Below are 55,469 nucleotides of genomic sequence, written 5' to 3'. Positions count from 1 at the left end.
CTTGATGAGTATTCCGTTCTGGTGTGTGTTTATCAGTGCATTGTTGATCTACGTGGCGCGTATGCCGGTCGGCAAGGCCATGAAAGAGCAGGGCGGTTACAACAACCACTTGCCGCGTCAGCAGCAGGCGCAACTCACCGGTTATGGGGCCCGGGCGCTGGCGGCACATCAGAACAGCATCGAAGCGTTCATCCTGTTTGCCGTTGGAGTGCTGATGGCACACACCACGCAGACGGCGGGATGGCTGATCGATACACTGGCGATCATCTTTGTGATCTCACGGATTTTCTATCTGTGGTTCTACCTGGCGGATATTCCCACGCTGCGCAGTCTGGTCTGGCTGGTCGGCTTAGTATGTTCATTGTTGCTGATGATTAGTCCGACTTTTAGAACGGTCTTGCTCTAAGCCGGCATGGGCAAAAAATCACAGGCAAAAGAAAACCCGCACTTGGCGGGTTTTCTTTTTGGCCAGCGAGAAGCGGCTTATTGCTTCTTGGCAGCTTCTTCTTGCGCTGCAGCGTTCGATTCGGCCTGATCTTTGGCGGCTTCGGCATTTTCTTTCGCCGCGTCGTTCACTTTATCCTGAGCTTCGTTCATTTTCTGCTGAGCTTGTTCAGCATGTTGGTTGGCATCTTGAGCTTTGTCCTCGGATTTTTTATCGCAGGCAGCGAGACCGAGGGAAGCGGTCAACATCAAGGCAATAGCTAAAGTCTTACGCATGGGGTGTTTCTCCTTATGGAAAATAACTACTGGCCTTAAGAACTCGCGCCCAAGGGTTAAGTTCCTCATTTGTTTCAGATATATAAGTTTGTTTTGCAATGGAACTTTTGCTGTTCTTTCCACTACCGGGAACAGCGACTAACAAGAGTAATTATCAAATGGCCGAAAACCCCGTTTTTGAGCGTGCGACACGGTTTCTCTCGGCCCTGCGTCACTGTCAGGTACTGGGATTGAAAGTGCACAGCGCCAGCCACGAAGGCCTGACGGTGGTGCTGCCGTACAGTGCGCAGATCGTCGGCAACCCGCTGACCGGCGTGGTCCACGGCGGGGCGATCACTTCGCTGATGGACACTGCATGCGGCATGTCGACCCTGTGCGTGCTGCCGGAATTCGAAGTCTGCCCGACCCTCGATCTGCGCATCGACTACATGCACGCCGCCGAGCCACATAAAGACGTGTTTGGCTTCGCCCAATGTTATCGAGTCACCACCGATGTGATCTTCGCTCGCGGCTTTGCCTATCAGGATGATCCCGAGCAGCCGATTGCCCATGTCGTCGGTACTTTCATGCGCATGGGCAAAGGCCTTAAAGGCACGAAAGGCTTTGGTGGCGCAATCAAGGGAGAAAGCCCATGAGCGACGATTTCAAGCAGCAACTGCAAGAGGCACACGAAAAGGGTGACTATGCGCCGCTGCTGAAGCTGATTCCCTATGCCGGGCTGATTGGTGTCGAGTGTTCGCGGGTCGGTGATGACTTGCTGTTCAAACTGCCGGCGAACAAGGACAACATTGGTAACCCTTTATTGCCGGCGATCCATGGCGGGGTGATTGCCGGGTTCATGGAACTGTCCGCCGCTCTGCACTTGCTGATTTTCACCGGTGCGCCCGGTGTGCCGAAGATTATCGATTTCTCCCTCGATTACCTGCGGGCCGGGCAATTTCGCGACACCTGGGCCCGGTGTCAGGTCTGCCGTCAGGGCCGGCGGGTAGCCAATGTCGCGGTCACGGCCTGGCAAAGCACCGAAAGTGAACCGATCGCGACCGCCCGCGCGCATTTCAAAATCGATGAGCCCTTGAAATCCTGAAGCACGCCCCCAACTCACAGAACAACCCGCCGCCGACCGGCAAGGTCGCGGCCAATGCCATCTGATTGGAGTTTGATGACCATGAGTGTGGAAACTCAAAAGGAAACCCTGGGCTTCCAGACCGAGGTGAAGCAACTGCTGCACCTCATGATCCATTCGCTGTATTCCAACAAGGAAATCTTCCTTCGCGAATTGATCTCGAACGCCTCTGACGCCGTCGACAAATTGCGCTTCGAAGCCCTGGCAAAGCCTGAGTTGCTCGAAGGTGGCGATGAACTGAAAATCCGTGTGAGCTTCGACAAGGACGCCAAGACCGTCACCCTCGAAGACAACGGCATCGGCATGAACCGTGACGATGTGATCACCCACCTGGGTACCATCGCCAAATCCGGCACCGCCGATTTCATGAAAAACCTGTCCGGCGATCAGAAGAAGGATTCGCATCTGATCGGTCAGTTCGGTGTGGGCTTCTACTCGGCATTCATCGTTGCTGACAAAGTTGACGTGTACAGCCGTCGCGCCGGCACCGCTGCCAGCGAAGGCGTGCACTGGTCGTCGAAAGGCGAGGGCGAATTCGAAGTCGCCACCCTCGACAAGCCGGAGCGCGGCACCCGCATCGTCCTGCACCTGAAATCCGGTGAAGACGAGTTTGCCGATGGCTGGCGTCTGCGCAACATCATCAAGAAGTACTCCGACCACATCGCGCTGCCGATCGAGCTGCCGAAAGAAGTGGCCGCTGCCGAAGGTGAAGAGAAGCCTGAAGTTGAATGGGAAACCGTCAACCGCGCCAGCGCTCTGTGGACCCGTCCTCGCACCGAAGTGAAGGACGAGGAATACCAGGAGTTCTACAAACACATCGCCCACGACTTCGAAAACCCGCTGTCGTGGAGCCACAACAAGGTTGAAGGCAAGCTCGAGTACAGCTCGTTGCTGTACGTGCCGAACCGCGCACCGTTCGATCTGTACCAGCGTGAAGCGCCAAAAGGCCTGAAGCTGTACGTGCAGCGCGTGTTCGTGATGGATCAGGCCGAGTCCTTCCTGCCGCTGTACCTGCGCTTCATAAAAGGTGTGGTCGACTCCAACGACCTGTCGCTGAACGTGTCGCGGGAAATCCTGCAGAAAGACCCGATCATTGACTCGATGAAGTCGGCGCTGACCAAGCGTGTTCTGGACATGCTGGAAAAACTGGCAAAGAACGAGCCTGAGCAATACAAGGGCTTCTGGAAAAACTTCGGCCAGGTCATGAAAGAAGGCCCGGCAGAAGATTTCGCCAACAAGGAAAAAATTGCCGGTCTGCTGCGTTTCGCATCGACCAACGGCACCGATGGCGAGCAGATCGTCGGTCTGGCCGAGTACCTGGCGCGCGCCAAGGAAGGTCAGGACAAGATCTACTACCTCACCGGCGAAACCTACGCGCAGGTCAAGAACAGCCCGCACCTGGAAGTCTTCCGCAAGAAAGGCATCGAAGTGCTGCTGCTGACCGACCGTATCGACGAGTGGCTGATGAGCTACCTCAACGAGTTCGACGGCAAGAGCTTTGTCGACGTCGCGCGCGGTGACCTGGACCTGGGCAACCTGGACTCGGAAGAGGACAAGAAGGCCGCAGAAGAAGTCGCCAAGTCGAAAGAAGGTCTGGTCGAGCGTCTGAAAACCGCACTGGGCGATTCCGTTGCCGAAGTCCGGGTTTCCCATCGCCTGACCGATTCGCCGGCAATCCTGGCGATTGGCGAGCAGGACCTGGGTCTGCAAATGCGTCAGATCCTCGAGGCCAGTGGGCAGAAGGTGCCGGATTCGAAGCCGATCTTCGAATTCAACCCGAGCCACCCGCTGATCGAGAAGCTCGACAACGAGGCCAGCGAAGATCGCTTCAGCGACCTGTCGCACATCCTCTTCGACCAGGCCGCCCTGGCGGCGGGCGACAGCTTGAAAGACCCGGCCGCTTACGTGAGCCGTCTGAACAAGCTGCTGGTTGAGCTGTCGGCCTGATCAAGCTGTAGAAAAACCCGCTTCGGCGGGTTTTTTCATTCTGGAATTCAACCAATCTGGAGTCAGAAATGAGCCAAGTCACTGTACGTTCCGTGGTCTATCAGATTGACGGCCAGCCTTATGAAGGTCGCCTGGCGTTCGATGCCGAGCACAAGGGCGCGCGTCCGGGCCTGCTGATGGCGCCAAACTGGATGGGTGTCAGCGCTGGCGCTGAAGAGATCGCCACATCGGTGGCGGCCAAGGGGTATGTGGTGCTGATCGCTGACGTATACGGCCAGGCCGTGCGTCCGCAGAACGCTGATGAGGCCGGTGCGGCGATGATGCCACTGAAGAATGATCGTGCGCTGCTGCGCAAGCGTATGCAGGCCGCGTTCGAACACTTGCAGAAGCAGGGCGAAGCGTCGGTCGATACCTCGAAACTGGCGGTGTTCGGTTTCTGCTTCGGCGGCTGCTGTGCGCTGGATCTGGCTCGCACCGGTGCCTCGGTGAAAGCGGCGGTGTCGTTCCACGGCACCCTGGATTCGCCGAATCCGGCGGATGCCAAGAACATCAAGGGCTCGGTGCTGGTGCTGCACGGTGCTTCCGATCCGCTGGTGCCGAAAGAGCAGTTGCCGGCATTCGAAGACGAGATGAATGCTGCTGGTGTGGACTGGCAGTTGCTGAGCTACGGCGGCGCGGTGCACTCGTTCACCGATCCGCACGCCAATGTGCCGGGCAAGATGATGTACGACGCGAAGACCGCAGCGCGGGCGTTCAAGTCGATGCATGACTTGCTGGAAGAAGTGTTCAAAGGCTGATTCGGTTGAAAGCACTCCCACGCCTGGCGTGGGAGTGCTGGTTTAAAGCGGTGTCGGCTCGCTGCGTGATTTCGGCAGTTCGATCCGCTCGACTTCCCCCGGCACCGTCGGCCAGTCCCCGGCCGCCCACTTGCGCCGCGCCTCATCGATCGCCGCCGGATCGCTCGCAACAAAGTTCCAGTTGATCCGCCGTGGCCCGTCCAGTGGCGCACCACCGAACAACACCGCGTGGCTGTCGCTTTCGGCGAACAGGCTCATCTCTTCCCCGGTCGGCAACACCACCAGTGCATGGGGTTCGACCGCTTCGCCATTCAGCTGCACATCACCACTCAACACGTACAGCGCCCGCTCTTCATGCTCGGTCGGGATCAGCAGTGTGGTCGCGGTTTGCATCTTCAATTCGGCATACAGCGTAGGAGAAAGCACCGGCACCGGCGATTCCAGGCAAAAGCCTGACCCGGCGATCATGCGGATCTGTACACCGAGGTTATCGCTGACCGGCAAGGTCGAGGCCGGGTGGTGGCTGTAATGCCCCGGGCCTTGTTCGTGATCCCTGGGCGAGGCGAGCCAGATTTGCAGGCCGTGCATCTTGAAGCTTTGTTCCCACAGCGGTTCGGGCGTGCGCTCGACGTGAGCGATCGCCGTGCCGGAGGTCATCCAGCTGACATCGCCGGCGCTGACCACCTGATCCGAACCCAGGCTGTCCTTGTGCTGGATCTGCCCGTCGAACAAATACGTAAGGGTCGACAGACCGATGTGCGGGTGCTGTCGGATGTTCATGCCTTTGCCCGCCGGATAAACCGTTTCGAGCATGTGGTCGAAAAACACGAAAGGCCCGACGCTGCGGCATTTGGCTGACGGCAGCGGGCGCAAGATCGGCTGGCCTTCGACGTCTTCGGCGCGCGGGCGGATGATCAGGGGTTGGGTGTCCATGGTCCATTCCAGGCTGGGCGGGTGATGCGTGGAGCATAACCCGCCGGTGTCGTCGTGGTGATTACTGGCTGTCGAAGCCGACTGGTGCGTGGGTTTCGATGGTGACTTCGCTGGTGGTCATCAGCTTGTGGATCGGGCAGCGATCGGCTACGCGCAGCAGTTCTTCGCGCTGGGCATCGGTGAGCACGCCCTTCAGGGTAAGGGTCACGTGCAGGGCGTACTTGCCTTTCTGTTCCTGGCTGTTGTCGCGTTTGACCTCAACGCCGACGCCGGTCAGCGGGATATCCTTTTTCTTCGCGTACAGCTTCAGGGTCAGAGCCTTGCAGGCACCGAGGGCGGCGTCGAAGTAATCGTGCGGCTCGGGAGCCGAGCCCTCACCGCCGGCAGTCGTCGGGACATCGGCAAACAGCTCATGCTCATCGATCTGAACGGTGTGGCGAAAACCCTCGGCGGACACGGTATTGACGGTAACGGTCATGTGAACCTCGCAAGCAGTAGGAAAAGGGATTCGATCAAAAAAGACCTTGCAGGTATAGAGCATTTCCCACACAGGCGCGTTCCACTTTCTTGCCGGGTGAACCCTCGTTGCCCGGCGAGGGTCTAGGCTATGCCTGTCTGCCGGAGAATGCTTGTGTCCGTGTTTCGTTTGAGCCTTGCCGTCCTGATGGTTTTCACCGGCGCCGCCAGCGCCCGGGAATACACCTACAGTGACGCGCACCTGCATTACGTGGATTTTTTCCAGGAAACTGCCGGCATGCCGAAATTGCTCACGGCCATGAAGGAAAACTCCATTGAGCATGTGATGATTTCCGGCATTCCCGTGGCGAAGAAATGGCACGAAGACGAGCCGAAGCGCCCGCGTTATTACGCTGGCGATGATGCCGATGCCTATTGGTACAGTGCGACGGACGTGATCGTCGCCGACGCGGTGCAGAAGCTCACGCCGGAGCAGCGCCGGTCCTTTCACCCGTTTCTTTCAGGCTTCAACCCCAACGACAAGAACTCCGCCGCGCACATCCAGCGCATGCTCGATCTGTATCCCGGCTTGTGGCAGGGCATCGGCGAGGTCTTCACCCGTCACGACGATCTCACGGCACTCACCTCCGGCGACACGCCACGCGCCAATAATGAAGCCATGACCCGCATCTATCACCTGGCCGCCGAAAACGATCTGCCGGTGATGCTGCATTCCAACATCACCTCCAAGCGTGAGAGGAATCCGCTGTACCTGAAGGAAATCGAAGAGCCGCTGCGTAATCATCCGCACACCCGGTTTATCTGGGCGCATGCTGGCACGAGTGCCGAAATCCATCGTCATCAGACGCAGCTGGATTTTCTGCTGCCGACCCTGACGCGAATGCTGGAGACATACCCGAACCTGTTCATTGATCTGTCGTGGAGCCTGCTGACGCCTTATCTGCTGGATGAAAAGGGTCAGCCGCGACCCGAGTGGGTGCAACTGGTGGAGCGCTATCCGGATCGCTTCATGATTGGTTCGGACGTGGTCGGGCGATTCAACAAACTCGGTAAGGAAATTCATAGCTTCAAGCCGTTTCTCGACGCCTTGCCTGAGGCAGTCGCGAAAAAAGTCGCACGGGACAACTTCCTGGCGATCTTGCCGCGAACAGCGCTGAAGTCCGGTCAACCCGCGCTGAATCGTTAATGCCGACGGTTCGTAGGATCAAGGCCTTTTGATATCGCGTTTTGGTCTTACGCATTTTTTAAAAGGGCCGATACCTTCTAGAGCAACCAGCTGCAGGGTTGATGCAGCGCTTTTGGAAGGAGCCAGAGCAATGAGTATCCGTAGTCTCAATATTGCGCCCCGGGCCGGGCTGGGTTTTGGCGTGCTGGCGCTGATGGTGTTTGCCCTTGGGGCGTTTGCCCTGCTGCAGATGTCAAACATGCGCGCGCAGTCCGACGAGGTCGACAATAACTGGCTGCCCAGCGTGATGGCGGTGGGCGAGATGAGCCAGGACATGTTGCGTCTGCGCGCGTTGACCATGCGCCTGTTGCTCAATCGCGATCCGCAGGCGCTGGATCAGAACGTGGCCAAGCTCAATGATTTGCGCGGTGTGCTGAGTGAAGCCCAGCAACGCTACGACATCCTGATCGCATTGCCCGAAGAGCGCGCGCTGTTCGACCGCTTCAAGGTCGCCGAACACAAGTATCTGGAGTTTCAAGCGCAGGTGATGACCTTGTCTGCTCAGGGACGAGTGGAAGAGGCGGCCGCCATTCTCAATGGGCAGATGAGCCCCCTGGCGGATGAAATTGCAGTGACCCTGCGTGAACTGGTCGAGTTGAACAAGCACAACGCCAATCTGGCCACTGAGGCCGCACGTTTGGTGTTCACTAACTCGCGAGTGTGGGTCGGGGTGATGATCGGCATCACCGCGCTGATTACCGTTGCCCTTGCGTTGTTACTGACCCGCAGCATCGTGCTGCCGCTCTCGCAATCACTCAGTGTTGCGGAAGTGGTGGCCGGTGGCGATCTGACCGGGGATATCAGCATTTCCGGCAAGGACGAACCGGCGCGGCTGCTGCACGCGCTCAAGAGCATGCAGCACAACCTGCGTGACACCATCCGCCGGATCTCGGAGTCCTCCAGTCAACTGGCCTCGGCTTCGGAGGAATTGAGCTGTGTTACCGAAGACGCCACGCGGGGGCTGCACCAGCAGAGTCTGGAAATTGAACAGGCGGCCACGGCGGTCAATCAGATGACCGCTGCCGTGGAAGAGGTGGCGAGCAATGCCGTCGCGACTTCCGAGGCCTCCCGTGAATCAGATCGAATTGCCCAGCATGGCCGTGAGCAGGTCCAGCAGACCGTGTCGTCCATCGAGCTGCTGGCGAACGATGTCACCGCCAATGCCGCGCAGGTGGAGGATCTGGCGCAGAAGGTCTACAGCATCAGCAAAGTGCTGGATGTGATCCGTTCGATTGCCGAGCAGACCAATCTGCTGGCGCTGAACGCGGCGATCGAGGCTGCACGGGCGGGAGATGCCGGACGGGGTTTTGCGGTGGTGGCGGACGAAGTGCGGGCGCTGGCCCATCGCACTCAGCAGTCGACGCAGGAGATCGAGCAGATGATCGGCGGCATCCAGCAGGGCACCGACTCGGCGGTCAGCTCGATGCAGCAGAGCAACGTCCGGGCGCGTTCGACGCTGGAGTTGGCGAAGGCCGCCGGCGTTGCACTTGAGGAAATCGCTTCGGCGTTCACCTTGATCAACGAGCGCAATCTGGTGATCGCCAGTGCGTCGGAAGAGCAAGCGGCCGTGGCGCGGGAAGTGGACCGCAACCTGATGAATATTCGTGATCTGGCGATGCAGACGTCTGCCGGGGCCAATCAGACCAGTGCCGCGAGTCAGGAGCTGTCGCGGCTGGCGGTGGACCTGAACAGCATGGTCGCCAAATTCTCGGTCTGATCAGCGTTCGACAGGCGAAAAAAAGCCCCGCGTTTGCGGGGCTTTTCTTTGGATCAGCTGCCTTTGACCGTCTTGCCGTTGACCGTACCGTCGAGGAGCATGATGTTGTACTCCTTGCCGTCGGTTTCGACCTGTTGCAGGCGAACCAGCAGGTAATCCCAGTCCTTGGCGAACCACAGGACGGTGATGCGCTTGCTTTGTGTCGGATCGCGGACGCGCTCGACCTTGATCGCATCGATCTGGCCGGCCTTGGTTTCGACTTTTTCCGAACCCAGCACGCGGAAGTCGTAGGTATCGACTTCGCCATCATCGACCACCTGATAGCTCATGCTTTTCTTGCCGGCGGCCACGTCATGCTGCAGCGCCAGTTGATAGGTGGATTTGTCGACCATGCCGCGGTTGAGCGGGATTTTCACCGCGTCGCCGCGGTCGGTGCCGGTCACCAGCTTGTTGGCCCAGTCGAAGTCCAGGTCAGCCTTTTTCGCCTTGCCCAGACCACCGCGTTCAAAGTGGTAGGACTGTGGCAGCAGGGTGTCCTTGTCCAGGGTCAGGGTGCTTTCCTCGGACAGGCTGGCAATCATCATCGAGGCCTTGAAGCTGAGCTTCCAGACGCCGTTGGCCTGTTTGGTCAGGCTGCGCTCGGCAGTGCCGCTCATGGGCAACTGTTTCCAGTCGGCGGTGTAGCTGGCGGAGAACGGTTGAAGGTCTGCCGCCTGGGCAAAAGGCAGGGCGAGCAGAGCGCAAGCGAAGAGCAGGGCGCGACGCATAATATCTCCTAGTTTCGAATCAAGTGACCGCTGGCCGGCAATGGCTGGCCATCCAGTAAAGCACCTTGCTCGCCGAGGCTCAGCCGTCCTTCGGCGAACCAGCGTACGGCCATCGGGTAGATCAGGTGTTCCTGAACGTGAACCCGCTGCGCCAGACTTTGCGGCGAATCGTGCAACTCTACCGGTATTACTGCCTGTACGACCAGTGGTCCGCCATCGAGTTCCTCGGTGACGAAGTGCACGGAGCAGCCGTGTTCGGCATCGCCGGCCTCCAGCGCGCGCTGATGAGTGTGTAACCCTTTGTATTTGGGGAGCAGCGACGGGTGGATGTTGAGCAGGCGACCCTGGTAGTGACGGACGAAGTCAGCGCTGAGAATGCGCATGAAGCCGGCCAGTACCACGAGTTTGGGGTTGAATTGGTCGATCAGTTCGATCAGAGCGGTATCGAAGGCCTCGCGGCCCTCGAATCCCTTGTGATCCAGCGAGCGGGTGGCGATACCCGCGTCACTGGCGCGTTGCAGGCCGTAGGCGTCGGCGCGGTTGGAAATCACCGCAGCGATGCGGACCGGGCTGTCGCCGGTCCGCGTGCTGTCGATCAGGGCCTGCAAGTTACTGCCGGTGCCGGACAACAGCACCACGACATCACAGGTCTGGGACATCAGTGAGCCTTGAGGTTCTTCAGTTCGACCTGGGCCGCGCCTTCGGCAGCGACAGCGATCTGACCGATGACCCAAGGCTGCTCGCCGGCGTCACGCAGGGTGTTCAGGGCAACTTCAACGTGCTCCTGAGCCACGCAGATCACCATGCCCACGCCGCAGTTCAGTACGCGGTGCATTTCGGTTTCGTCGACGTTGCCTTTCTCTTGCAGCCAGTCGAAAACGGCCGGGCGGTTCCAGCTGGCCACGTCAACCACGGCCTGAGCGCCTTTTGGCAGAACGCGCGGGATGTTGTCCAGCAGGCCGCCACCGGTGATGTGGGCCATGGCCTTGACCGCGCCGGTGTCCTTGATCAGCTTGAGCAGCGGCTTCACGTAGATGCGGGTCGGGGCCATCAGCAGTTCGGTCAGCGGCTTGCCGTCGAGCTGAACGGTTTCGATGTCGGCACCGGACACTTCGATGATCTTGCGGATCAGCGAGTAGCCGTTGGAGTGCGGGCCGGACGATGGCAGGGCGATCAGGGCGTCACCGGTGGCGACTTTCGAGCCGTCGATGATTTCGGCTTTTTCCACGACGCCGACGCAGAAACCGGCCAGGTCGTAGTCTTCGCCTTCGTACATGCCAGGCATTTCAGCGGTTTCGCCGCCGACCAGCGAGCAGCCAGCCAGTTCGCAGCCTGCACCGATACCGGTAACCACGGTGGCAGCTACGTCGACGTTCAGCTTGCCGGTGGCGTAGTAGTCGAGGAAGAACAGCGGCTCGGCGCCGCACACCACCAGATCGTTGACGCACATGGCGACCAGGTCCTGGCCGATGCTGTCGTGCTTGTTCAGGTTCAGCGCCAGGCGCAGCTTGGTGCCGACGCCGTCAGTACCGGAAACCAGTACCGGCTGTTTGTAACCGGCCGGGATCTCGCAGAGGGCGCCGAAACCGCCCAGGCCGCCCATGACTTCCGGGCGCGCAGTGCGCTTGGCGACGCTCTTGATGCGTTCGACCAATGCTTCACCGGCGTCGATGTCTACACCGGCGTCCTTGTAGCTCAGGGAGGGTTGCTTGCTCATGATCCAGGCCTTTAGGGGAGGGGATTCAGGGGTAACGACCGAGTTCAGCGGGAGCGCCGAATCCGACAGGGGCGATTGCCTCACGCGAAGTTCGGGGTGCCCGGCTGTTGCCGGTCTGCGAAGGCGCGCGATTTTATCAGGCTTGAGGGGCAGCGGCCATCCTCACGCCGACGGGCAGGGGCATATCGGTGGAAAAATTTTGCAATTGACGCTGTGGGCGACATCACGGGTGCCTGTATAAGGAACCGTCTATCGTTAGGACTGTGCAAAAACTTACCGACCGCGTGTGAATGTTTTGCGACGGCCTGTGGTCACAGGCTTGCAGAACGGTACACGCGGCCTGTTCCAGCCGCTCTTGTCGACGGGAATTCTCCATGGGTTTGTGTAAATTGCTGTTAGTGGGTGGTTTGTCTCTGATCAGCCTGGCGAGTCAGGCCGAAAATCTCAAAGGTCTTTATCAGGTGCGCGAACCGGTCACTGGCCAGTCGCCAGAGGAGCGCGATCGCGCGACCCAGGCCGCACTGGATACGCTGGTGCTGCGCCTGACCGGTGACCCGAAAGCCCCGCAAAACCCAGGGCTGGCGCCGGTTCGCAAGGATCCGCAGCAGATTATCAGTCAGTTCGGTTTCGATGCCGGGCCGCCGGAAGTGCTGAAAGTCGATTTCGACCCGGGAACCACCGAACAGGCGTTGCGCCGCGCCGGGCTGGCGCTGTGGGGCGCCAATCGGCCTTCGATCCTGAGCTGGTGGCTGAACGATTCGAGCGAAGGTTCGAGCCTGGTGGGCGACGGTCAGGCCAGTGCCGCGCCGTTGCGCCGTGCGGCCCAGCACCGTGGCTTGCCGTTGCGACTGCCGTTGGCGGACTTGAGCGAGCAATTGGTCGCTACGGCACCGGCGCTTGAAGGCGCCGACCCGGCGCCATTGCGCGATGCCTCTGAACGCTACAACGCCGATGCCTTGCTCGCCGTGCACACCCGCGAAGAAGGCGGACAATGGCAGGCTAAATGGCAACTGTGGCTGGGCGATAAAAAAGAGGCGGGCAACGTGCAGGGCGCGGATCAGGCTGGCGTGACCGATGCGGTGATGCTGGCGGTCGCTGAGCGTCTGGCACCTCGCTTTGTTGCCAAGCCGGGCGCGTCCGGCCAGCAGACCCTGGAAGTCCAGGGCATGAATCTGGAGCACTATGCGGTGCTGCTGCGGTTACTCGAACCGTTTGGCGTGCGTCTGCAGAGTGTCGATGCCGATCGCATCCTGTATCGGGTCAACGGCAGTGCCGATCAGTTGCGGGCGCAATTATCGCTGGCGAAGCTGCAGGAGCTGCCTGCCGAGGCGCCCGCTCCGGTCGCTGCGCCGCAACCTACGGTCGCCGGGGCACCGGCAGTGGTTGCGCCGACGCCGACACCGGCAGCACCGTCCTTGCGGTTCCGTTGGTAGGTTTTCTTTCTTATATATAAGCAATGGAGTGTTACATGGCCGATACGCGGCGTTGGTTCTGGCTCGGTGGGGTGCTCCTGCTTTGCGCGTTTGTCTGGTTGCTGCATCCGATCCTCACGCCGTTTCTGGTGGCGCTGCTGCTCGCGTACCTGTTCGATCCGCTCGTTGATCGTCTGGAGCGTCTGGGGTTGTCCCGTACCTGGGGTGTGATTGCGGTGTTCGCCTTGTTCACCCTGATCGTCACTGCGCTGTTGCTGGTGCTGGTGCCGATGCTCGCCAAGCAATTGCTGCGGCTGTATGAACTGGCGCCGCAAATGCTCGACTGGTTGCAGCACACCGCCGTGCCGTGGGCGCAATCGAAGCTGGGGCTGTCGGACGGCTTCTGGAAATTCGACAAGGTCAAAGCCGCCATCAGCGAGCACATGGGCCAGACCACTGACATCGTCGGTGTGGTGCTGAGCCAGGCGACGGCCTCGAGCCTGGCGCTGATCGGCTGGCTGGCGAATCTGGTGCTGATCCCGGTGGTGAGCTTTTACCTGCTGCGTGACTGGGACGTGATGATGGCCAAGATCCGTGGCCTGTTGCCCCGTGACCGCGAGGAACGCGTGGTGGCGCTGGCGGGTGAATGCCATGAAGTGCTGGGCGCGTTCGTGCGCGGGCAATTGCTGGTGATGCTGGCGCTGGGCGTGATCTATGCGGCCGGTCTGATGATTGTCGGCCTGGAGCTGGGCCTGTTGATCGGTCTGATCGCGGGGCTGGCGGCGATTGTGCCGTACATGGGGTTCGTGATCGGCATCGGTGCGGCGTTGATTGCCGGGTTGTTCCAGTTCGGTGGCGATCTGTATCCGATGATCGGAATCGTCGCGGTGTTCATGGTCGGTCAGGCGCTGGAAGGCATGGTGCTGACGCCTTTGCTGGTGGGGGACCGGATCGGTCTGCATCCGGTGGCGGTGATCTTCGCGATTCTGGCCGGTGGCGAGCTGTTCGGTTTCACCGGTGTGCTACTGGCATTGCCGGTGGCGGCGGTGATCATGGTGCTGGTGCGGCATGTCCACGATCTGTACAAGGATTCCGAGATTTATAGCGGGGTGGATGAGCCGGAGTTGTAATCGTGAAGCGCGGGCCGTCCGGTGGATCACCGGGTTGGCCCGTCTCCTGCAGGCCATGGCGCCAAAGAAACTGTCATAAAACCAGCATGTTAACGCAAACCTTTGATTTTGCTTGGGGTCTGTCGCATTGTGCGCTCCGCTTCACGGGTATAAACTTCGCTCACTTTACACAGAGGCCACTAACGGTTCCTTGGGAACTGTTCAGTCAGCATGAAACCGATTCAGCTGCCCCTAGGTGTGCGTCTGCGTGACGACGCCACCTTTATCAACTACTACCCAGGCGCCAATGCCGCTGCACTCGGCTATGTCGAGCGTCTATGCGAAGCCGACGCCGGCTGGACCGAAAGCCTGATCTATCTGTGGGGCAAGCACGGGGTAGGGCGTACGCATCTGTTGCAGGCCGCGTGCCTGCGCTTCGAACAGATGGGTGAACCGGCGGTGTACCTGCCGCTGGCGGAGTTGATGGATCGCGGCATCGAAATTCTCGACAACCTCGAACAGTACGAACTGGTCTGTCTGGACGACTTGCAGGTGATTGCCGGCAAGGCGGACTGGGAAGAGGCGATGTTTCATCTGTTCAACCGTCTGCGTGACAGCGGTCGACGTCTGCTGATTGCAGCGTCCACTTCGCCGCGTGAACTGCCGATCAAACTGGCTGACCTGAAATCGCGCCTGACCCTGGCGCTGATCTTCCAGATGCGCCCGCTCTCCGACGAAGACAAATTACGTGCCTTGCAACTGCGTGCATCACGTCGCGGTCTGCACCTGACCGACGAAGTCGGGCATTTTATTTTGACTCGCGGTACCCGCAGCATGAGCGCGCTTTTCGATCTGCTGGAGCAGCTCGATCAGGCCTCTTTGCAGGCTCAGCGCAAGCTGACCATTCCCTTCCTGAAAGAAACCCTGGGCTGGTAAAACCGGGGCTTTCAGCCGGTTTTGGCATATTTCAGGCGCCAGAAAACCCGCTTTCCTGTGGGGTGCACAGGCCGCGTCTCGATTCAAATAGGCTTAAGCGCTTAGATGTTAACGAGAAACCGGGAAGTCACAAAAAGATCGATTGAATTTGCAAATGAGGCTGATAGCGGGCATAGTCTCGGCTTCTTTACAACTATCAGCCACGGTCGTGCCCATGCTAAAGCGCTTCGCACCCCTCGTGCCTCTCGCACTCGTCACCCTGTTGTTCGGTTGCGCTGCTCATTCACCTGTTAATCAAGAGCAGCAACAACAGGCTAAAAATTCTGCCACCGCCCAGTCTTCCGTTATTTATCAGGAAGAGCTGGACACCGAAAAAGAACTCGCCGACTTCAACGGCAAGAAGCCTTACCAGCTTCCGGTTCTGGCCGACAGCATCCTCGAACGCGGCATGTCCCTGATCGGTACCCGTTACCGTTTCGGCGGTACCTCTGAAGCCGGTTTCGATTGCAGCGGTTTCATCGGCTACCTGTTCCGCGAAGAAGCCGGCATGAACCTGCCGCGCTCCACCCGCGAAATGATCAACGTTGATGCGCCGCTGGTTTCGCGCAGCAACCTCGAGCCGGGCGACCTGCTGTTCTTCGCCACCAACGGTCGTCGCGGTCGTGTAAGCCACGCCGGGATCTACCTGGGCGACAACCAGTTCATCCATTCCAGCTCTCGCCGCAGCGGCGGTGTTCGCATCGACAGCCTGGGCGACAGCTACTGGAGCAAGACTTTCATCGAAGCCAAACGCGCTTTGGCGAACGCTCCAACCGTGGTTACCGCTCGCAAGTAATCACGCTTTTGTCGCCACGCTCGTGGCGACAAGCGGTCCTTCTGAGGCAATAGACCTAAACTTTACAAGGTGAAGTTAAAGTCTTACTTGAAGTTTGCCGCGTAGCCGCTAGAATCCTGATCTATATTGATGGCAAACCGCCTGCGTCCCAACGCAGGCGGTTTTGTTTTCTATCGAATCGGCAGTCAAAGCCGCAGCCAGATCAGGATGTTCTGCATATGACGATGTCGGCCCGCTTTGCCCTGATGTTCTTCGCAGCGCTGCTCAGCGCCTGCGCCAGCCGCACTCCGCCGCCCGCGCCGGTGGTTCGCGCTCCGATCGTGTTCGGATCCTCCCAAGCCTTTTCGCCCGCTGCCGAAGACGTGCTGTTTCGCGCGCTCGGGCTGGTGGGCACGCCTTATCGTTGGGGCGGTAATACACCGGACTCAGGCTTCGACTGCAGTGGCCTGATCGGCTTTGTCTACCGCGATGCCGCAGGGATCAGCCTGCCGCGCTCGACCCGCGAGATGATCGTCATGCAGGCGCCGAACGTCGGCAAGGAAGGCCTGCAAACCGGCGACCTGATCTTCTTCGCCACCAATGGCGGCTCACAGGTCAGCCATGCGGGGATCTACGTCGGGGAAGGGCGCTTCGTGCATGCGCCGGCCACCGGCGGCACGGTGAAGCTGGACAGCCTGTCGAAAGCGTATTGGCAGAAAGCCTATCTGAGCGCCAAGCGCGTTCTGCAGCCAGAGCATCTGGCGCATAACCCTTAACGCAGATAAATAAAAAACCGTGGGAGCTGAATGGCTTCCACGGTTTTTTTATGCCTGCAACACTCTAGCGGGTCGCTGACACCCGCCACACCTTGTTACCCACGTCATCGGCTACCAGCAATCCACCTTGCTGGTCGATCACTACGCCGACCGGGCGACCCAGTGCGTTTTCGTCCTTGTCGAGGAAACCGGTCAGTACGTCCACTGGCGTTCCGCTCGGCTTGCCGGCGGCAAACGGCACAAAGATCACCTTGTAACCGCTATGCGGCTTGCGGTTCCAGGAGCCGTGCTGGCCGATGAATGCGCCTTCCTTGAACTGTGCCGGCAGGCGGTTGCCTTCGGCGAAGGTCAGGCCCAGTGATGCGGTGTGCGGGCCGACGGCGTAGTCCGGAGCGATGGCCTTGGCCACCATGTCCGGGCGCTGTGGTTCGACGCGCACATCGATGTGTTGGCCGTAGTAGCTGAACGGCCAGCCATAGAAGGCACCGTCCTTGACCGAAGTGATGTAGTCCGGCACCAGATCGCTGCCGATTTCGTCGCGCTCGTTGACGGCTGTCCACAGTGCGCCGCTTTGCGGCTCCCACGCCAGGCCGTTGGGGTTGCGGATGCCCGAGGCGAAGATCCGGTGGTTGCCGGTGGTGCGATCCACTTCCCAGATCGCCGCGCGACCTTCTTCCTGATCGAGACCGTTTTCGCCGACGTTGCTGTTCGAGCCAACGGTGACGTACAGCTTGCTGCCGTCTTTGCTGGCGATGACGTTCTTGGTCCAGTGATGGTTGAGCGTGCCGCCCGGCAAATCCGTGACCTTGATCGGCTGGGACTTGATTTCGGTCGCGCCGGGCTCGTAATTGAAGCGCAGCAGGCGATCGGTATCGGCCACGTACAGATCGTTGCCGACCAAGGTCATGCCGAATGGTGAGTTGAGGTTCTGCAGGAACACCGTGCGGGTTTCAGCCACGCCATCATGATCGGCGTCACGCAGCAGGGTGATGCGGTTCGGACTGGGCACGCCGGCACCGGCGCGGCCCATGACCTTTTTCATCACCCAGCCACGAATGCCCTTGCTGTCGTCCGGTTTTGGCGGGGCGTTGGTTTCTGCCACGAGTACATCGCCGTTCGGCAGTACGTAGAGCCAGCGCGGATGGTCGAGATTTTCGGCGAAAGCCGCCACCTGAGTGCCTGCCGCCGCCGTCGGTTTCGCCCCGGCCGGCCAGCCGATGGCCGGGGCGATGTTCACCGTCGGGATCAGGGTCTTGTTCGGTTCGGGCAGTTTGGGTGAAGGGCCGGTGCCGTCGGAGACTTGCAGGCTGGAGGATTCACCACAGGCGGCGAGACCTCCGGCGATCATGATGACGAAAACGAGCTGGGGCTTGCGCATTGCTGATCTTCCCTATGAATGCATTCCTAATCATAGAGAAGTGCGCAAGCCCGATGGTTCAACCCTCAGCCGCGGGCTTCCTTGAACAGCACGGCAATGCCGGGGTGATAGTTGCCGGTTTCGCTGTGCAACTTGCGGTATGCGTACGGGAAGTACCAGGCGACAGCGCAGGTGTGTTCCTTCTGCAGGTCGTCGACCATGTCCTGCAACTCTTCCGGGCTGGCGCTGTGCTGGGCTTTCTGAGGGGCGACGAACAGGCAGCCGAGTTTCAGGTCGCTGGCGTAGCTGATGCGCTTGGCGTCGCTGGTGATATCGGCCAAAGCCTGGGTCAGGTTCAGGCTGTTGACGCGCGGCCAGCGTTGGGTCGCCTGAATGAAGGCGCGATCCTCGGCGCCAGCAATAAACAGATCGGCACGTGCATTGCGCTCGCCTTCTTCATTCTGTTTGCGGGTGGCAGTGTCGCGCAGGGTGACCAGTTCAGCCATCCACGCGGCGGCGGACAGCAGGCCGAGGTTGGCTTTTTCGTCGTGCCAGAAGGGCGTGTCGTTATCGCCGCGGACGGCGTTGTAACGGTCGATACAGTCAAACCAGCGTTCCAGCACCGGGCGCAGGAATTCCAGCCGCGGATTGCTGATGATCATGCCTTGCATGGTGCTCTCCCTTGTTATTGTGATGTGCTCTCTGCATTCAAAAAGCATGGCTCTTTGATATCACTGCTGGCAGTGTGGCACAAGATTGGCGTCAGTTAATTGATCGGCGGCAGTTATTCGCCGCGCAAGCCCCTCTTCAATTGACGCTCCACCCCCAACCCTCTAACCTTCGCGGCTTGTTTCAGGTGCTCTGTGGCGCATGTCGACAGAGTGAAACAGGGAAGCCGGTGAGGCGGGTCTTCGAGCGAAGAACCCTCACGATCCCGGCGCTGCCCCCGCAACGGTAAATGAGTAAAAGCTGCGTCTGATGCCACTGCTTAACAGCGGGAAGGCGCGCAGCCAGGCACCAGCCGCTCATGAGCCCGGAGACCGGCCTGATCCATCCAGCGGCATCACGGTGGGCGATGCCAGGCTTGTTGCCGTCTATTCTTGTGCCTGCCCGCCGTTATCCAGCCTCAACGGAGAGCTCCCCCATGACTGATTCCCCCGAACGCGACGAGCGCCACCTGGCGCGCATGCAGCGCAAAAAAGCCGTGATCGACGAGCGCATCGCCAATTCGCCAGACGAATGCGGCCTGGTGCTGGTGCTCACCGGCAACGGCAAAGGCAAAAGCAGCTCGGCATTCGGCATGCTCGCCCGCGCAATGGGCCACGGCATGCAGTGCGGCGTGGTGCAGTTCATCAAGGGCCGCAACAGCACCGGCGAAGAGCTGTTCTTCCGTCGCTTTCCCGAGCAGGTACGTTTTCATGTGATGGGCGAGGGCTTCACCTGGGAAACCCAGGACCGTCAACGTGACATCGCCGCCGCCGAAGCAGCCTGGGAAGTCTCCCGCGAACTGCTGCGTGATCCGTCGATCGGTCTGGTGGTGCTCGATGAACTGAACATCGCCCTCAAGCACGGTTACCTCGATCTGGATCAGGTGCTCAGCGATCTGCAGGCCCGTCCGCCGATGCAGCACGTGATCGTCACCGGCCGCGCCGCCAAGCCGGAAATGCTCGAGATGGGCGACACCGTCACCGAAATGGGCATGATCAAGCACGCCTTCCAGGCCGGCATCAAAGCGCAGAAAGGCGTCGAACTTTGAATCAACCACGTCACTGCCCGGCGGTACTGATCGCCGCACCGGCTTCCGGTCAGGGCAAGACCACCGTCACCGCCGCGCTGGCCCGTCTGCATCGCAATCAGGGGCGCAAGGTCCGCGTGTTCAAATGCGGCCCGGACTTTCTCGACCCGATGATCCTCGAGCGCGCCAGCGGTGCGCCGGTCTATCAATTGGACATGTGGATGGTCGGCGAGCAGGAAAGTCGACGTCTGTTGTGGGAAGCCGCCGCGGAAGCCGATCTGATTCTGATCGAAGGTGTGATGGGTTTGTTTGACGGTACGCCGTCGAGCGCCGACCTGGCGCGGCATTTCGGTGTTCCGGTACTTGGCGTGATTGATGGCACGGCCATGGCCCAGACCTTCGGCGCTTTGGCTCTGGGTTTGGCGCGCTATCAGCCGGACCTGCCGTTCGCCGGCGTGCTGGCCAACCGTGTCGGCACCGTGCGCCATGCGCAGTTGCTCGAAGGCAGTCTGACTGAAGGCCTGCGCTGGTACGGCGCGTTGTCCCGGGAAACCGGGATCGAACTGCCGAGCCGCCATCTCGGTCTGGTGCAGGCCAGCGAACTCAATGACCTCGACGTGCGTCTCGACGCCGCCGCCGAAGCGCTGGCCGGCACTTGCGAGGTAGCGCTGCCACCGGCCGTGGAGTTCGCCGCGCCTGAAATCGTCAAGACCGAAAGGCTGCTCGAAGGCGTGCGAATTGCTGTCGCCCGCGACGAAGCCTTCGCCTTCACCTACGGCGCCAGTCTCGATCTGTTGCGGGCGATGGGCGCCGAGTTGAGTTTCTTCTCGCCGATCCGCGATACGCAATTGCCCGACGCCGACAGTTTGTACCTGCCCGGCGGCTATCCGGAATTACACCACGTTGCCTTGTCGCAGAACGCCGACATGCTCAATGCGATCCGCGCGCATCACGCTGCCGGCAAACCGCTGCTCGCCGAATGTGGCGGCATGTTGTATCTGCTCGACTCGCTGACCGATGTCGAAGGCACCCGCGCCGAACTGGTCGGATTGCTCAGTGGTGATGCGGTGATGCAGAAGCGCCTTGCGGCTCTGGCCCTGCAATCAGTCGAACTGCCAGAGGGCATGTTGCGAGGCCACACCTATCACCATTCCCTGACCACCACCGAACTGACCCCCATCGCCCGTGGCCACAGCCCCAATGGCGGACGCGGCGCTGAAGCGGTGTATCGGGAAGGGCGGATGACTGCGTCGTACGTGCATTTTTACTTCCCGTCGAATCCGTCGGCGATTGCCGCACTGTTGGTGCCATGACCGACAACGCATTCACTGAAACCGAGCGCGAAGCGGTCTATCGCGCCATCGCCGAACGTCGCGACATGCGCCACTTCAGCGGCGGCACGGTCGAGCCTGAATTGCTTCGCCGATTGCTTGAAGCCGCACATCAGGCGCCGAGTGTCGGCCTGATGCAGCCGTGGCGCTTTATCCGAATCAGCGACCGCGTGCTGCGTGGCCAGATCCAGAACCTTGTTGAAGAAGAACGCGTACGCACCGCCGAAGCCCTCGGCGAGCGCAGCGACGAGTTCATGAAGCTCAAGGTCGAAGGCATCAACGACTGCGCCGAAGTGCTGGTCGCCGCTTTGATGGATGATCGCGAGCGACATATTTTCGGTCGTCGCACGCTGCCGGAAATGGACATGGCCTCATTGTCCTGCGCGATCCAGAACCTGTGGCTGGCCGCGCGTGCCGAAGGCCTGGGCATGGGCTGGGTGTCGCTGTTCGAGCCGCAGGCGCTGGCCGATCTGCTGCAACTGCCGGCCGGGGCCAAGCCGCTGGCAGTGCTTTGCCTGGGGCCGGTCAAGGCATTCTATCCGGCGCCGATGCTGGTACTCGAAGGGTGGGCGCAGGCGCGTCCGCTGAATGAGCTGCTGTACGAAAATTTCTGGGGAGTGAGTCAATGAGTGTGGCGTTGCTGAGTGTCGCCGCGGTTGCGCTGGACGCGCTGCTGGGTGAACCGAAACGCTGGCATCCGCTGGTGGCGTTCGGCAATTTCGCCGGGCGCATCGAGCAACGTTTCAACAGCGGTGGTCGCGGCTGGCGCAGCCATGGCGTTACCGCATGGGTGATCGCGGTGTTGCCGCTGACCCTGCTGGCCACGGCGTTTTCCTGGGCGCCGTATGTGGGCTGGGTCGTCGAGATTCTTGCGCTGTATTGCGCCCTCGGCATGCGCAGCCTGGGTGAGCACGTCGAGCCGGTGGCCAAGGCCTTGCGCGCCGATGATCTGGAGGAGGCGCGCAAGCGTGTGGGTTATCTGGTCAGCCGTCAGACCAATGAGCTGGACAGTACCGCCGTCGCCCGCGCCGCCACCGAGTCGGTGCTGGAGAACGGCAGCGATGCGGTATTCGCCGCGATTTTTTGGTTTGTCGTGGCCGGTGCGCCGGGTGTGGTGCTCTATCGTCTGAGCAATACGCTCGACGCGATGTGGGGCTATCGCAACGAACGCTTCGAGCGTTTCGGCTGGGCAGCGGCGAAGATCGACGACGTCCTCAACTACATTCCTGCGCGGCTGGTGGCGTTGACCTACGCGCTGCTGGGCAAAACTCGACTCGCGTTGAAATGCTGGCGCACCCAGGCGCCGAAATGGGACAGCCCGAACGCCGGCCCGGTGATGGCCGCCGGCGCAGGTGCGTTGGGCGTCGAGCTGGGTGGCCCGGCGATTTACCACGGCGAGCTGCACGAGCGTCCGCAACTGGGCGAGGGCGCGCCGGCGGATGCCGATTCCATTGATCGCGGCTGGCAATTGGTCCAGCGCGGGGTATGGTTATGGCTGCTGATTCTCTGCGTGGGGGCTGAATTCTATGCTTGAGCACGGTGGCCGGTTGCGCAGGGCAGCGCTCGAATACGGCATCGCGGAAGAAGACTGGCTCGACCTGTCTACGGGCCTGGCGCCGTGGCCGTTTCCGGTCCCGGAGATACCGCTGCGGGCCTGGGCGCGTTTGCCGGAAAACGATGACGGTCTGGAGCAGGCCGCCTGCGATTACTACGGTGCCAGCCAGGTGCTGCCGGTGGCCGGTTCGCAGATGGCTATCCAGTTGCTGCCGCGATTGCGCCGGGCCGGCAAGGTCGGCGTGCTGTCGCCGTGTTACGCCGAGCATGCCGAAGCCTGGCGGCGCAGTGGTTATGTCGTGCGTGAAGTGCTGGAGCAGGAAGTCGACTTCTTTCTCGACAGCCTCGACGTGCTGGTGGTGGTCAATCCGAACAATCCAACAGGCCTGAACCTGACCCCGGCGCGCCTGCTCGACTGGCACGCACGGCTGGCCCAGCGCGGCGGCTGGCTGGTGGTCGACGAAGCGTTCATGGACAACACGCCGCAGTTGAGCCTTGCCCCGCATGCGCATCAAGTGGGGTTGATCGTGCTGCGCTCGTTCGGCAAGTTTTTCGGTCTGGCCGGTGTGCGGCTGGGGTTCGTGCTGGCCGAGCGCAAGTTGCTCCGGTTGTTGGCAGAACAGGTCGGGCCATGGGCCGTCAGCGGGCCGACCCGGGTGCTGGGTCAGGCCTGTCTGCGCGACACCGAAGGCCACACGCGTCAGCGCATCCGCAGCGACGAGGCCAGCGAACGATTGGCTGCGCTGCTTGAGCGTCACGGCTTCAAACCGCAGGGCGGCTGCGCACTGTTTCAGTGGCTGATCACTGAACAGGCCGCCGCGCTGCACGAATTCATGGCACGTCGCGGCATTCTTCTGCGTCTGTTCGCGCACAACAGCAGTCTGCGATTCGGGCTGCCTGCCGATGCCGCCGACGAAGCGCGCCTTGAGCAAGCCCTGCAAGCATTCGCCAAGCATTGCTCCATGGAAAAACCAGCATGACCACACTAATGGTGCAGGGCACCACCTCCGACGCCGGCAAAAGTACGCTGGTGACAGCGCTGTGTCGCTGGGCAACCCGTCAGGGCGTTGCCGTGGTGCCGTTCAAGCCGCAGAACATGGCGCTCAACAGCGCGGTGACGGCCGACGGCGGCGAAATCGGCCGCGCGCAAGCGGTGCAGGCCCAGGCGGCGTATCTCGAGCCGCACACCGACATGAACCCGGTGCTGCTCAAGCCCAACAGCGACACTGGCGCCCAGGTGATCATCCACGGTCGCGCGGTCACCAGCATGAACGCCGTCGCTTATCACGACTACAAAGCGATCGCCATGCAGGCCGTGCTCGCTTCCCACGAACGTTTGAGTGCCGCCTATCCGCTGGTGATGGTCGAAGGCGCGGGTTCGCCGGCCGAGATCAATTTGCGCGCCGGCGACATCGCCAACATGGGCTTCGCCGAAGCGGTGGATTGTCCGGTGCTGCTGATCGCCGACATCAATCGTGGCGGGGTGTTTGCCCATCTGGTGGGCACGCTGGAATTGCTGTCGCCGAGCGAACAGGCACGGGTCAAAGGCTTCATCATCAACCGTTTTCGTGGCGACATCGCTTTGTTGCAACCGGGCCTCGACTGGCTGGAACAGCGCACCGGCAAACCGGTGGTGGGCGTGCTGCCATACGTGATGGACCTGCATCTCGAGGCCGAGGACGGCATCGACCAGCGCCAGACCGACAAGGCTGAGCAAGTCCTGAAAGTGGTGGTGCCGGTGCTGCCGCGCATCAGCAACCACACCGATTTCGATCCGCTGCGTCTGCATCCGCAGGTTGATCTGCAGTTCATAGGGCCCGGACAAACGATTCCTCCGGCCGATCTGATCATTCTCCCAGGCTCGAAAAGCGTGCGCAGTGACCTGGCGTACCTGCGCGCCAATGGCTGGGAATCGGCTATCCGCCGTCACCTGCGTTACGGCGGCAAGCTGCTGGGGATCTGCGGCGGTCTGCAAATGCTCGGCGAGCAGGTGCACGATCCGCTGGGCCTGGAAGGCGCACTGGGTTCCAGCGCCGGTCTGGGACTGCTGGCATTTGAAACACAGCTCGAAGCCGAGAAGCAGTTGCGCAATGTGCGCGGGCGTCTGGCGCTGGAAGATGCCGAGGTCAGCGGTTATGAAATTCATGCCGGCGTGACCACGGGAGCGGCGCTGGAAAACGCCGCTGTGCATCTGGACGACGGCCGTTGCGACGGCGCGCAAAGTCTCGACGGGCAGATTTTCGGCACTTACCTGCACGGTCTGTTCGAATCTCCCGCAGCCAGTACCGCGCTGTTGCGCTGGGCCGGTCTGAACGATGTGCAGGAGGTGGATTACCACGGCCTGCGCGAACGCGATATCGAGCGCTTGGCGGACCTTGTGGAGAAGCATCTCGATACCGATCTGTTGTGTGAACTCTGTGGCATCCAGGCTGGATGTGATGGCGTCTTCGCGGGCAAGCCCGCTCCCACAGGTTGCTGAGGTGTACTCAAGTGCCATGCTTGGCCCAAATCCATTGTGGGAGCGGACTTGCCCGCGAAGAGGCCAGTTGTCTCAACGAATTTTTTTCAGGATGCCTCCATGCTCCAGTTGATCCTCGGCGGCGCACGCTCCGGCAAAAGTCGTTTGGCCGAAAAACTCGCCGCTGACAGCGCCCTGCCTGTGACGTACATCGCCACCAGTCAGCCGCTGGATGGCGAGATGAATGAACGCGTCGCTCATCACCGGGCCCGTCGTCCCGCCGAATGGGCGCTGATTGAGGAGCCGCTGGAGCTGGCCCGTGTGCTGCGCGAAAACGCCAGCCCCGCGCGTTGCCTGCTGGTGGATTGCCTGACCCTGTGGCTGACCAATCTGCTGATGCTCGACGACGCCGAACGACTCGCCGCCGAACGCGAGGCCCTGCTCGAATGCCTGGCGTCGCTGCCGGGTGAAATCATTTTTGTCAGCAACGAGACCGGAATGGGTGTCGTGCCGCTGGGCGAATTGACTCGCCGCTACGTCGATGAAGCCGGTTGGCTGCATCAAGCTCTGGCCGAGCGTTGTCAGCGAGTCGTCCTGACGGTCGCCGGCCTGCCCCTGACTCTGAAAGGACCTGCGTTATGACCCAAGCCTGGTGGCTGAACCCGTGCAAACCGGTGGATACGGACGCCGTTGAAAACGCGGCGGCGCGTCAGCAGCAATTGACCAAACCTGCCGGCTCTCTCGGGCAGCTCGAATCGGTGGCGGTGCAACTGGCCGGATTGCAGGGGCAGGTCAAACCGACACTCGATCACGTCTGGATTGCGATTTTTGCCGGCGATCACGGCGTTGTCGCCGAAGGGGTATCCGCGTTTCCGCAGGAAGTCACCGGGCAGATGCTGTTGAACTTCGTCAGCGGCGGTGCGGCGATCAGCGTGCTGGCGCGACAACTTGGCGCGCAGCTGGAAGTGGTGGATCTGGGCACCGTGACACCGTCGCTGAGCCTGCCGGGTGTGCGCCATTTGAACATCGGCTTGGGCACGGCGAATTTCGCCAAGGGCGCGGCGATGACTCAGGCCCAGGGCGAACTCGCCTTGCAGGGCGGTCGCGACAGTGTGCTGCGGGCGAAAGCGGCAGGCGCGCAATTGTTCATCGGCGGTGAAATGGGCATCGGCAACACCACCGCCGCCAGTGCGCTGGCGTGTGCTTTGCTCGACTGCCCGGTGGCACACCTGACCGGCCCCGGCACCGGGCTGAATGCCGAAGGCGTCAGCCACAAGGCGCAGGTGATCGAGCGCGCGCTGGCGCTGCATGCGGCACAACGCGGTGATGCACTGCAGACTCTGTTCAATCTCGGCGGCTTCGAAATTGCGGCTTTGGTCGGCGCGTATCTGGCCTGTGCGCAGGAAGGCGTGGCGGTGCTGGTGGACGGGTTCATCTGTACGGTCGCCGCGCTGGTGGCGGTGCGTCTGAATCCAGCCTGTCGTGAATGGCTGCTGTTCGGTCATCGCGGTGCCGAACCGGGCCATCGTCATGTGCTGGAGACCCTTGGCGCTGAGCCGCTTTTGGAACTGGGTCTGCGTCTGGGCGAGGGCAGCGGTGCGGCGCTGGCGGTGCCGTTGCTGCGTCTGGCCTGCGACCTGCACGGGCAGATGGCGACCTTCGCCGAAGCTGCGGTGGCGGACCGCCCGGCATGACCTTGCGTCTGGATCTGTTGCGCCACGGTGAAACCGAACTCGGCGGCGGCCTGCGCGGCAGCCTCGACGATGCGTTGACCGAAAAAGGCTGGGCGCAGATGCGTGAGGCGGTGAGCGGGCAGGGGCCGTGGGATCGGTTGGTCAGTTCGCCGTTGCAGCGTTGCGCGCGGTTTGCTGAAGAGTTGAGCGCGCAGCGGGATTTGCCGGTATCTCTGGACAAGAATCTGCAAGAACTGCATTTCGGTGCCTGGGAAGGGCAGAGCGCGGCGGCGTTGATGGAGACTGATGCTGAAGCGCTGGGTCTGTTCTGGGCCGATCCGTATGGGTTTACTCCGCCGCAGGGTGAGCCGGTCAACGATTTCTCTGCGCGGGTGCTGGCGGCGGTGATGCGCCTGCACGCGGCGCACGCCGGTGAGCGGGTGTTGCTGGTCAGTCATGGCGGCGTCATGCGTCTGTTGCTGGCGCGGGCCCGTGGTTTGCCTCGCGAACAACTGCTCAATGTCGAAGTCGCTCACGGCGCGTTGTTCTCGCTGATCGTCGAGGCCGACGGCTCGCTCAGGGAAGTGCTCTGACATGTTGCCTCTGTGGATCGCCCTGCAATTTCTCAGCAGTCTGCCGATTCGTCTGCCAGGCATGCCGGCGCCTGAACAGCTTGGCCGGTCGCTGTTGTTTTATCCGCTGGTGGGCTTGCTGTTCGGTGTGATTCTCTGGGCACTGAACATTGCGTTGGCGGGCGCGCCATTGCTGTTGCACGCGGCGCTGTTGCTGACGGTGTGGGTGCTGCTCAGCGGGGCGTTGCACCTTGATGGCTTGGCGGATAGCGCCGATGCGTGGCTCGGCGGGTTCGGTGATCGCGAGCGTACGCTGACGATCATGAAGGATCCGCGTAGCGGGCCGATCGCGGTGGTGACGCTGGTGCTCGTCTTGTTGCTCAAGTTTGCCGCGTTGCTGGCGTTGATCGAGCAGCAGCAGGGGATAGCGTTGATCATCGTGCCGCTGATCGGCCGGGCGGCGTTGCTCGGACTGTTTCTCACCACGACCTATGTGCGGGCCGGCGGGTTGGGGCAGGCGCTGGCCGATCATCTGCCACGCAAGACGGGTTGGCAGGTGCTGGCGGTGAGTGCGGCGGCGTGTTTGCTGATTGCCGGGTTCAATGCTGTCGTGGCGTTGCTGCTGGCGGTCATCGTGTTCATCTGGCTGCGGCATTTGATGGTGCGGCGACTGGGTGGAACCACCGGTGATACGGCCGGCGCGTTGCTGGAATTGCTGGAGATGTCAGTGCTGGTCGGGCTGGCCTTGTTTTGATAAGTAACGTTGATCTGTAACTTGATTTAACACAGTCGCGGGTATATACACGCATCATGCTTCCATCTCAGTGTTTGTGCACCAACCTGCGACGCGCCGCACGTGGCGTCAGCAGGCATTACGACGGCGCTCTCGACGGCTTCGGGATCAACGTTGCCCAGTATTCTCTGCTGTGCAATTTGCAGCGGCTGGACCAACCGAGCATTTCCGAACTGGCCGAGGCGATGGGTCTGGATCGCAGCACCCTCGGGCGCAATCTGCGGGTACTGGAAGGCGACGGGCTGGTGGCGCTGGCTGAAGGCGAAGACATGCGCAACCGCATCGTCCGGCTCACCGAAACCGGTGCGCAACGCCTGGCAGCGGCACTGCCAGCCTGGGAAGCGGCGCAACAGCGGTTGATCGACCGACTGGGTGCCGAGAAGCGAGAAACCTTGCTGCGACTATTGGATGAACTGGCCTGAGGGCCGGTTTTTTCCGAATTTAAGCGGGTATATACCCGCGACTGGAGAATAACAATGAGTTCGATGTGGCGTACGTGCGGTTGGGTGTTGCTGGGGAGTGCGCTGATTCTGGCGTTGTCATTGGGCGTGCGGCACGGCTTCGGACTGTTCCTGTCGCCGATGAGCGCCCAGTTCGGCTGGGGCCGTGAAGTGTTCGCCTTTGCCATCGCCTTGCAGAACCTGATCTGGGGCCTGGCGCAACCGTTTACCGGCGCGCTGGCCGACCGCTTTGGCGCTGCGAAAGTGGTGCTGATCGGCGGGGTGCTCTACGCCTTGGGCCTGGTGTTCATGGGGCTGTCGGAAACCGCGTTGGGCTTGTCCCTGAGCGCTGGCCTGCTGATCGGTATCGGTCTGTCCGGCACCTCGTTTTCGGTCATTCTCGGCGTGGTCGGCCGCGCGGTGCCGCCGGAGAAACGCAGTATGGGCATGGGCATTGCCAGCGCCGCCGGCTCCTTTGGCCAGTTCGCCATGTTGCCGGGCACCCTCGGGCTGATTGGCTGGCTCGGCTGGTCAGCGGCATTGTTGGTGCTGGGGCTGCTGGTGGCGCTGATCGTACCGCTGGTGAGCATGCTCAAGGACAAGCCGCTGCCGGTACTCGGCCATGAACAAACCCTGTCCGAAGCCCTGCGCGAAGCCTGCTCGCACTCCGGTTTCTGGTTGCTGGCATTCGGTTTTTTCGTCTGCGGATTTCAGGTGGTGTTCATCGGCGTGCACCTGCCGGCGTATCTGGTCGATCAGCATCTGCCGGCCACCGTCGGCACCACCGTGCTGGCGTTGATCGGCCTGTTTAACATTTTCGGCACGTACACCGCCGGTTGGCTCGGTGGGCGGATGTCCAAACCGCGTCTGCTGACCGGGCTCTATCTGCTGCGCGCCGTGGTGATCGTGCTGTTTCTGTGGTTGCCGGTGACGACGACCTCGGCCTATCTGTTCGGCATGGCCATGGGCTTTCTTTGGCTGTCCACGGTGCCATTGACCAACGGTACGGTGGCGACCTTGTTCGGCGTGCGAAACCTGTCCATGCTCGGTGGGATCGTGTTCCTGTTCCATCAGTTGGGTTCGTTCCTCGGCGGCTGGCTGGGCGGGGTGGTGTATGACCGGACCGGGAGTTATGACTTGATCTGGCAAGTGGCGATTCTCTTGAGCCTGTTGGCGGCAGCGCTGAACTGGCCGGTGCGCGAGCGTCCGGTCGAGCGTTTGCAACCGCGTGCGAGCGCCGCATGAGCCGTTTCTGGCCGCAGATCGTCGTCACCGCACTCGGCGCCGCATTGCTGGCGCTGGTGTGGTGGGGCTGGCATCAGGGCGGGCTGGCGCTGATGCAGTTGGGCATGGGTGCTTGCTAGATCGGCGGGAGGGCGAGTAACGTCGAGGTCTGACGATTGCTCAAGGATGCCCGACATGCTCAAGCGCTGGTGTGCTGTTCCCGCGTTGCTGATGGCGTTGACTGGACTGGCCCAGGCCGCGGATTGTCCCGATCTCTTGCAAGGTTCGTTGCCCAAGTTGCGGGCCAAGGAATCCATCGACCTGTGTCAGCGCTACGCCGACAAACCGCTGGTGGTGATCAACACTGCCAGCTTCTGTGGTTTCGCGCCGCAGTTCGAGGGGCTGGAGGCGCTCAATCAGCGCTACAAGGCCCAGGGCCTGGAAATGCTCGGCGTACCGTCCAATGACTTCAAGCAGGAGTCCAAGGACAGCGCCGAGACCGCCAAGGTCTGCTACGCCAACTACGGCGTAACGTTCACCATGACCGAACCGCAGAAGGTCCGGGGCGACGATGCGACTCACTTGTTCCAGGTGCTGGCCAGGCAGAGCAGTGCCCCGAAGTGGAATTTCTACAAATACGTCGTCGACCGCCAGGGCAAGGTAATTGCCAACTTCTCCAGCCTGACCAAACCTGATGATCCGGAATTTCTGGCGGCCATCGAGAAAGCCATTGCCTCCCAGCCGCTGAAACCCTGATCGACACCCATCAAAAAGCCCCGCCTCTGTGAAGAGAGCGGGGCTTTTTATGGCGAGGGGTTAGCCTCGCCGTGCAGCATCAGAAGCGGTAGGTTGCGCCGACACCGAAGCCGTTTGCCGAGTTTTCATACTGCGAGTTGTAGCTCTGGCCACGATCGTTTGTGTTGCGAATGTTGACCTTCTCTTCCTTCAGGTACGAGTAGGCAACGTCGATGGTCAGGTCTTCGGTCGGGCTCCAGCCGGCACCGATACTGAAGATGGTCCGGTCGCCGGTCGGGATGCGTGGCGAACGGTCGACGTTGTTGGTCGGCGACTGGTCGAACGTCAGACCGGTACGCAGTACCCATTCCTTGTTCAACTGGTAGGACGTACCGATGGCGTAAGCCCAGGTGTCATGCCAGTTCTGTTCTTCGGTGATCTCGCCGAACTGGCCAGCCAGCAGCGGTTGAACGCCGGAGTTCTTGACGGTGATTTTTTCCAGCTGGCTCCAACGGGTCCAGGTGGTACCGGCGTAGACGTTCCAGCGATCGTTGATCGCCTGGGTGACCGAGAGGTCCACGGATTCAGGCGTGGTGATCTTCAGCGAAGCGTCGTATTTCTGGTTCGCACCCAGACCGATTGCACCCAGCACACCGTAGTTGACCTTGGTGTTGCCTTCGAGCTTGTAGTCGACTTTCGAGTGGTAGGTCAGACCCAGGCGAGTGCTGTCGGTAGCCTGAACCAGCACCCCGATGTTGTAGCCCAGTGCGGTGTCGTCACCCTTGATCTTGACCTTGCCGTCCGGCGCAGCCTGAGTGATCGACAGGTTGGATTCCAGCGAGCCGTCGATACGGTTGATGGTCGGACCGAAACCGATCGACACGACGTCGTTGAACTTGTAGCTGACGGTTGGCTGGAAGGTGATGATCTTGACTTCGGACTTGCTGCCGAAGTAACGGCCGGCGAAGCCGTTTTCATAGTCGGTGATCAGGCCGAAGGGTACGTACACACCCAGACCGAATGCCCAATGCTCGTCGATCGGCTTGACGTAGTAGCCCATAGGTACGGAGGTGAAGGGCACCATGTCGCCTTTGTTGCTGCCGCCGTTCGGGCTGGAGCTGGCGTCGCTGATATCGGTTTTTGCATCGAGGAATGCAACGCCACCGGTGACTTGTTCGCGCGTGATGCGCGACATGCCGGCAGGGTTGCCGTAAACAGTGCTTGCGTCGTCGGCAGAAGAAGATCGCCCGGCGTACCCAGTCCCCATCCCGCTGATGCTGTGTTCGTTGATGGCAAAGCCAGCCGCGAAGATCTGGGTGGATGCCACGGTTACGGCAAGGCTAAGGGTGGTTTTGAGCATGACTTTTTTCATTATTAGAACTCCTGGTGATCACCGGGGCGAAAATTACCAACATTTTCGTCCCGGCGCTATAGTCCGTATGCCTTGAGTTAGAGCGGTTTTGTAGGACAATCCGACCAAATTCGCCGCGTGTTGGGCGATGTTGCGAAACCGCTGGGTCAGCAAGCAACCTGATTCAACGGTGAAACACAGGTTTGCCAGGCGCACGTGAAGTCGCGCAGACGACCTTGAGGCTGGAAGGTCTGACGCCAGATGCGCGCCATGCTCAGCAGGTCGTCCGGCTCGGGGAGGGTAGGGTTTTGTTCTTCCACCAGCAGCCATGCAATGGCCGTGGCGTAGCGCAGATTGACGGTCAGTTCGAGGTGCGGGCCGCTGAGGAAAGCATGTTGGCTGGCGAGGCCGCGAACCAGGCTGGCGCGTTCCGGGTCGAGCGCCAGGTAATGATCCCAGAGGGCCTGGTGACGATGCTCGGCTATCCGGTACAGGCCGTGGCCACGGCGGTCATGCAGGGCTGAACCGAGGGCGGACTGGCTGGCGGCAATGCCCAGCAACAGGGATTCGGCAGTTGCGCAGTGGCGTCCCAGGTAGATCAGCGTAGGACGGATCACGTAGCGGCACAGTTCGCTGGCAGCGATACCCATAAAACCCTCGGATCTTGTTATCGGGCGGCGAGACCTGAAGGGGAGCTTGGCAGCTGTGGATCGACTCAGGCTCGCCGGAAGCGGATCACGCCGCTTGAGTTGAAGTGTAGTGTCATATTCGCGACGTAAAGGCCTGTTTTTAAAATATTTCCGGCGAGGCGTTATAACCGTTATATCGGTTGGTGCTTAAGCAAAAAGGGGAAGGGTGAAATATCGGGCAATAAAAAGCCCCGCATTTTCAGCGGGGCTTTTGCTTTTGCAGCCATTTCGGCCTCTCAGGCGATCAATGCCTGACGGGTGCGATCAATCACGGCCTGCAGCGGTTCGGCGCTGGAGTATTGATCGGGGTACAGACGCTCGCTGTGACGGGCGATCCCGTGTTCATTGACCACGGTGAAGCTGAAGCAGCCTTTGCGAGCGGCCATGATCAGGCAGTTCATTGGGGCAAAAGCGTTGGTTAGGGTGCGAATGGCATCCTGAGTCTGGATTTGAGTCGACATAGTTATTAGGTGTTCCTACAAATGACACGGATAAGAACCGTGCAACGTTAAAACGTTCCAGTAACGTCAACCACCATTGGTCGAACGAAGAACCCGACTGGAACAAGGCAGCCAGTTCGAGCGCTATAAAAGTTGGCGCGCTTGGGCTGGCAGGTAGGTACTTAGGAGGACAGGCAGCACATCAAGGGCAGAGGTTCTGGGCCCTTGGTGAAGATCCTGATCAATTTGCAGGTTGGTTAGGTCAGAGTAAATGGTCTTCGCAACACCCTTTGCATTCATTTCAAAGGCCGTGTCGTCGCAAGATTTACCTGGAAACCATCGAGGGGTCGATCCCGCTTTTTTCGGTGAAGGCTTCTGTGAGAGAAACTTGACCGTGGGGGTGTATTCGACCGGAATTGACTTTCAGCTTGGTACTAACGCCGCAGATACTAACGGAACGCTCCAAAGAAGGCAAACCCGCTGAACAAAAAAATCCCGAGATATCGCCCAGGCCTTGAAACTTGCCCCGATCCGGTTCAAATCATGACCGTCGGTCGCCACAACCTGGCCGGCGCGGAAGCTCGACGCAGAGGCCTATCCCCAGGCCGAATGCCAAAACGACCCGAAAAGGCGCATCGATATAACCGCGTAACAGGTACTTGTGCACATTAGTTGCGCAGACCGTAACGGCGCTGTCATAACGATCCTGACCCCGGTGGCTGCCTGTAACGAAAGTTTAAGTCAATGAAAAACATCGCTTTTTTTTACTGGTGAAAAAATCGTCAGTTTGACTGAGAGCCCCATTCCATAAGGCTTTGCGACGAGTCAGGGGCGGTTGTCCACTGAGTTATCCACAGCTTCTGTGGATTGTCCCGAGCGCTTGCTCTAGCACGGGCGTGCCGGGTTTTTTTCGACTTTACCTGTGCGAAAAAAAGAGTAGAGTGGCGCGCCTTCCGATCTGCCCCACAGTGCTTTATGAAGTTTCGTTCAGCTACAGACTCTGTTACCTCCCAACCCCCTCGTGTTACCGCTCCCAAGCGATTTTCCGTGCGCGTGGCCGAATGGCTGCTGGACAGCCCGCGCCTGGGCGACAGCCAGAACGCCAAGCACCTCGCCGGCCGCCTGCTCAAGCAACCGGCCCGGGAAGGCGTGGTCGTGGCGCAAAGCCGCCTCGGTCAGTTGATGTGCCGTGAGTGCGGCAACGCGCGGGATCGTCGTATCGGCCAGGACCTGCTGCGCCAGGCCGCCCGTGCCGGTGACCGACGCGCGCAACAGGAACTCGGCCTGATCGAAGACTGAGCTGTCCAAGACCGGACGCCTTGGTTAACCTTCAGGCTTTATCGGATTGGCGGGAATCAATATGGCGATGGACTTGACCAGCATCCTGCTGGGGCTGGCAGGTGCGGCGGTGCCGCTGCTGGCACTGGCCTGGCAACTGCAACGTCGGGCCAGTCAGAAACAGTCTGAAGTCGCGTTGCTCGAAGAGCGGCTGGCCATGGCGCAGATGGCCCAGGATGGCCTCACTGCTCAACTTGAAGCCTGTCGCGATGAAATTGTCGACCTCGGCCAGGCCAATGCCGCCAAGCAGGCGGATCTCGCCGCCGTGCGCCGGGAAGTCGAGCTGCTGCAGATCGAGCGCGATGACGCCCGTGACGCCGCCCACGCCTGGAACCTCGAACGCGCCAACAAGGAAGCTGAATTGCGGCGCCTGGACGCCCAGGCCGCTTCGCTGAATGCCGAGTTGCGCGAGCAACAGGAAAGCCATCAACAACGCCTGGATGACCTGCAAGGTTCCCGTGACGAGCTGCGCGCGCAGTTCGCCGAACTGGCTGGCAAGATCTTCGATGAACGTGAACAACGTTTCGCCGAAACCAGCCAGCAACGCCTCGGCCAATTGCTCGACCCGTTGAAGGAGCGCATCCAGTCGTTCGAAAAACGCGTCGAGGAAAGCTACCAGGCCGAAGCCCGCGAGCGTTTTTCGCTGGCCAAGGAACTGGAACGCTTGCAACAACTGAACCTGCGCCTGAGCGATGAAGCGACCAACCTGACCCGCGCTCTGAAGGGCCAGAAAACCCAGGGCAACTGGGGCGAGCTGATTCTCGAGCGCGTGCTTGAGCATGCCGGGCTGGAGAAGGGGCGCGAGTACCAGACCCAGGTCAATCTCAAGGGGCCGGATGGCGAGCGTTTCCAGCCGGACGTGATCATTTACCTGCCGGGCGACAAGCAGGTGGTGGTCGACTCCAAGGTCAGCCTCACCGCCTATCAGCAATACGTGGCGGCGGACGACGATGCCATCGGCCAGATCGCCATGAAGCAACACGTGCTGTCCTTGCGCAGCCACGTCAAAGGCCTGGCCGGCAAGGATTACAAACGTCTGGAAGGCTTGCACAGCCTCGATTTCGTCTTGCTGTTCGTGCCCATCGAGGCGGCGTTTTCCGCTGCATTGCAGGCTGAGCCGGCGCTGTTTCAGGAAGCCTTCGACCGCAACATCGTGATCGTCAGCCCGACCACATTGCTGGCAACGCTGCGGGTCATCGACAGTCTGTGGAAGCAGGAACGCCAGAGCCAGAATGCCCGGGAAATCGCCGAGCGCGCCGGCTGGCTGTACGACAAGTTCGTGTTGTTCATTCAGGATCTGGACGACGTCGGCAATCGCTTGCAGCAACTGGACAAGGCCTACAGCGCGGCGCGCAACAAGCTGACGGAAGGGCGCGGCAACCTGGTCAGCCGCAGCGAGCAGCTCAAGTTGCTCGGCGCACGAGCCAGCAAAAGCTTGCCGGCGGATCTGCTGGAACGCGCGATGACCGACGCCGACGGCCTGGTCGAGCTGCCTGAATAAGCCGCTCTGCTAGAGCGGCAAGTAGCGACTCAACAACGCCCGCAACGCCGCCGGTTTCACCGGTTTGACCAGATAATCCAGCCCCGCCGCGTGCACCTGGGCCACGGTTTCCGGATGCCCGTCGGCGCTGATCACCACGCCCGGCACCGGCTCGCCCATCCTTGTGCGCAACCACGCCATCAACTCGGTGCCGGTTTCGCCGTGATCCAGGTGATAGTCCACCAGTGCCAACTGTGGCCGCACGCCCTCGTCGAGCAGTGCCGCGCATTCTTCGCGGTTGCGCGCGGTCCAGACCTGACAGCCCCAGCGCGTGAGCAGGCTGTTCATGCCGATCAGAATGCTGTCTTCGTTGTCGATGCACAGCACCTGCGCGCCGCTGTGCAATTTGCCGTTTATTTCCACCGCCGCGGTTGGCTGCACGGTCTGCGCTTTGGCCAACGGCACACGAACGCTGAACACGCTGCCGCGCCCCGGCCATGAGCGCACACGCAAGGTATGGCCGAGCACGCGGCACAGGCCATCGGCGATCGCCAGGCCCAGGCCAAGACCTTTTTCGGCGCGGGTCTGGTGACTGTCGAGGCGTTTGAATTCCTCGAAGATCACTTGCTGTTTGTCCTCCGGAATCCCCGGACCGCGATCCCACACTTCCAGACAGATTTCGCCTTTGCGCCGACGCACGCCCAGCAGCACCGGACCTTTTGCGTAGCGGAACGCGTTGGTGAGGAAATTCTGCAGAATCCGCCGCAGCAACTTGATGTCGCTGTCGATACGCAACTGGCTGCCGCGTACCCGGAAGCTCAGGCCCTGTTCCTGAGCCAGTGCCTTGAACTCCGCGCCGAGAATATCGAACAGCTCATTGACCGCGAAAGGCTTGCGATCCGGATTGATCTTGCCGTTCTCCAGGCGGGAAATGTCCAGCAGATCGCTGATCAGGTCTTCGGCCGAACGCAGCGAACTATCCAGATGCTGCACCAGTTTCTGCGCTTCCTCGCTCAAGCCGTCGGCCTGATGGGAGAGGGCGGCGGAGAACAAACGTGCGGCGTTCAAAGGCTGCATCAAGTCGTGGCTGACGGCGGCGAGGAAACGGGTTTTCGACTGGTTGGCCGCCTCGGCATTGCCCTTGGCTTCGGTCAGTGCGACGTTGAGTTGCGACAGTTCCTGGGTTCGTTCGCTGACCCGTTGCTCCAGCCCTTCGTTGGCTTCGGTCAGGGCCTGCTCGGCTTCGCGGAACGCGGTGATGTCGGTGAAACTCATGACGAAACCGCCGCCCGGCATCGGGTTGCCGATCAGCTCGATCACCCGGCCGTTGGGGAACAGCCGCTCGGAGGTGTGGGCGCGTCCCTGACGCATCCAGTGCAGGCGCCGGGCGACGTGGACTTCCGCTTCACCGGGGCCGCACAAACCACGCTCGGCGTTGTGGCGAATGATGTCGGCAATCGGCCGGCCAACGCTGATCAAGCCGTCCGGGTAGTTGAACAGCTCCAGATAGCGACGGTTCCAGGCCACCAGCTTGAGCGACTGGTCGACCACGCTGATGCCCTGAGTAATGTTTTCGATGGCGCCTTGCAGCAGCGCGCGGTTGAACTGCAGCACTTCCGATGCTTCGTCGGCGATCCGTACCACGTCCTCCAGCTGCATTTCCCGACCTTCGATGGCGGCTTTTACGACCGCTCGCGTCGAAGAGGCGCCGAGGACGCCTGCCAGCAATCGTTCGGTGTGAGCGATCCATTCGCCGTCAGCGTTCTGATTCGGGTTGAAGCCTTTGCCCTGACGATAGGCGAAGCGAATGAAACTCTGCCGGGCGCGTTCTTCACCGACAAACCGCGCGGCCAGTTGCAGCAGGTCGTCGATCTGCACCGCCAGCATCGAGCGGGCGCTCGGCCGTGCGCTGATTTCCTGACCGATAAAACGTCCGGCCTGCCAGTGCTCCGACACCCGTGTACGGGACAGCACCGAGACCCAGGCAAACAACGTGAAGTTGCCCGCCAGCGACAGCACTACACCTTGGGTCAAAGGGGTAATCGGCAGGTTCAGCGGGTTGCTGTGGAGCCAGGCGAGGCCGGGGAAACTGTCCAGCGACCAGCCGAGGCTGCGCGCCGCGATCGGCAGGACCAGGGTGTAGAACCACAGGAACGTGCCGGCAGCGAGGCCGGCGAACACGCCGCGGCGGTTGGCCTGTTTCCAGTACAGCGCGCCGAGCATTGCCGGGGCCAGTTGGGTGACCGCCGCGAAAGCGATCTGGCCGATGGTCGCCAGGCTCGCAGTGGAACCGAGCAAACGGTAGCTGACGTAAGCCAGCAACAGAATCACCACGATGCTGACCCGGCGCACCGAGAGCATCCACTGGCGGAACACTTCGAACGGGCGCTCGGCATTGTTGCGGCGTAGCAGCCACGGCAACAGCATGTCGTTGGAAACCATGGTCGACAGCGCCACGCTCGCCACGATCACCATGCCGGTGGCTGCCGACGCACCGCCGATAAACGCCAGCATCGCCAGCGCCGGATGAGCCTGAGCCAATGGCAGGCTGATAACAAAAGAGTCGGGGATGACCGAGTTGGGCAGCATCATCTGACCGGCCAGGGCGATCGGGACTACAAACAGCGCAGCCAGTGCGAGGTAGGCCGGGAACACCCATTTGGCCAGGCGCAGATCCTGCGGGTCGATGTTCTCGACCACTGTCACGTGAAACTGCCGGGGCAGGCAGATGATCGCCATCATCGCCACGCCGGTTTGCACCACCATCGACGGCCAGTTGATGGTTTCTTTCCAGTATTCCTCAAGGCGGGGGGCGAGCATCGCCTGATTGAACAGGTCGTCGAAGCCGTCATACAGCCCGTAGGTGACGAAAGCGCCGACGGCGAGGAAGGCAAACAGTTTGACCAGCGATTCAAAGGCAATTGCCAGCACCATGCCGCGGTGGTGCTCGGTGGCATCGAGGTTGCGCGTACCGAAAACGATGGTGAACAGCGCCAGCACCAGCGACACGATCAGTGCCGTGTCCTGGGCGCGGGTGCCCATGGCGTCGGCGCCGGCGCCGATCAGCAGGTTCACGCCGAGGACGATGCCTTTGAGCTGCAAGGCGATATAGGGCAGGACGCCAACCAGGCAGATCAGCGCAACCACCACCGCCAATGACTGGGACTTGCCGTAGCGGGCGGCGATGAAGTCGGCGATAGAGGTGATGTTCTCCTGCTTGCTGATCATCACCATTTTCTGCAGCACCCACGGCGCACCGAGTAGCAGAAGAATCGGCCCCAGGTAGATCGGCAGGAATGACCACAGTTGTTCGGCGGCCTGACCGACCGCGCCAAAGAAGGTCCAGCTGGTGCAGTAGACCGCCAGCGACAGGCTGTACACCCAGGCACGCACCCGTGGCGGCAGCGGGGTGCTGCGACGGTCGCCGTAGAAGGCGATGGCGAACATGATGGCCATATAGGCCAGGGCGACGGCGGCGATCAGCCCGGTGGACAACGACATGGAACACTCCCGACAGAAAACGACCGGACTCGCGCCCGGTCAGACAGTCTCGCACGGGCGCGGCGGTTAGTCAGTGTCGACCAAGGTCGTGGCGCGGCGGGGTGTCGCAGGAACAGAACCGGGCAGTTCTGATCAGTCCGGTTTCAGCGTGAGATCGATCAGGCGGTGCAGTTCTTCGACTTCCAGCGGCGCTGCCGAAAACAGAATGCGGAACACCACCGGGGACACCACCAGATTGATCAGCCGATCCACGCTCGGCGCCGGTTCCTCGGGGTGGCGCTCGATGATGGTCTGCAACTGCGCGCCGATGATCGCCACGCAATAGCCCGGCGTTGCACTCGCCTGCACGTCGCGCATCATGTTGCGTCCGGGTTCCGAACTCATTTCGTCGAGGTATTGTTCGGCCCACGCGCGGATATCGCTGCGCAGACTGCCGGTTTCAGCCGGCTCGCTGTCGGGGCGCATGCGGGCGAGGGCGACGTCGGCCAGCAAGGCCGCCAGATCGCCCCAGCGTCGATAAATCGTCGACGGCGTCACACCGGCGCGCGCCGCGATTTGCGGGACGGTCACCGTTGAGCGCTCCTGTTCTTGCAGAAGCGCGCGGACTGCCGAATGAATCGACTCCTGCACCCGGGCACTGCGACCGCCCGGGCGTAAACCTTCTTTAATAGCCATGCGGCAGACCTTAACACAAAGAATTTGCTTTAAGCGTAAGCCGAGAGCACACTCCGCAAAAGCAAAAAATTAGCTTTTGCGGAGTGTGCCCATGACCAGCCTTGCTTCCAACCGTTCCAGCCTGTGGTTTCTGGCGATCACCTTACTGAGTTTTCTCGCCGCTTCCACTGCGCCGACGCCGTTGTATCACCTGTATCAGGATCAGCTGCATTTTTCGGCAGCCGTACTGACCCTGATTTTTGGCGTCTATGCCCTCAGTCTGCTGGCCGCGTTGCTGACGGTCGGGTCGCTGTCGGATCACTTGGGACGTAAACCGGTGATCTTCACCGCCGTGACGCTCAATGCGCTGGCGATGCTGTTGTTCATCTACGCCGATAGCGTGGGCTGGCTGATCGGCGCGCGAGTGCTGCAAGGTTTCGCCACCGGCATGGCCACCGCCGTGTTGAGCGCAACGCTGCTGGACACTGATCGCCAGCAGGGGCCGTTGATCAACAGCGTTGCGCCTTTGCTGGGCATGGCGTTGGGCGGCATGGGCTGCGGTTTGCTGGCGGAATTCGCCCCGGCGCCGTTGCAATTGACCTATTGGCTGCTGCTCGCGCTGTTTGTGTTGCAGGGCATTTATGTCTGGCGCCTGCCGGAAAGCGTCTCGCCGCAGGTCGGGGCATGGGCTTCGTTACGGCCGACCCTGCATGTGCCGGTTCAAGCGCGCTCGACGCTGTGGCGAGTGTTGCCGCTGAACACCGCGACCTGGGCGCTCGGCGGTTTCTATGCCTCGCTCGCGCCGTCGCTGGTGCGTACGGCCACCGGCTCCACCTCCAACCTGATCGGCGGCGCCACCGTGGCGGCGCTGACTGTGACCGGTGCATTGATGATCTTCACGTTGCGCAATCGTCCTGCCTCCCGCGCGCTGCAACTCGGGGCGAGTCTGCTGCCGGCCGGTATCGTGCTGATTCTGTTGGGCGTGCACAGCGCCAGCCTGTTGCTGTTCTTCTGCGGCACGCTGGTGGCCGGTTGTGGCTTTGGCTCCGGTTTTCTCGGCGCTGTGCGCAGCCTGGTGCCGCTGGCGTTGCCCCATGAGCGGGCTGGTTTGATGTCGGCGTTTTATGTGCTCAGTTACCTGGCGTTCTGCATGCCGGCGTTAATGGCCGGGCACTTCACCCATAGCGTGGGTCTGCTGGCCACCACCGATGTGTACGGTGCGGTGCTGATCGTACTGGCGGTCGGTGCGCTGCTGATGAGTTTCCGGGCGCAAGCGGCGAAGACCTGCAGCGCTCCATAAGCCCGTCGGATTCGGTTAGCCTTGGCCAGCCCACTTCTTCTCACGGATCGACGCATGAAGATTATCCGCAGCAAGACCTTTACCGCCGAGCGCGACTGGGGCGCGCTCGACATCGCCAACATGAACGGCATCACCACGCGCCTGCACTGGACCGATCAGCCTTACAAATGGCACGTCAATGACGGTGAAGAAGTGTTTGTGGTGCTCGACGGTCAAGTGCTCATGCACTATCGCGAAGAAGGCAAGGAGAAGCAGGCCTTGCTCGACGTTGGCGACATCTTTTACGCGTCCATTGGCACTGAACACGTCGCTCATCCTCAGGGCGCAGCGCGGATTCTGGTGATCGAAACCGAAGGCAGTGTCTGACCGCATATCTACAAAACAGATAACAGTTAGAGATATTACCCGTTATATAGATATTCGATTCGGTTCTACCATGGACTCAACCTCACCTGAGGACAGGAGTTCATGATGATTTGCCCGAATAGCGTCAAACCCGGCATCAAGCCATTCAGCCAGCTTCAGCACCCGCGTGAAGTGATTCGTCAATTCACCCCGAACTGGTTCGCCGCCACCATGGGCACCGGCGTGCTGGCGTTGGCGCTGGCGCAATTGCCGGTGTCCATTCCCGGCTTGCACGCCGTGGCCGAAGGGCTGTGGCTGTTCAATATTCTGTTGTTCGTATTGTTTACCGCCGCCTACGCCGCACGCTGGATTCTGTTCTTCGACGAGGCGCGGCGGATCTTCGGGCATTCCACGGTTTCGATGTTCTTCGGCACCATTCCCATGGGCCTGGCGACCATCATCAACGGCTTTCTGCTATTCGGCCTGCCGCGCTGGGGCGACGGGGTCATTCATCTAGCTGAAGCATTGTGGTGGCTGGACGTGGGGATGTCGCTGGCCTGCGGTGTGTTGATCCCCTACATGATGTTTACCCGTCAGGAACACAGCATCGATCAGATGACCGCCGTCTGGCTGCTGCCGGTGGTGGCGGCAGAAGTGGCGGCGGCCAGCGGTGGACTGCTGGCGCCGCATCTCGCTGATGCGCACTCGCAACTGGTGGTGCTGGTGACCAGTTACGTGTTCTGGGCCTTTTCTCTGCCTGTGGCGTTCAGCATCCTGACCATCCTCTTGCTGCGCATGGCCTTGCACAAACTGCCCCACGAAAACATGGCAGCCTCGAGCTGGCTGGCCTTGGGGCCAATCGGCACCGGCGCCCTGGGCATGTTGCTGTTGGGCGGCGACGCCCCGGCGATCTTCGCGGCCAACGGTCTGACAGGCATCGGCGAAATGGCGTCGGGCCTGGGCCTGGTCGCCGGGATCACACTGTGGGGCTTCGGTCTGTGGTGGATGCTGATGGCGCTGCTGATCACTTTGCGTTACCTGCGTGACGGCATTCCGTTCAACCTCGGCTGGTGGGGATTCACCTTCCCGTTGGGCGTGTATTCGCTGGCAACCCTGAAACTGGGCAGCACCTTGCACCTGACGTTCTTCAGTGTGGCCGGTTGTGTGCTGGTGGCGTTGCTGGCGGTGATGTGGCTGATCGTCGGCAAGCGCACGCTGCAAGGTGCGTGGCGCGGCGAGCTGTTTGTTTCACCGTGCATTGCAGGTTTGAAGAAATAACCTGCGAAGATTAGGTAATGTGTGGCCTGGATCGCGGTTCGAGATTCTTATAAGCGTAGCCAGGCCACTGACTACCTTCTCTTTCCAAAAACAACAGGGTCACACGGAAGATGAGTCACCCCTCACAGTTCAACCTGCTGCGTACCCGGCGCTTCCTGCCGTTTTTCATCACCCAGTCGCTGGGCGCGTTCAACGACAACGTGTTCAAGCAGTCGCTGATCCTCGCCATTCTCTATCGGCTGACCATCGAGGGTGACCGCTCGATCTGGGTCAACCTGTGTGCGTTGCTGTTTATCCTGCCGTTCTTTCTGTTCTCGGCGCTGGCCGGACAGTTCGGGGAAAAATTCGCCAAGGATGCGTTGATCCGTCTGATCAAACTGGCAGAAATCGCCATCATGGCCGTGGGATCCGTCGGCTTCCTGTTCGATCACCTGTCATTGATGCTGGTGGCGCTATTCGCCATGGGCACGCACTCGGCGCTGTTCGGGCCGGTGAAGTATTCGATCCTGCCACAGGCCTTGCGCGACGACGAATTGGTCGGCGGCAACGGGCTGGTGGAGATGGGCACGTTTCTGGCCATTCTGGCCGGGACCATTGGGGCCGGGGTGATGATGTCGTCGGCCAATTACGCGCCGGTGGTGTCCGCCGCGATTGTCGGCATCGCTGTGCTGGGTTATCTGGCCAGTCGCAGCATCCCGCGCGCAGCAGCGGCGACCCCGGAAATGCGCCTGAACTGGAACATCTTCAGTCAGTCCTGGGCGACCCTGAAACTGGGCTTGGGACAGACGCCTGCGGTGTCGCGTTCGATTGTCGGCAACTCGTGGTTCTGGTTCGTCGGGGCGATTTATCTGACGCAGATCCCGGCTTATGCCAAGGAGTGGATGCACGGCGACGAAACCGTCGTTACCCTGATTCTGACGGTGTTTTCGGTCGGTATCGCACTGGGCTCGATGCTGTGCGAGAAGCTGTCCGGGCGCAAAGTCGAGATCGGCCTGGTGCCGTTTGGCTCGTTCGGCCTGACCGTTTTCGGCCTGTTACTGTGGTGGCACTCCGGTGGAATCCCGGAAAGCGCCGCCGGCCACAGTTGGACAGAAGTACTGGGCTTCGGCCATGCCTGGGCGGTGTTGATCGATGTGCTGGGCCTCGGGATCTTTGGCGGTTTCTACATCGTGCCGCTGTATGCATTGATCCAGTCACGCACCGCCGAGAACGAGCGGGCGCGAGTGATCGCGGCCAACAACATTCTCAACGCGCTGTTCATGGTGGTCTCGGCAGTTGTCACCATCGTGTTGTTAAGTGTGGTGAAACTGTCGATTCCGCAGCTGTTCCTGGTGGTGTCGCTGCTGAACATCGGCGTCAACGCCTACATCTTCAAGATCGTCCCCGAGTTCAGCATGCGTTTCATGATCTGGCTGCTCAGCCATTCCATGTACCGCGTCGAGCACCGCAACCTTGAAGTGATTCCCGATGAGGGCGCGGCATTGTTGGTATGCAACCACGTGTCGTTCGTGGATGCGTTGCTGATTGGCGGCGCGGTGCGTCGGCCGATTCGCTTTGTCATGTACTACAAGATCTACAACCTGCCGGTGCTGAACTTTATCTTCCGCACGGCGGGGACGATTCCTATCGCCGGACGCCACGAAGACATCCAGATTTACGAAAAGGCCTTCACCCGGATTGCCCAGTACCTGAAGGAGGGTGAGCTGGTTTGCATCTTCCCGGAAGGCAAGTTGACCGCCGATGGCGAGATCAACGAGTTCAAGGGTGGGCTGACGCGGATTCTCGAAGAAACGCCGGTGCCGGTGATTCCGTTGGCGTTGCAGGGGTTGTGGGGGAGTTTCTTCAGCCGCGATCCCAATAAAGGACTGTTCCGGCGCTTGTGGTCGCGGGTGACACTGGTGGCGGGTGCACCGGTCGCCGTGGAAGCGGCGCAGCCAGCGCAGTTGCAGGCGTTGGTCGGGGAATTGCGCGGGACTGTCAGATAATCATTGGCTGTGCCGGCCGCATCGCGGGCAAGCCCGGCTCCCACATGTTTCTCGGGCGCACACAAGATTTGTGTCCAATGGAGCTTCTGTGGGAGCTGGCTTGCCAGCGATGGCGTCAGAGGCTTAAGCGCTGACCTTGAGCCCGATCAGTCCGGTGACGATCAACGCCACACTGGCCAGGCGAATCAACGCCATCGATTCGCCAAACAAAATGATCCCGGCAATCACCGTACCCACGGCACCGACCCCGGTCCAGATCGCATAGGCCGTGCCCAGCGGTAGTTCCTTCACCGCAAGCCCCAGCAGGCCAAGGCTGACCGCCATGGCGGCAACGGTGAGAGCGGTCGGAAGCGGACGGCTGAAGCCATCGGTGTATTTCAGGCCGACGGCCCAGCCGACTTCGAACAGGCCGGCAAAAAACAGAATGATCCAGGACATGAAAAGCCTCCATCGATTGACGGGGCCGTCCCCAGATTGAAAACTCGATTGAGCCGCAGGGTCGTCCCCGCGTGGCGCACATACTACCGAAAATTGTGCGCCGCGCCTTGAACCGGGATCAGTCGACCGCCTGTTGCGCAAGCGTTTCACGGTCTTGTTTTTCGCTCATCCGCCGGAAGTACGTCGAAAGCAGTGCCCCGGAAATGTTGTGCCAAACACTGAACAGCGCGCTCGGCACTGCCGCCAGCGGCGAGAAGTGCGCACTGGCCAGCGCAGCCCCCAGCCCCGAGTTCTGCATGCCGACTTCCAGCGCCAGGGACTTGCGCTGTGGCAGCGGCAGGCCGAACAGGCGCCCGGTGAAATAACCCAGCAAATAACCGAAGCTGTTGTGGAGCATCACCACGGCCATGATCAGCAGACCGGATTCGGCGATTTTCGCCTGGCTGGCGGCAACCACGGCGGCGACGATGATCACGATGCTGATCACCGACACCAGCGGCAACACTTCCACCGCGTGGCGTACCTTGTCACCGAGCACACGTTGTGCGACCACGCCGAGGACGATTGGCAGCAGCACCACTTGCAGGATCGACCAGAACAACTCCATGAACGAAACCGGCAACCACGCCGAGGCCAGCAGCCAGATCAGCGCCGGGGTCAACAGCGGGGCGAGGAGGGTGGTGACGGCAGCAATGGCCACCGACAGCGCCAGGTCGCCACGGGCCAGCCAGGTCATGACGTTTGATGAGGTGCCGCTTGGGCAGCAGCCGACCAGAATCACGCCGACGGCGATTTCCGGCGGCAGATGAAAGATCTGGCACAGCAGCCACGCCATCCCCGGCATGATCACGAAATGTGCGACCACCCCCAGCGCCACACGCCACGGATGGCGAGCGACGGCGGCGAAGTCGTCGAGTTTGAGGGTCAGGCCCATGCCGAACATCACCAGCCCGAGCAGCGGCACGATGGCGCCTTTGAGGCCGAGGAACCAGGCCGGCTGGAGGAACGCGATCACCGCGAAAATCAGAACCCAGTAAGCGAAGGTGTTGCCGACAAAACGACTCAGTGCAGCCAGTGCGCGCATGGCCTGTTCCTTATTATGTGAAAACGCCACCGAAGCGGTGGCGTTTGAAGATAACCCAAAGACTGCGCAGAGGCTTAGATCCCCTGCGGAGTCTCTTCGCCGCCGAGTGCTTCAACCAGCGCCGGCAGGAAGTCGCCGAACGTCAGCATCATCAGGGTGAAGCTGGCGTCCAGTTGGCCGAGGGCTTCGTCGCCGCCGTCCTGTTCTGCCTGATCCTGCAACAGATCTTCGAACTTCAGGCGCTTGACGGTCATTTTGTCGTCGAGCATGAACGACAACTTGTCCTGCCAGGCCAGCGACAATTGAGTCACCACTTTGCCAGTGCTCAGGTGCAGCTGGATTTCTTCGCTGGTCAGGTCCTGACGCTTGCAACGCACAATGCCGCCGTCTTCGTGGGTGTCGCGCAGTTCGCACTCGTCCAGGACGAAGAAGTCCGGGGCGGCTTGCTGAGTGGTGACCCACTCGGTCATCACGGCGGTTGGCGCGGTTTTCACGGTCAGCGGACGTACCGGCAGGGTACCGATCACTTCACGCAGGGTGGAGAGCAGGTCTTCGGCGCGTTTCGGGCTGGCCGAGTTGACCAGGATCAGGCCTTGCTTCGGCGCGATGGCGGCGAAGGTCGACGAGCGGCGGATAAAGGCGCGCGGCAGGAACGCCTGGATGATTTCATCCTTGATCTGATCGCGTTCCTTCTTATAGACCTTGCGCATCTGCTCGGCTTCGATCTCTTCGACCTTTTCCTTGACAGCATCGCGCACGACGCTGCCCGGCAGGATACGTTCTTCCTTACGGGCGGAGATCAGCAGGAAGTCACCGCTGACGTGCACCAGTGGAGCATCTTCGCCCTTGCCGAACGGCGCGACGAAACCGTAGGTGGTCAACTCCTGGCTTGCACATGGACGCGCCAGTTTGGTGGCCAGTGCAGTTTCCAGCGCCTCGGCATCGACAGGCAGGTCTTGGGTCAGGCGATAGATAAGCAGGTTCTTGAACCACATGGGGTGAGTCTCTCCTTTATACAAAGGGGGGCATTATTGTCTTCGCCGGGTCATAGGCCAACCCTTCTCTAAGCCTTTGGAAGGCCTGAGAAAATTAATTAAAAAAGTGCTTGCCAGAGGTTGGGTCGCTCCGTAGAATGCGCGCCACACCGAAGCGAAGGGTGATTAGCTCAGCTGGGAGAGCGTCTGCCTTACAAGCAGAATGTCGGCGGTTCGATCCCGTCATCACCCACCATTCGTTTCAAGTGTTTAGCGCAGCGGTAGTTCAGTCGGTTAGAATACCGGCCTGTCACGCCGGGGGTCGCGGGTTCGAGTCCCGTCCGCTGCGCCATATTCGGTAACCTGGAACACTGAACGCCAGGTCACCACGGAAAAACCCGCCAAGGCGGGTTTTTTTCTGCCTCGAGTTGTACCTGCGGGATGTGTCGTTTCACCGGTTTTCGGATTTATTTGAAAAAAACTTCAATTAAATCAACACGTTACGAAAATCTGTGGCATAATGCGCCCCGTAACGAAGCGAAGGGTGATTAGCTCAGCTGGGAGAGCGTCTGCCTTACAAGCAGAATGTCGGCGGTTCGATCCCGTCATCACCCACCATTCGTTTCAAGCGTTTCGCGCAGCGGTAGTTCAGTCGGTTAGAATACCGGCCTGTCACGCCGGGGGTCGCGGGTTCGAGTCCCGTCCGCTGCGCCATATTCGGTCATCTGGAACACTGAACGCCAGATCACCACAGAAAGCCCGCCAAGTGCGGGCTTTTTGCTGTCCGGGATTTGGCTTTTGCCGGCCTGAACATGAGAAAGCGACCTTTGAAGGTCGCTTTTTTCGTTTCTGGCGCTGCTATTGCGCCGAGTTGCGGCTGTGGCGGTAATCGCTGACCGCTTCATACACCGCCTTGCGCAGGCGGTTGATCCCGCCAATCGGGCGATGAGCGTCGATGCCGAACCAAGGGTTGAAGGAAAGGTTGTCGCATTGCAGGTTCAGCGCCGGGGTGTCGAAGTCCTGCGGGGGCAGGGTGATCCGCGCCACTGTCTGGAATGGGCTGTCCTGCTCGCGCCATTCGATGCTGGTGTCTTCGATCGGCATGTACTTGTTCGCGTCCTGCCGCTGAATTTGCAACACGAAACACGCCGGAATCCGGTCGGTGGACAGCTGTTGATTCAGCGCATTGCGCAGGAAGTTCGGCAGATCCTGGTTCTGTTTCGGCAAGGTATAAGCGGGGCAGCGCTCCGGATCCGGCATCACCCGGAACTTGGCATTGGCCTCGCCGAACTTGTAGGGCGATACCGAGAAGTAGGTCGTGCGGGTCGGGCTTTCCGGCGGTGGCGATAGGGTTGCCAATGCAATGAACAAATGCCGGATCTGCCAGCTGCGCGGATCCCACCCCGGAAAAAACGCCATGACCTTCTTGCCGTCAGCCTGCGCCGCCACATTCTGACGGTACTCGGCGACATCGCTGACAAAGAAGTTCGGGTGACTGAACATCACGAAATCCTGCTCGTGCAGCCCCTGACGATCGGCCAGCAAGGATTTACCCGGCACATCGAGCAATTTGAGCGCCATGCCCCGGGCATCGCGGATGCTGTCGAATTGCGGATAGGCGTTGCCGTTGGACAGGCGCATCGTCGCTTTCCACAGCTTGCCCGGTTCGCTGAAAACGCCCTGACGCAATTCTTGCGCAAGATCCGGCAACACCTGCACATCGACCTTTACGCAGCCATGGGCCTTGGCATGGGCATCGCGCAGATAACGGGTGCTTTCGCGGTGCTGATCGACGATGCGCACGGCGGTCTGAATCACATCCTGGGTCATGGCGGCTTCGCCATCCGGAATCTGCTCCAGCGCCGACACCGGGCCACGGTGCTGCCAGGCCAACCAGGCGGTCGCCAAGGCCCAGCCGATCAGGCCGATCACCAGCAGGATCAGCAGGGTTTTGCCCAGTAACCGTCCCAGCCAAAGCCAGAAACGCGCCAGCAGCGAGGGTCTTTTGAAGGTGTTGAAGATCATGGCAGTTGCGCCTCCAGCGGGCCGCCCAGCACTTTCAGGTATTCGAGCAGCGCCCAGCGCTCTTCTGGCTGCAGCAGTCGGCCGATGACGCCATTGCCGCGTTCGCCGGCGCGAAATTCGTGGCCGCTGTTGTGGTTGCCGGTAATGCGGGTGTCAAACAGGAAGCCGTTGGTGAAGGCTTCGGTGCGATAGCCCAGATGGCGCGGGTCGTATTCGAAGGTGCCTTTATAGAAGGTGGTGGCGCGCTCGTCCTGAGGCGACAGCAACTGATAAAGGCTCGGCACCGAGCCGTTGTGCAGGAATGGGGCCGTGGCCCATATGCCGGCGAGCGGACGCGCCTTGTAGGCGACTTTTTCGCGAACGCCGATCGGTAGACCGAAGCCATCGAGCTGTGGTTTCTCGGCAGCGGTGACGCCCGCTTCACGGTATGCACGGTTTTCCACGAAGGCGGTGACGTAAGCCAGTCCCTTGGCCACTGACAGCTGGCTGAGATCCAGCGGCTCCTTGGGTTTGGGGTGCAACTTCACGTCCATTTGTTCGAGTTCCGCCGGGTTCCATTGCAGGGCTGTCAGGTCGAAACGGTGATTGGCGATGTTGTTGGCGGCGTTCGGGTCGGTGCCGATGACGTCCACCGGGAGCATGTGCAGGTGTTGCACCCAACGCTCGCCTTTCTGGGTCTGACGCGGGACGTGGCATCCGGCGCAATTCTCGGCGAACAGGGCTCGCCCCTTGGCTGCCAAGGGTCTGTCGACGACGCCGAGCAACTCTTCAGGCCATGCCGGCGGTCGCAGTCTTTGTAGGGTTTCTTCGATCTTGTGCAGATCACGCACACGTACGCTGGAGGCATAGCGCTCATCGCCTTGCAGCGGCTGGCCGTTGTCGTCGAAGAAATTCAGCGTGGCGCCGACGCCCAAAGCCTCGCCGATATTGCGCGCCATCGGTTGTTGCGCCGAGCCGTTCCACTGCACCCAGTCGAAGGTCCACATGTCCCACAGCTGTGGGTAATCCACCGGGGCATTGGCCACGCGGTAATTGTTTGGGGATATCGCATCGCCGAAGGTCGCGTTGGCGATACGCCCGAAGGCATCGGTGCGGCCCGGGCCTTCTTCGGTGGGGTAGAGGCCACGGTGAGTGTCGTTCCAGGCCACTTTGATGAAGGTGTTCAGCGAGCTTTTGAAGTCTTTGCGCAGTTGTTCGTGGCGTGCTTCGTAGTCATTGCCCAGCACATGGCGGGCGAAGCGCTCGAATTTCCATGGGTTGTAGTAGGTCGAGGCGAGACTGGCGACCAATGCCTGTCCGAAACTGCCGCCGCGCAATGTAGGAACGCTGGAGGGCAACACATGCTGGGCCGAACCGCCGTCGATGCGCACTGCCTGGCCATTGAAGTGCAGTTCCCCGGTGTGGCAGGCCGCGCAAGTGATGTCGAGATATTGCTCGGAGCTGCCGGGATTCTGGTGCCGGGCGAAACCCACCGGCAGATTCCCCGGGTTGTCCGGCGTGGATTTTTGCTGCGGATCGATCAGAAAGCCGAAGCGCGCGAGGTATTCCGGGGAGGCAAAGCGTTGCTGCGAGAACGGCAGCTCCAGCGCCTGGAACCATTCATAGCGCAGGCCTTTGACCTGCGTCCCCTGCGGGGTGAAGTAGTAGGTCTGGCGCTCTTGCTCAGTCCACTGGTTCAGGTAGTGCACCTGCTTGGCGGGCGTCGGGAAGGGCAATTTTGGATTGGCGACGTAATAAAGAACCACCGCCAGAACCAGTCCCAGCAGCACCACGATCAGCGTCAACACACGGTATAAGAGGCGCAAGATAAACATCCTTGTCGAGTTGTTGCGCTGTTATGCCTGAGCCAAGTCGTGTGCGGCAAGTGGCCATTACGCCAAGTGTTGGGGGAAGCGGCATCAATCACTGTCGGCGAAAGATGACAGAAGCTTCATCGTGCCTTTCGCCAAATGCTTTTTGATCCCTGAACTTATCGGAAGATTCCTGCTCTCATGCCGGTAGCCATTGGTCGTGGCGGCCTGATAAGCTCGCGGCTTTACTCGATTGCCCTTTCGGCGCATGAACAAGGAAATAGCATGAAACAGCATCGGTTGGCGGCGGCGGTTGCCCTGGTTAGCCTGGTACTCGCGGGTTGTGATTCGCAGACCAGCGTAGAGCTGAAAACCCCGGCGCAAAAAGCTTCCTACGGTATCGGCCTGAACATGGGCAAGAGCCTTGCTCAGGAAGGCATGGATGATCTGGACTCCAAAGCGGTAGCCCAGGGCATCGAAGATGCCGTCGGCAAGAAAGAACAGAAGCTGAAAGATGAAGAACTGGTTGAAGCTTTCGCCGCGCTGCAAAAGCGTGCCGAAGAGCGTATGGCCAAGATGAGCGAAGAGTCGGCAGCCGCCGGCAAGAAATTCCTCGAAGAAAACGGCAAGAAGGCTGGCGTGACCACCACCGCTTCCGGCCTGCAGTACGAAGTGGTCAAGAAAGCCGACGGTCCACAGCCTAAGCCTACCGACGTAGTGACCGTTCACTACACCGGCAAGCTGACCAACGGCACCGTCTTCGACAGCTCCGTCGAGCGCGGCAGCCCGATTGATCTGCCGGTTAGCGGTGTGATCCCGGGTTGGGTCGAAGGCCTGCAACTGATGCACGTTGGCGAGAAGTACAAGCTGTACATCCCTAGCGATCTGGCTTACGGCGCACAATCGCCAAGCCCGGCAATTCCGGCCAACTCGGTTCTGGTCTTCGACCTGGAACTGCTGGCCATCAAGGATCCGGCCAAAGAAGACGCCGCTGCCGCCAAGCAATAAACTTCGGCACCGGTTTCCCCAACAACGCCTCGCTTATGCGGGGCGTTGTTGCATCTGGACGATGGTCGGCGTAAACAGACCGAACCGATGCCGGCCAGGGCAGTCCTAGACTTTAAGGTTGTCAGCGCTAGACGTCTGGAACCGCCAAGTCAATGAAATATTGGGATTTTTTATGTGAGTAAAAAACGCCCGATTTAAGCGCAGCCCTTGTGAAACGGGGCTCTCAGCGCTGAAATGCAGCTCTGTTCACAAGGTTATCCACAATTTGTGTGGATAACATTTCAACGGGAGAAATAAATGAAAGCGCCATGGAATTTCGCCCGATTCCTGCCTTTGGCCGGCCGCTTGCTGGCTCGAGGCCGCTTGCCGACCTTGTTGTTCGCCGTCGCCAGCAAAGGCGCCGCCCAGGGCAATCGTCTCGGTAAGTTGAAGGACGATTTGCGTCTGTTGCAGGCACTGTGTCTGGCGTACTGGCGCGGCGAGTACCGTGCGATCAGCGCCAAGGCGATCGTTTCGGTAGTGGCCGGTCTGATGTATTTCCTCAGTCCGGTGGATGCGATCCCGGATTTCATTCCCGTTTTCGGCATGCTCGATGACATCGCCGTCCTCGCCTGGCTGATGAAAAACCTCGACGATGAACTGAATGCCTTCCGCCTGTGGCGTCAGCGCCAGACGCCGGAAAAGCTCAGAGTGGTCGAGCGTTTGCCCGATACGCCCGAGCAACTTCAGCTTCAGGGGCCGAAAAAGTCCTGAATCGCGACAGCCTCGTACACAGATAGATACCCCCCACGACCTTGGCCGCTGTTAGGATTACACTTCTAGGGAAAAGTGCCGACTCGCTAAGTGTTGTTGTCCTACGGGGTAGTCATGGATATTCAGATAATTGCACGCGATGGCGAACCCGAATATGCGGTTTTGCCATGGGCTCAGTATCAGGCTCTACTGAAAGCAGCAGGCATCAACGAAGCACCGTCGCAACCGGCCCCAGCGCCGCTTGCGGCAACCCCGGACCCGATTCTTCCTGGTCTGGATCAGTTACGCAGTTTGCGCGAAGGGAAGGGCATCGCCATCGAGGCGCTGGCCCGCACGGTAGGCATCAGCCCGTCTTACCTGGCCATGATCGAAAGTGGCGAGCGTCTGCCCGACGCCGCGATTCGCCGCAGCCTGGCCTGGGAGTTGACGGTGCCAGGGTGGAGGGAACAATCGTGAGCGTACGCATCAGTCGTCAACATTGGGACGGATTGCTGGGGGAGCTGGATCAGGCGCGCAGGCAGCGCCATCTTTTGACTTATCGAGCGTTGCTTGAACGCCTGCAACTGCCGACGCCGGCCATGCAGACATTGACCGCGGCACTGGAGCATCTTGCGGCACTGGACGCGAAAGCCGAACAACCGTTGCGCAGCTCGCTGGTGATCAGCCAGGGCGCCAGTCGCCTGCCACGCACCGGTTTCTTTGAATGTGTTGAGCGTCTGGGGCGCTTTTCCGGACCGTCCGACGGTGTTGCCGCCGCCTCCTGGCATGCTTCGGAAGTGGTGCGGGTCTTTGAGTACGAGTACCCGGAATCGGCGGAGGCCTGAGTGTTTTTACGACTCAAGGTGCGGGCAAGTTACTGGCTGGCCCGTAGGCTTTTTCACTGGTCGTGGTTTGTCCGTCAGCCCCGCGGCTGGCGCTGGCTCGAAGGGCAGTTTGCGCGCATGGCCAATCTGGGCGATGTCGGCGCGCAGAGTTTTTACGGACACATTCTGACGTTTCGCGGGGTTGGCCTGGGCGCACGTGAGGAAGGTATCCGGTTGCTGCGACTGGCGGCGCTGGCCGGTGATGGCAAAGCGGCGTATCAGGTGGGTGTCATCAGTCTTGCAGGTACGTCGAGCAAAGCTCCGGATCCTTCGGAAGCCGCTCGCTGGTGGACCATGGCCGCGAAGGCCGGGCATCCGTTGGCCGAGCTCAAGTTGAAAGAGCTGGCCGGCCGGGACGCTTCACAATAAGCAAGTCATCTGTTCCGTGAACGGGGCGTGAGGGAAACCTCCCGCCCCGTTTTTGCGTCTGCAGTTCGATAAAAAACAGTTACAGACTTCTCCTACATCCTCTGCCTACTCGCCTGACTTCTTTTCTGATTGATCCCCCGCAAAGTCCCTCGCCTGATTTTTGCGCGAGGGAACGCACATGTTTGACCCGGTTTTTCGTTTCGCCATGCGCATGGAAATGCGCTGATGGATGCCGTCACCCGCATCGAGCAAGAACTCGACAGCTTTCCCCGCACCCTTGATCTCTATCGCGAGCAGCTCAAGCACTGGCTCAGTCGCTCGGCAGACGGCGTCAGTCATGCGGCTGATCTGCCTTCGCTGATGGGGATGGAGCGGATCATCCGTTTCGGCGAGCACAGCACGGCGGTTGCGATTGACGACAACCGCTTCTCCTCTGCGGTCGTGCAATGCCCGTATTCCGGGCTAATGGAGATTGAGAGCAAGTTCGAGTCGGCGTACGACATTCCGTTGGGCGACATCGTTGTCGATGTGGTGGCGGTGGAAGGCGGTGCAGTCGAGTCCGTCACCCTTGATGTTCAGGGCAAAGGGGTGTTCACCGGTGAAGCGGGCAAGTTTTATCGAGTCGTGGTGCACGGCGGCGCCAGCGAGCAGCAGGTTGATGCGCTTTTCGAATCCTACGATGGCCTGATTCGGCAGCTGGATGGCTGGCTGCGCAGCGAGTGGCAGGGTTTCAAGCCGCAGTGGTCGCAGTCGTTGGCCACGGCAGCTGGGAACGGCATCCTGGCCGGGAGTTGGGCGGCGATCGAGGGGGTGTGGGACAGCATTGGGTTGTTGTCGGAGATTCTCAAGGATCCCGGAAAGTTTGCCGAGCGGTTGGGCAGTGGCGCAGCACAGCTGATCGCGCTGGCAGAAACCGCGCCTGAAATGATGGAGAAGCTTCAGTTACTGGTCAGTGACGAAGCGGCGCTGTGTTTGTTGCTGCGTACCGCCAGCCTCTGGCTGGAAATGCTGCCCCCCACTGAAGTCGCCGGCAAAACCGCCGAGGCGGTATCGATGGTAGTGGTGCAACTGCTGATCGATGTGTTGATCGGCGTTGTGTTGACCTTCGTTGGTGCCGGGGCGGGGATTGCGTATCTGACCTTGCGTCTGGCGGAGCGTGGCGCTCAGTTGCTGTCGGCGGTGACGCGCCTGGTGAAGGCGATGTTCGGCATCGTCAGCACCTTCATCGGCTACGTGAACCAGTACAAATCCGTCGCCGCGCGGGGCATCGCCGCCGGGGTGAAAAAGGGCCGCATGCAATTGCGCTGGGATGCCCGGCGCAATGCCTCCCTGAAAAAAGACGAGCACCACGACGACACCCCGGATCAGGCTAAAAATCCCAACGGCGACAGCGCCGATTGTGCGCCTCGAACCTGCACCAACGGGTGTCCGGTGTCGATGGTCACTGGCGAAGAGCTGCTGA

56 protein-coding genes, 4 tRNA genes, 1 pseudogene and 1 riboswitch (1 of these 62 running past the window's edge) are annotated in these 55,469 nt (G+C 60.7%); of the genes and pseudogenes, 43 read left to right on the top strand and 18 right to left on the bottom strand.

Annotated features, from left to right (window positions below):
• Positions 1–5, top strand: partial view of a DUF599 family protein gene (locus tag QLG12_RS17610; protein WP_011333121.1) — the end only. 733 nt of this gene lie to the left of the window's left edge; the window shows 5 of its 738 coding nt (coding positions 734–738); its start codon lies beyond the left edge, outside the window; its stop codon occupies positions 3–5.
• Positions 5–406 (top strand): MAPEG family protein, encoded by a 402-nt coding sequence (locus tag QLG12_RS17605; protein WP_127797328.1) that lies wholly within the window; start codon positions 5–7, stop codon positions 404–406. The genes QLG12_RS17610 and QLG12_RS17605 overlap by 1 nt, the downstream gene beginning before the upstream one ends.
• A gap of 77 nt (positions 407–483) precedes the next feature.
• Here QLG12_RS17605 and QLG12_RS17600 read toward each other — a convergent pair whose 3' ends face one another.
• Positions 484–720 carry a hypothetical protein gene (locus tag QLG12_RS17600; RefSeq protein WP_011333123.1) on the bottom strand — a complete coding sequence of 79 codons (237 nt, stop codon included), beginning with the start codon at positions 718–720 and terminating at the stop codon, positions 484–486.
• Between the two features lie 158 nt (positions 721–878).
• Between QLG12_RS17600 and QLG12_RS17595 the strand changes: the two genes are divergently transcribed.
• The 4 genes from QLG12_RS17595 (at position 879) to QLG12_RS17580 (ending at position 4,587) form a co-directional block, all read left to right on the top strand.
• On the top strand, positions 879–1,355 hold the full coding sequence (locus tag QLG12_RS17595) for a PaaI family thioesterase (protein WP_197869602.1): 477 nt from the start codon (positions 879–881) through the stop codon (positions 1,353–1,355).
• Positions 1,352–1,804, top strand: coding sequence for a PaaI family thioesterase (locus QLG12_RS17590; protein WP_007959014.1), 453 nt, complete (start codon positions 1,352–1,354; stop codon positions 1,802–1,804). Before QLG12_RS17595 ends, QLG12_RS17590 begins: the two co-directional genes overlap by 4 nt.
• 81 nt (positions 1,805–1,885) lie before the next feature.
• Positions 1,886–3,790, top strand: coding sequence for a molecular chaperone HtpG (gene htpG, locus QLG12_RS17585; RefSeq protein ID WP_282474987.1), 1,905 nt, complete (start codon positions 1,886–1,888; stop codon positions 3,788–3,790).
• Positions 3,791–3,858: 68 nt separating this feature from the next.
• A complete protein-coding gene (locus QLG12_RS17580; protein ID WP_282474986.1) occupies positions 3,859–4,587 on the top strand; it encodes a dienelactone hydrolase family protein in 729 nt (242 codons plus the stop codon).
• 42 nt (positions 4,588–4,629) lie between these two features.
• Here the strand turns inward: QLG12_RS17580 and QLG12_RS17575 are convergent, their stop codons facing one another.
• Positions 4,630–5,520 carry a pirin family protein gene (locus QLG12_RS17575; protein ID WP_197869599.1) on the bottom strand — a complete coding sequence of 297 codons (891 nt, stop codon included), beginning with the start codon at positions 5,518–5,520 and terminating at the stop codon, positions 4,630–4,632.
• A 61-nt stretch (positions 5,521–5,581) separates the two neighbouring features.
• Positions 5,582–5,998, bottom strand: a complete 417-nt coding sequence (locus QLG12_RS17570) for an OsmC family protein (protein ID WP_007959010.1) — start codon at positions 5,996–5,998, stop codon at positions 5,582–5,584.
• 153 nt (positions 5,999–6,151) lie between these two features.
• Between QLG12_RS17570 and QLG12_RS17565 the strand changes: the two genes are divergently transcribed.
• Both QLG12_RS17565 and QLG12_RS17560 read left to right on the top strand, forming a co-directional pair.
• Positions 6,152–7,183, top strand: a complete 1,032-nt coding sequence (locus QLG12_RS17565; protein WP_236193756.1) for an amidohydrolase family protein — start codon at positions 6,152–6,154, stop codon at positions 7,181–7,183.
• A gap of 130 nt (positions 7,184–7,313) precedes the next feature.
• Positions 7,314–8,939: a methyl-accepting chemotaxis protein gene (locus tag QLG12_RS17560; RefSeq protein WP_197869597.1), complete on the top strand. Its 1,626-nt coding sequence runs from the start codon at positions 7,314–7,316 to the stop codon at positions 8,937–8,939.
• 53 nt (positions 8,940–8,992) lie between these two features.
• Here the strand turns inward: QLG12_RS17560 and QLG12_RS17555 are convergent, their stop codons facing one another.
• From QLG12_RS17555 to purM, 3 genes are read right to left on the bottom strand one after another with little or no spacing between them, the layout of a single operon-like run.
• Positions 8,993–9,706: a DUF3108 domain-containing protein gene (locus QLG12_RS17555; RefSeq protein ID WP_007950391.1), complete on the bottom strand. Its 714-nt coding sequence runs from the start codon at positions 9,704–9,706 to the stop codon at positions 8,993–8,995.
• Between the two features lie 8 nt (positions 9,707–9,714).
• Positions 9,715–10,365 (bottom strand): phosphoribosylglycinamide formyltransferase, encoded by a 651-nt coding sequence (gene purN, locus QLG12_RS17550; protein WP_197869596.1) that lies wholly within the window; start codon positions 10,363–10,365, stop codon positions 9,715–9,717.
• Positions 10,365–11,423: a phosphoribosylformylglycinamidine cyclo-ligase gene (gene purM, locus QLG12_RS17545; RefSeq protein WP_007950393.1), complete on the bottom strand. Its 1,059-nt coding sequence runs from the start codon at positions 11,421–11,423 to the stop codon at positions 10,365–10,367. Before purM ends, purN begins: the two co-directional genes overlap by 1 nt.
• 374 nt (positions 11,424–11,797) lie before the next feature.
• On the opposite strand from purM, the gene QLG12_RS17540 reads away from it, so the two are divergent.
• The 5 genes from QLG12_RS17540 (at position 11,798) to QLG12_RS17520 (ending at position 16,470) form a co-directional block, all read left to right on the top strand.
• Positions 11,798–12,856, top strand: a complete 1,059-nt coding sequence (locus tag QLG12_RS17540) for a DUF2066 domain-containing protein (RefSeq protein ID WP_282474985.1) — start codon at positions 11,798–11,800, stop codon at positions 12,854–12,856.
• A gap of 35 nt (positions 12,857–12,891) precedes the next feature.
• Positions 12,892–13,965, top strand: a complete 1,074-nt coding sequence (locus QLG12_RS17535) for an AI-2E family transporter (RefSeq protein WP_064378666.1) — start codon at positions 12,892–12,894, stop codon at positions 13,963–13,965.
• Positions 13,966–14,175: 210 nt separating this feature from the next.
• On the top strand, positions 14,176–14,880 hold the full coding sequence (gene hda / locus QLG12_RS17530; protein WP_007950396.1) for a DnaA regulatory inactivator Hda: 705 nt from the start codon (positions 14,176–14,178) through the stop codon (positions 14,878–14,880).
• A 214-nt stretch (positions 14,881–15,094) separates the two neighbouring features.
• On the top strand, positions 15,095–15,715 hold the full coding sequence (locus QLG12_RS17525) for an NlpC/P60 family protein (RefSeq protein WP_007950397.1): 621 nt from the start codon (positions 15,095–15,097) through the stop codon (positions 15,713–15,715).
• Positions 15,716–15,933: 218 nt separating this feature from the next.
• Complete coding sequence (locus tag QLG12_RS17520) at positions 15,934–16,470, top strand: C40 family peptidase (protein ID WP_011333136.1); 537 nt, start codon at positions 15,934–15,936, stop codon at positions 16,468–16,470.
• 64 nt (positions 16,471–16,534) lie between these two features.
• On the opposite strand, the gene QLG12_RS17515 is transcribed toward QLG12_RS17520, so the two are convergent.
• Both QLG12_RS17515 and QLG12_RS17510 read right to left on the bottom strand, forming a co-directional pair.
• Entirely contained in the window at positions 16,535–17,848 is a 1,314-nt protein-coding gene (locus tag QLG12_RS17515; RefSeq protein WP_282474984.1) for a sorbosone dehydrogenase family protein, read from the bottom strand.
• A 65-nt stretch (positions 17,849–17,913) separates the two neighbouring features.
• Positions 17,914–18,498: a hypothetical protein gene (locus QLG12_RS17510; RefSeq protein ID WP_197869593.1), complete on the bottom strand. Its 585-nt coding sequence runs from the start codon at positions 18,496–18,498 to the stop codon at positions 17,914–17,916.
• Between the two features lie 166 nt (positions 18,499–18,664).
• A riboswitch (cobalamin riboswitch) is annotated at positions 18,665–18,891 on the top strand.
• A gap of 80 nt (positions 18,892–18,971) precedes the next feature.
• On the opposite strand from QLG12_RS17510, the gene cobO reads away from it, so the two are divergent.
• From cobO to QLG12_RS17440, 14 genes are all read left to right on the top strand, one after another.
• Complete coding sequence (gene cobO / locus QLG12_RS17505) at positions 18,972–19,583, top strand: cob(I)yrinic acid a,c-diamide adenosyltransferase (RefSeq protein WP_064378669.1); 612 nt, start codon at positions 18,972–18,974, stop codon at positions 19,581–19,583.
• Positions 19,580–20,875 carry a cobyrinate a,c-diamide synthase gene (locus QLG12_RS17500; RefSeq protein ID WP_282474983.1) on the top strand — a complete coding sequence of 432 codons (1,296 nt, stop codon included), beginning with the start codon at positions 19,580–19,582 and terminating at the stop codon, positions 20,873–20,875. The genes cobO and QLG12_RS17500 overlap by 4 nt, the downstream gene beginning before the upstream one ends.
• Positions 20,872–21,522, top strand: coding sequence for a 5,6-dimethylbenzimidazole synthase (gene bluB, locus QLG12_RS17495; RefSeq protein ID WP_282474982.1), 651 nt, complete (start codon positions 20,872–20,874; stop codon positions 21,520–21,522). Before QLG12_RS17500 ends, bluB begins: the two co-directional genes overlap by 4 nt.
• A complete protein-coding gene (gene cbiB, locus QLG12_RS17490) occupies positions 21,519–22,427 on the top strand; it encodes an adenosylcobinamide-phosphate synthase CbiB (protein ID WP_197869590.1) in 909 nt (302 codons plus the stop codon). The genes bluB and cbiB overlap by 4 nt, the downstream gene beginning before the upstream one ends.
• On the top strand, positions 22,420–23,427 hold the full coding sequence (gene cobD / locus QLG12_RS17485; RefSeq protein ID WP_085655473.1) for a threonine-phosphate decarboxylase CobD: 1,008 nt from the start codon (positions 22,420–22,422) through the stop codon (positions 23,425–23,427). Before cbiB ends, cobD begins: the two co-directional genes overlap by 8 nt.
• Positions 23,424–24,926 (top strand): cobyric acid synthase, encoded by a 1,503-nt coding sequence (locus QLG12_RS17480; protein ID WP_282474981.1) that lies wholly within the window; start codon positions 23,424–23,426, stop codon positions 24,924–24,926. Before cobD ends, QLG12_RS17480 begins: the two co-directional genes overlap by 4 nt.
• A 99-nt stretch (positions 24,927–25,025) precedes the next feature.
• Positions 25,026–25,547, top strand: a complete 522-nt coding sequence (cobU, locus tag QLG12_RS17475; protein ID WP_197869588.1) for a bifunctional adenosylcobinamide kinase/adenosylcobinamide-phosphate guanylyltransferase — start codon at positions 25,026–25,028, stop codon at positions 25,545–25,547.
• Positions 25,544–26,599, top strand: a complete 1,056-nt coding sequence (cobT, locus tag QLG12_RS17470; protein ID WP_282474980.1) for a nicotinate-nucleotide--dimethylbenzimidazole phosphoribosyltransferase — start codon at positions 25,544–25,546, stop codon at positions 26,597–26,599. The genes cobU and cobT overlap by 4 nt, the downstream gene beginning before the upstream one ends.
• Positions 26,596–27,171 carry an alpha-ribazole phosphatase family protein gene (gene cobC, locus QLG12_RS17465; RefSeq protein WP_197869586.1) on the top strand — a complete coding sequence of 192 codons (576 nt, stop codon included), beginning with the start codon at positions 26,596–26,598 and terminating at the stop codon, positions 27,169–27,171. Before cobT ends, cobC begins: the two co-directional genes overlap by 4 nt.
• Position 27,172: 1 nt before the next feature.
• Positions 27,173–27,904 (top strand): adenosylcobinamide-GDP ribazoletransferase, encoded by a 732-nt coding sequence (locus tag QLG12_RS17460; RefSeq protein ID WP_197869585.1) that lies wholly within the window; start codon positions 27,173–27,175, stop codon positions 27,902–27,904.
• A gap of 56 nt (positions 27,905–27,960) precedes the next feature.
• Entirely contained in the window at positions 27,961–28,365 is a 405-nt protein-coding gene (locus QLG12_RS17455) for a MarR family transcriptional regulator (RefSeq protein ID WP_197869584.1), read from the top strand.
• 54 nt (positions 28,366–28,419) lie between these two features.
• The gene (locus QLG12_RS17450) at positions 28,420–29,628 is read left to right on the top strand and encodes an MFS transporter (RefSeq protein WP_011333148.1); all 1,209 of its coding nucleotides are present in this window, start codon (positions 28,420–28,422) and stop codon (positions 29,626–29,628) included.
• A complete protein-coding gene (locus QLG12_RS17445; RefSeq protein ID WP_269669306.1) occupies positions 29,625–29,747 on the top strand; it encodes a hypothetical protein in 123 nt (40 codons plus the stop codon). Before QLG12_RS17450 ends, QLG12_RS17445 begins: the two co-directional genes overlap by 4 nt.
• 55 nt (positions 29,748–29,802) lie before the next feature.
• Positions 29,803–30,363 carry a glutathione peroxidase gene (locus QLG12_RS17440; RefSeq protein WP_064378681.1) on the top strand — a complete coding sequence of 187 codons (561 nt, stop codon included), beginning with the start codon at positions 29,803–29,805 and terminating at the stop codon, positions 30,361–30,363.
• Positions 30,364–30,442: 79 nt separating this feature from the next.
• Here the strand turns inward: QLG12_RS17440 and QLG12_RS17435 are convergent, their stop codons facing one another.
• From QLG12_RS17435 to QLG12_RS17425, 3 genes are all read right to left on the bottom strand, one after another.
• Positions 30,443–31,714, bottom strand: coding sequence for an outer membrane protein transport protein (locus QLG12_RS17435; protein WP_011333150.1), 1,272 nt, complete (start codon positions 31,712–31,714; stop codon positions 30,443–30,445).
• Positions 31,715–31,860: 146 nt separating this feature from the next.
• Entirely contained in the window at positions 31,861–32,343 is a 483-nt protein-coding gene (locus tag QLG12_RS17430) for a hypothetical protein (protein ID WP_197869583.1), read from the bottom strand.
• Between the two features lie 275 nt (positions 32,344–32,618).
• Complete coding sequence (locus QLG12_RS17425; RefSeq protein WP_007950419.1) at positions 32,619–32,843, bottom strand: hypothetical protein; 225 nt, start codon at positions 32,841–32,843, stop codon at positions 32,619–32,621.
• A gap of 954 nt (positions 32,844–33,797) precedes the next feature.
• Here QLG12_RS17425 and QLG12_RS17420 point away from each other — a divergent pair.
• Together QLG12_RS17420 and rmuC are read left to right on the top strand one after the other, a co-directional pair.
• Positions 33,798–34,121 carry a sel1 repeat family protein gene (locus tag QLG12_RS17420; protein WP_197869582.1) on the top strand — a complete coding sequence of 108 codons (324 nt, stop codon included), beginning with the start codon at positions 33,798–33,800 and terminating at the stop codon, positions 34,119–34,121.
• Positions 34,122–34,296: 175 nt separating this feature from the next.
• Complete coding sequence (gene rmuC, locus QLG12_RS17415; protein ID WP_282475030.1) at positions 34,297–35,661, top strand: DNA recombination protein RmuC; 1,365 nt, start codon at positions 34,297–34,299, stop codon at positions 35,659–35,661.
• Positions 35,662–35,670: 9 nt separating this feature from the next.
• Here rmuC and QLG12_RS17410 read toward each other — a convergent pair whose 3' ends face one another.
• Positions 35,671–39,141: a PAS domain-containing hybrid sensor histidine kinase/response regulator gene (locus QLG12_RS17410; RefSeq protein ID WP_282474979.1), complete on the bottom strand. Its 3,471-nt coding sequence runs from the start codon at positions 39,139–39,141 to the stop codon at positions 35,671–35,673.
• Between the two features lie 132 nt (positions 39,142–39,273).
• On the bottom strand, positions 39,274–39,816 hold the full coding sequence (locus QLG12_RS17405) for a TetR/AcrR family transcriptional regulator (protein ID WP_282474978.1): 543 nt from the start codon (positions 39,814–39,816) through the stop codon (positions 39,274–39,276).
• Between the two features lie 91 nt (positions 39,817–39,907).
• On the opposite strand from QLG12_RS17405, the gene QLG12_RS17400 reads away from it, so the two are divergent.
• From QLG12_RS17400 to QLG12_RS17385, 4 genes are all read left to right on the top strand, one after another.
• The gene (locus QLG12_RS17400) at positions 39,908–41,095 is read left to right on the top strand and encodes an MFS transporter (RefSeq protein ID WP_282474977.1); all 1,188 of its coding nucleotides are present in this window, start codon (positions 39,908–39,910) and stop codon (positions 41,093–41,095) included.
• A gap of 54 nt (positions 41,096–41,149) precedes the next feature.
• Positions 41,150–41,461 carry a cupin gene (locus QLG12_RS17395; RefSeq protein WP_282474976.1) on the top strand — a complete coding sequence of 104 codons (312 nt, stop codon included), beginning with the start codon at positions 41,150–41,152 and terminating at the stop codon, positions 41,459–41,461.
• 105 nt (positions 41,462–41,566) lie between these two features.
• Positions 41,567–42,718 carry a TDT family transporter gene (locus tag QLG12_RS17390; RefSeq protein ID WP_282474975.1) on the top strand — a complete coding sequence of 384 codons (1,152 nt, stop codon included), beginning with the start codon at positions 41,567–41,569 and terminating at the stop codon, positions 42,716–42,718.
• 110 nt (positions 42,719–42,828) lie between these two features.
• Entirely contained in the window at positions 42,829–44,703 is a 1,875-nt protein-coding gene (locus tag QLG12_RS17385) for an MFS transporter (RefSeq protein ID WP_282474974.1), read from the top strand.
• Between the two features lie 123 nt (positions 44,704–44,826).
• Here the strand turns inward: QLG12_RS17385 and sugE are convergent, their stop codons facing one another.
• The 3 genes from sugE to rdgC all read right to left on the bottom strand — a co-directional run bounded on the left by sugE (position 44,827) and on the right by rdgC (position 47,220).
• Complete coding sequence (gene sugE, locus QLG12_RS17380; protein WP_197869576.1) at positions 44,827–45,141, bottom strand: quaternary ammonium compound efflux SMR transporter SugE; 315 nt, start codon at positions 45,139–45,141, stop codon at positions 44,827–44,829.
• Positions 45,142–45,259: 118 nt separating this feature from the next.
• On the bottom strand, positions 45,260–46,225 hold the full coding sequence (locus QLG12_RS17375) for a bile acid:sodium symporter family protein (RefSeq protein WP_197869575.1): 966 nt from the start codon (positions 46,223–46,225) through the stop codon (positions 45,260–45,262).
• A gap of 74 nt (positions 46,226–46,299) precedes the next feature.
• The gene (gene rdgC / locus QLG12_RS17370) at positions 46,300–47,220 is read right to left on the bottom strand and encodes a recombination-associated protein RdgC (protein WP_007950430.1); all 921 of its coding nucleotides are present in this window, start codon (positions 47,218–47,220) and stop codon (positions 46,300–46,302) included.
• Between the two features lie 159 nt (positions 47,221–47,379).
• Between rdgC and QLG12_RS17365 the strand changes: the two genes are divergently transcribed.
• The 4 genes from QLG12_RS17365 (at position 47,380) to QLG12_RS17350 (ending at position 47,913) form a co-directional block, all read left to right on the top strand.
• Positions 47,380–47,455, top strand: a tRNA-Val gene (locus tag QLG12_RS17365).
• A gap of 19 nt (positions 47,456–47,474) precedes the next feature.
• Positions 47,475–47,551 (top strand) — tRNA-Asp (locus QLG12_RS17360).
• A gap of 190 nt (positions 47,552–47,741) precedes the next feature.
• Positions 47,742–47,817: transfer RNA gene (locus tag QLG12_RS17355), tRNA-Val, on the top strand.
• Positions 47,818–47,836: 19 nt separating this feature from the next.
• Positions 47,837–47,913: transfer RNA gene (locus QLG12_RS17350), tRNA-Asp, on the top strand.
• 144 nt (positions 47,914–48,057) lie between these two features.
• On the opposite strand, the gene QLG12_RS17345 is transcribed toward QLG12_RS17350, so the two are convergent.
• A complete protein-coding gene (locus tag QLG12_RS17345) occupies positions 48,058–49,194 on the bottom strand; it encodes a catalase family protein (protein ID WP_282475029.1) in 1,137 nt (378 codons plus the stop codon).
• Between the two features lie 26 nt (positions 49,195–49,220).
• The gene (locus QLG12_RS17340) at positions 49,221–51,029 is read right to left on the bottom strand and encodes a di-heme-cytochrome C peroxidase (RefSeq protein WP_282474973.1); all 1,809 of its coding nucleotides are present in this window, start codon (positions 51,027–51,029) and stop codon (positions 49,221–49,223) included.
• Between the two features lie 270 nt (positions 51,030–51,299).
• On the opposite strand from QLG12_RS17340, the gene QLG12_RS17335 reads away from it, so the two are divergent.
• From QLG12_RS17335 to QLG12_RS17310, 6 genes and pseudogenes are all read left to right on the top strand, one after another.
• Positions 51,300–52,022: an FKBP-type peptidyl-prolyl cis-trans isomerase gene (locus QLG12_RS17335; RefSeq protein ID WP_011333164.1), complete on the top strand. Its 723-nt coding sequence runs from the start codon at positions 51,300–51,302 to the stop codon at positions 52,020–52,022.
• Positions 52,023–52,319: 297 nt separating this feature from the next.
• Entirely contained in the window at positions 52,320–52,775 is a 456-nt protein-coding gene (locus QLG12_RS17330) for a YkvA family protein (protein WP_282474972.1), read from the top strand.
• A 114-nt stretch (positions 52,776–52,889) separates the two neighbouring features.
• Positions 52,890–53,231, top strand: coding sequence for a helix-turn-helix transcriptional regulator (locus tag QLG12_RS17325; RefSeq protein WP_007950435.1), 342 nt, complete (start codon positions 52,890–52,892; stop codon positions 53,229–53,231).
• A complete protein-coding gene (locus QLG12_RS17320; protein ID WP_003223109.1) occupies positions 53,228–53,599 on the top strand; it encodes a hypothetical protein in 372 nt (123 codons plus the stop codon). Before QLG12_RS17325 ends, QLG12_RS17320 begins: the two co-directional genes overlap by 4 nt.
• Positions 53,600–54,007, top strand: a complete 408-nt coding sequence (locus QLG12_RS17315) for an SEL1-like repeat protein (protein WP_197869572.1) — start codon at positions 53,600–53,602, stop codon at positions 54,005–54,007.
• 225 nt (positions 54,008–54,232) lie between these two features.
• A pseudogene (locus QLG12_RS17310) lies at positions 54,233–55,469 on the top strand (type IV secretion protein Rhs); the annotation flags it as partial.

The organism is Pseudomonas sp. V88_4 (assembly GCF_029967985.1).
Lineage (GTDB): Bacteria > Pseudomonadota > Gammaproteobacteria > Pseudomonadales > Pseudomonadaceae > Aquipseudomonas > Aquipseudomonas glycinae.
Note: the sequence above shows the minus strand (reverse complement) of the source record. Positions and strands in the feature narration are given on the sequence as shown.

Coding starts and splice junctions, on each gene's coding strand:
- QLG12_RS17605 (WP_127797328.1), top strand. CDS start 5: ATGAGTATTCCGTTCTGGTGTGTGTTTATCAGTGCATTGTTGATCTAC.
- QLG12_RS17600 (WP_011333123.1), bottom strand. CDS start 720: ATGCGTAAGACTTTAGCTATTGCCTTGATGTTGACCGCTTCCCTCGGT.
- QLG12_RS17595 (WP_197869602.1), top strand. CDS start 879: ATGGCCGAAAACCCCGTTTTTGAGCGTGCGACACGGTTTCTCTCGGCC.
- QLG12_RS17590 (WP_007959014.1), top strand. CDS start 1,352: ATGAGCGACGATTTCAAGCAGCAACTGCAAGAGGCACACGAAAAGGGT.
- htpG (WP_282474987.1), top strand. CDS start 1,886: ATGAGTGTGGAAACTCAAAAGGAAACCCTGGGCTTCCAGACCGAGGTG.
- QLG12_RS17580 (WP_282474986.1), top strand. CDS start 3,859: ATGAGCCAAGTCACTGTACGTTCCGTGGTCTATCAGATTGACGGCCAG.
- QLG12_RS17575 (WP_197869599.1), bottom strand. CDS start 5,520: ATGGACACCCAACCCCTGATCATCCGCCCGCGCGCCGAAGACGTCGAA.
- QLG12_RS17570 (WP_007959010.1), bottom strand. CDS start 5,998: ATGACCGTTACCGTCAATACCGTGTCCGCCGAGGGTTTTCGCCACACC.
- QLG12_RS17560 (WP_197869597.1), top strand. CDS start 7,314: ATGAGTATCCGTAGTCTCAATATTGCGCCCCGGGCCGGGCTGGGTTTT.
- QLG12_RS17555 (WP_007950391.1), bottom strand. CDS start 9,706: ATGCGTCGCGCCCTGCTCTTCGCTTGCGCTCTGCTCGCCCTGCCTTTT.
- purN (WP_197869596.1), bottom strand. CDS start 10,365: ATGTCCCAGACCTGTGATGTCGTGGTGCTGTTGTCCGGCACCGGCAGT.
- purM (WP_007950393.1), bottom strand. CDS start 11,423: ATGAGCAAGCAACCCTCCCTGAGCTACAAGGACGCCGGTGTAGACATC.
- QLG12_RS17540 (WP_282474985.1), top strand. CDS start 11,798: ATGGGTTTGTGTAAATTGCTGTTAGTGGGTGGTTTGTCTCTGATCAGC.
- QLG12_RS17535 (WP_064378666.1), top strand. CDS start 12,892: ATGGCCGATACGCGGCGTTGGTTCTGGCTCGGTGGGGTGCTCCTGCTT.
- hda (WP_007950396.1), top strand. CDS start 14,176: ATGAAACCGATTCAGCTGCCCCTAGGTGTGCGTCTGCGTGACGACGCC.
- QLG12_RS17525 (WP_007950397.1), top strand. CDS start 15,095: ATGCTAAAGCGCTTCGCACCCCTCGTGCCTCTCGCACTCGTCACCCTG.
- QLG12_RS17520 (WP_011333136.1), top strand. CDS start 15,934: ATGACGATGTCGGCCCGCTTTGCCCTGATGTTCTTCGCAGCGCTGCTC.
- QLG12_RS17515 (WP_282474984.1), bottom strand. CDS start 17,848: ATGCGCAAGCCCCAGCTCGTTTTCGTCATCATGATCGCCGGAGGTCTC.
- QLG12_RS17510 (WP_197869593.1), bottom strand. CDS start 18,498: ATGCAAGGCATGATCATCAGCAATCCGCGGCTGGAATTCCTGCGCCCG.
- cobO (WP_064378669.1), top strand. CDS start 18,972: ATGACTGATTCCCCCGAACGCGACGAGCGCCACCTGGCGCGCATGCAG.
- bluB (WP_282474982.1), top strand. CDS start 20,872: ATGACCGACAACGCATTCACTGAAACCGAGCGCGAAGCGGTCTATCGC.
- cbiB (WP_197869590.1), top strand. CDS start 21,519: ATGAGTGTGGCGTTGCTGAGTGTCGCCGCGGTTGCGCTGGACGCGCTG.
- cobD (WP_085655473.1), top strand. CDS start 22,420: ATGCTTGAGCACGGTGGCCGGTTGCGCAGGGCAGCGCTCGAATACGGC.
- QLG12_RS17480 (WP_282474981.1), top strand. CDS start 23,424: ATGACCACACTAATGGTGCAGGGCACCACCTCCGACGCCGGCAAAAGT.
- cobU (WP_197869588.1), top strand. CDS start 25,026: ATGCTCCAGTTGATCCTCGGCGGCGCACGCTCCGGCAAAAGTCGTTTG.
- cobT (WP_282474980.1), top strand. CDS start 25,544: ATGACCCAAGCCTGGTGGCTGAACCCGTGCAAACCGGTGGATACGGAC.
- cobC (WP_197869586.1), top strand. CDS start 26,596: ATGACCTTGCGTCTGGATCTGTTGCGCCACGGTGAAACCGAACTCGGC.
- QLG12_RS17460 (WP_197869585.1), top strand. CDS start 27,173: ATGTTGCCTCTGTGGATCGCCCTGCAATTTCTCAGCAGTCTGCCGATT.
- QLG12_RS17455 (WP_197869584.1), top strand. CDS start 27,961: ATGCTTCCATCTCAGTGTTTGTGCACCAACCTGCGACGCGCCGCACGT.
- QLG12_RS17450 (WP_011333148.1), top strand. CDS start 28,420: ATGAGTTCGATGTGGCGTACGTGCGGTTGGGTGTTGCTGGGGAGTGCG.
- QLG12_RS17445 (WP_269669306.1), top strand. CDS start 29,625: ATGAGCCGTTTCTGGCCGCAGATCGTCGTCACCGCACTCGGCGCCGCA.
- QLG12_RS17440 (WP_064378681.1), top strand. CDS start 29,803: ATGCTCAAGCGCTGGTGTGCTGTTCCCGCGTTGCTGATGGCGTTGACT.
- QLG12_RS17435 (WP_011333150.1), bottom strand. CDS start 31,714: ATGAAAAAAGTCATGCTCAAAACCACCCTTAGCCTTGCCGTAACCGTG.
- QLG12_RS17430 (WP_197869583.1), bottom strand. CDS start 32,343: ATGGGTATCGCTGCCAGCGAACTGTGCCGCTACGTGATCCGTCCTACG.
- QLG12_RS17425 (WP_007950419.1), bottom strand. CDS start 32,843: ATGTCGACTCAAATCCAGACTCAGGATGCCATTCGCACCCTAACCAAC.
- QLG12_RS17420 (WP_197869582.1), top strand. CDS start 33,798: ATGAAGTTTCGTTCAGCTACAGACTCTGTTACCTCCCAACCCCCTCGT.
- QLG12_RS17410 (WP_282474979.1), bottom strand. CDS start 39,141: ATGTCGTTGTCCACCGGGCTGATCGCCGCCGTCGCCCTGGCCTATATG.
- QLG12_RS17405 (WP_282474978.1), bottom strand. CDS start 39,816: ATGGCTATTAAAGAAGGTTTACGCCCGGGCGGTCGCAGTGCCCGGGTG.
- QLG12_RS17400 (WP_282474977.1), top strand. CDS start 39,908: ATGACCAGCCTTGCTTCCAACCGTTCCAGCCTGTGGTTTCTGGCGATC.
- QLG12_RS17395 (WP_282474976.1), top strand. CDS start 41,150: ATGAAGATTATCCGCAGCAAGACCTTTACCGCCGAGCGCGACTGGGGC.
- QLG12_RS17390 (WP_282474975.1), top strand. CDS start 41,567: ATGATTTGCCCGAATAGCGTCAAACCCGGCATCAAGCCATTCAGCCAG.
- QLG12_RS17385 (WP_282474974.1), top strand. CDS start 42,829: ATGAGTCACCCCTCACAGTTCAACCTGCTGCGTACCCGGCGCTTCCTG.
- sugE (WP_197869576.1), bottom strand. CDS start 45,141: ATGTCCTGGATCATTCTGTTTTTTGCCGGCCTGTTCGAAGTCGGCTGG.
- QLG12_RS17375 (WP_197869575.1), bottom strand. CDS start 46,225: ATGCGCGCACTGGCTGCACTGAGTCGTTTTGTCGGCAACACCTTCGCT.
- rdgC (WP_007950430.1), bottom strand. CDS start 47,220: ATGTGGTTCAAGAACCTGCTTATCTATCGCCTGACCCAAGACCTGCCT.
- QLG12_RS17335 (WP_011333164.1), top strand. CDS start 51,300: ATGAAACAGCATCGGTTGGCGGCGGCGGTTGCCCTGGTTAGCCTGGTA.
- QLG12_RS17330 (WP_282474972.1), top strand. CDS start 52,320: ATGAAAGCGCCATGGAATTTCGCCCGATTCCTGCCTTTGGCCGGCCGC.
- QLG12_RS17325 (WP_007950435.1), top strand. CDS start 52,890: ATGGATATTCAGATAATTGCACGCGATGGCGAACCCGAATATGCGGTT.